The following is a 45,181-nucleotide window of genomic DNA, read 5'->3' on the forward strand; positions in this document are numbered from 1 at the left end:
ACTGGTGGCCAAGGGCATCACTGTCATCCCGCCGGGCGCAACCTCGCCGACACTGCGCGGTGCGTCTCTGACACTGGGCCCAGGCAAGGCGTTGGGCGTAATCGGCAAAAGCGGATCAGGCAAAACAACATTGGCCAAAGCCTTGCTGGGCCTGTGGCAGCCTGCGGTCGGCGAAATCCGACTTGGTGGCGCGACGCTGGATCAATATGACCCCGATGATCTGGGCCAGCATATCGGTTACCTTCCGCAACAGGTGACGCTGTTCAACGGCTCTGTTGCCGAAAACATCGCCCGCATGTCCCAAAACCCCAACCCTGATGCTGTGGTAGCGGCAGCCAAAAAGGCCAATGCGCATGAGCTGATCTTGTCGCTGGAAAAAGGTTACGACACGTTTCTTGAGGGCAATGACAGCCAGCTTTCCGGGGGTCAAAAACAACGCATCGCTTTGGCTCGGGCGCTTTACGGCAACCCTGTGCTGCTGATCCTGGATGAACCGAACTCGGCCCTCGACGCGGATGGAACCGAAGCGCTGAACGCCGCAATCCGCGAGCTCAAGGCCGATGGCAAATCCGCTATTGTCATGACGCACCGGCCGCAGGCGATCTCGGAATGTGATGATCTGGCAGTGGTCGAGCGCGGCCAAATCGTCAAGTCCGGCAGCCGTGACGAGGTTTTGGGCGCGATCGTTCAAAACGCGGGGGCCATCAAGCGCAACTTTTCCAAGGTGGGTAGGTAATGGCAAAACACGCTAACAACCGCCCGGCCTGGAACATCACCTTCCCCGCGACTGTCGGCTTTGTCGCTTTGGCCATACTGGTCGGAGGATTGGGGGTCTGGAGCATCAAGACCCGGCTGGCTGGCGCTATCATCTCACAAGGTGTGGTCGAAGTACAAAGCAACCGTCTTGTGGTAGAGCATCCCGATGGCGGCGTTGTCGGCGAGATATTCGTCCGCGACGGAGACCAGGTCGAGCGCGGCGATATGCTGTTGCGGTTGGATGACACGTTCCTGATCTCGGAAATGAAGATCGTCGAATCGCAGTTGTTCGAATTGCTGGCCCGCAAGATTCGCCTTGAAACCGAGCGCGATGAGCTGAGCGCCGATGTGCTGGCTGAACGTTTCGCTGCGCTAACCGCGCAAGAGGATATCGACCCCGAGCTGCTGGCGGGTCAGGAACGCCTGTTCACAGCCCGTCTGGCGACTCTGGCACAACAGACCGAGCAGTTGGGCGAGCAAAAGAAACAGATCCTCAGTGAAATCGGCGGGACCGAGGCGCAATTGCAGTCGCTGCAGCGTCAGATCGCCCTGATCCGCGAGGAACTGGAAGATCAACAGAGCCTTCTGGGCCGCGGCCTGACCCAGGCCAGCCGCGTTTCGGCCTTGCAGCGCGAAGAAGTGTCGATGGACGGGGAAATCGGCAGCCTTGAGGCCACAATCGCGCGTTTGCGCGGCCAGATCGCGACCACTGAAATCCAGATCGTCGAACTGTCGGCCACCCGCCGAGAAGAGGCGATCACGCAGCTGCGCGACGCAGAAGCAAGCATTGCGGAACTGTCCGAACGGCGATTGTCGCTTTCTGAACGCCTGTCCAGGCTCGACATACGCTCACCGGCGACGGGTACGGTCTATGACAGCCAGGTCTTTGCCCTCCAATCGGTGATCCAACCCGCCGAACCGATGATGTATGTGGTTCCACAAGACGCCCCCTTGTTGGTCGCAGCCCGGGTGGATTCGTTGCATGTGGACCAGGTACACCGGGGTCAGCCCGTTGCCCTGCGCTTTCCTGCGTTCAATCAGCGCGAAACGCCCGAGATCGAGGGGCAGGTTTTCAACGTCTCAGCCGACGCCTTCACCGATGAGCAGACGGGTTTCAGCTTTTACCGTGCTGAGATTATTCCCAACGAGGGTCAGACCGATCGCCTGAATGGCCAGGTTTTGCTGCCTGGGATGCCCGTGGAAACACTGATCAAAACAGATGAACGCACCCCTCTGTCTTATCTGGTCAAACCCATGGCAGACTATTTCAACCGGGCGTTCCGGGAATAGGCTCAGATCGCCTCGACATTGCCCAGTAAGATCGAAGTCATGTCAGCGGTGACGACATTGTCGATCACGGTCACCTGAACACCGGTGTCGTAATCTACGTTCGTCGGGGTGATGCCCGACACGTCGGTATTGGCGTCCAAAAAGACCCATTTGGCGTCATGGGCCGGGGTCTGACCCACCGCCACTTGAAGGATCGACAGCGCATCCAGTGCGTTGATCGCACCGTCCTGAGTGATGTCGGACGCGATCAGCGCCTCAGGCGTGGCCGGACCCCAGGTCGGGTCCAGACCGACCGAGATGCGCAGCACCTGCAACGCGTCCAGCGCTGTGATCTCGCCCCCAGCGGTCGAATAGTATTTCTCGGCATCCAGATGCCCCGTATAGGTGCCATCCGGCAGATCCAGGTCAAACACGCCCTGATCATCAGCTTAACCCGCTCGGAACGCAGCGATGAAGAAGTGTTTGTCGTTGAAATCCGCACCGAGAACACGATGCTGGATGGAGGTGGTGTAACGGTAGAAATCATCCCCGGCATGGTTGCCGAGGTTGATATACTTTCAGGGCGCAAAACCGTTCTGGATTACTTGATACAGCCCGTCCTGAAGGTAAATGACCGTGCGCTGCGCGAGCAATGACCTCACTTAAGGCATGTTTTCAGCGGTTTCTTTTTTCTTCTGCGGGTTTTTGAATTGTTGGTCAAACAACCGACGGAACGCTCCGTTTTGTTCGATCAACTGGTCCAGAGTTCCGCGCTCGATGACCTCACCATCCTGAAGGACCATGATGGTATCCGCTTGCAGCACCGTTGAAAGACGGTGCGCAATGACGATGGTTGTGACATCCTTGGTCAAGCGGTCCAACGCCTCTTTCACCAAGGCCTCTGACTCGGCATCCAATGCGCTGGTGGCTTCGTCCAACAACAGTATTTCTGCCTTGCGCAAAATCGCTCGCGCGATTGCCAATCGTTGTTTTTGACCACCAGAGAGGAAGGCTCCGTTCTCGCCAACTTCGGTGTCATAACCGTCTTTGAGACCAGTTATGAAATCATGCGCATGAGCGGCACGGGCGGCCTCGATGATTTCTTCATCTGTCGCATCCGGCGACGCATAACGCAGGTTTTCCATAATAGTGGTCGAGAACAGGAACGTGTCTTGGCCCACATAAGAGATCTTGCGTCTGAGCGAGGCAAAGCTGACATCCTGCAAGTTCTGGCCATCGATTTCCACAGTACCCGAGTCTGGGTCGTAAAAACGCATGATCAAACCAAATACGGTTGATTTGCCTCCGCCAGACTGACCGACCAAAGCTGTTGTCTTGCCCGGCTCAAATGTCAAATCCATATCTTCGATGATCTTCATCGACCCGCTATAGCCAAACGACACTTTGTTAAAACGGATCTTGCCAGGGCCAGAGCGCAATTCGACCGGATTGACGCTTTCTTGCATGGTGTCTTCTTCATCAAGCAACTGAAGCATCATACGAACAGGTACCATCGCGGTTTCGATAACCACGCGCATCCTGGAAAGGCGTTTGGCAGGTTCATAGGCCATCAAAAGCGCGGTAATGAACGACATCAACTGCCCGGCGGTTGGCGGTTCGCTTCCAGCCAAACCCATGGTCGAGACGATCAAGACACCAGCAACCGCGACACCAGCCAGAAACTCCATAAGCGGGCTGGCAATGGATTGCAGTCTTGCGATGTCGTTGGCCCGCTTTTCAACAGCTCTGATCGCGCCGTCCATACGCTCGGCCATATGGCTTTCAAGCGCGAATACCTTGATGACCCGAATGCCACCCGAGGTTTCCTGCAACACTCGGATAATCTCGGACATCGCTTTTAGTTCGCCTTGCATGATGGAACGCACGCCACGCAGCAGCTTACGAACGGCAAACATCGCAACCGGGCCCAAGACGAAAAACATCACCGAAAGAACAGGCTGCTGGTAGACCATCACAAAGACAAGCCCGACCAGGGTAAACGCATCGCGCACAAAACTTGTGACGATGACATCGACCAAGCGTCTTGCGCCCTGCGCCCCTTGAGTGACCCGCATCAACAAGTTCGAGGATTCAGTGTTCGAAAAGAAATCGAGGCCCCTCTGCAATAGCTTATCGTAGAGGATCTCTTGCTGAACCGCGACAATCCGGTTGCCAGCACGCGCCAGGAAAACTGCCTGGACGTAACTTGCGACGGCCTTGGTCAAGAACAACAGCACGACACCGCCGGCTATGAACAAGACCTGTGATCGCATTTCCGGGGTTGTCATCACATTGATGATGTTTTCCATCATCCACGCGGTTCCGGCCGTGGTAACGGCAACCACGATCATCGCGATAATGGCAATACCATAGAGCCATCCCTGAGAACGCAAGCTGTCGCCCACGATACGCCCCAGAGGTGTCGCCCGCCATTTCGTCCAGGCCTTCGTGATCATTCAGATCTCCAGTATTTTCCACTCAGCCGGTTGAGTGGTGGCCGGAATACCGACCGTCTTGCCTTCGACATCCGTTCGCCAAGTGAACGGTTGCGTCTAGTTATGCTGGTGACACGCAATATTCCAGTGCTTAGATTTTGATACGTTGCGCAAGCAACACATTCCTGAGCACGAATTCGCTTCATTGCCAACTGACATCGCCCAGGAAAATATAACCCGCACCGTATATCGTTTTGATAAGGCGCGGATTTTTTGGATCTTCGCCCAATTTCGTGCGCAAGCGCGAGATCCTGACATCCATCGCCCGATCAAAGCTGTCGCCAGCACCGCCACCCAGCATTTCCTGCATTCTGGCGCGGCTGATCAAGCGTTTGGGGCTTTCCAGAAACAAACGCAGAACTTCGCCTTCGGCATGGCTGAACGGAGTCTCGATGCCTTGCGCATCAATCAGGACATATCGGTCGAAATATGCACTCCAACCGTTAAAAGTGGCGATGTCCGAGTTTTGCACCGCCGGTCGAGCCGAACGCAGGCGTGCTCGGATACGGGCAACCACTTCGGTGGGGTCAAATGGTTTGGTTATATAGTCATCCGCCCCCAGCTCCAGCCCGGTGACGCGGTCCTGAACCTGCGCGCGGCCGGAAATGATGATGACCGCGGCCCCCTGTTCCAGCGCCAACCGATGTACCAGCGCAAGCCCATCGGTATCAGGCAAGGACAGATCGACAAGGCAAACATCCGGCGTCACACGTTTCAGCGAGGCTTCGAACTCGCGCGCCCGGGAAAAGCTTTGGGTGCGGAACCCAGCCTCTTCCAGGGCCTCGGTCAGAATGCGCCTTATCTCGGGCTCATCATCCAGAATCGTTACCAGCGGTTGCGTCATCAATGGCCCTCGGTTCGGATCAGCGCTGACAATTGCTCAGCCGCAAAAGGTTTCTGCAGAACGGGCGCCATTGCAAGCGCACGCTGGTGGAGCGGGTCGGAATAAGGCAGCGATGTCATCAGAATGCAAGGCAAACGCCCCCCCAGCTGTTCGACAAGATCAAGCCCGGTGCCCGCCCCTTCCAGCCTGATATCCGACAGGATCAACGAGATGTCTTCGATATCAGTGGTCAGGGCCATCGCCTCTTCGACCGTGGTCGCCTCGATCACCGAGCAACCGATCTCAACCAGCATATCGCGAAACTGGTGGCGTAGCTCGTCTTGGTCTTCGACCAGTAGCACCAGACCAGAGGTTGCGGGCATGGCTGGACGATAGGGCAAGCGGATGACAACCGACGCGCCGGAAGGCGTGTTGCGCAAATGCAGATCACCGCCCGCCAGTTTGACCGTGTCATAGACCATAGGCAGCCCCAATCCTGATCCATCACTGCCTTTGGTGGTAAAGAACGGGTTCAGTGCCTGATCTAACGCATCTGCGGAAAACCCGGGGCCGGTATCGGAAACGGTGATCTCGGCCCAGATGTCCCCCACCGCATGGGCGCTGACGGTGATCTGACCCGAAGGTCCACAAGCATCTTTGGCGTTCAGCACCAGGTTCAACAGCGCATCCTGCACCATGCCGGGATCCAGCATCAATGGCCGGTCGGGCAAGGTGTTGACCACCGACAACCCCACCCCGCGCGGCAGCGAAGGTGAGGCGAGCACGCGCAGGTCCTCTAGCAGCGCACCCATATCGGTGGCTTTGGGATCCGGGGTGCGGTTGCCGGTCATATCCGCGATCCGGTTCAGCAGCTGGCCACCACGGCGGGCTGTGGCCTGCGTGGCGGCGACCAGTTGACCAGCCTCGTCCGGAAGCCCCATCTTGGCCAGCTTGGATTGCATCCCCAGAATGATGGTGAGCAGGTTGGAAAAGTCATGTGCCATGCCGCTGGTCATCTGTGCTGCCAATGCTCGGCGGCGGGTCTGCTGCAAGGCAACGCGGGCCTGGGTTTCTTCGGTAATATCTACCGACATGATATAGACGCCACCCTCTCCATCCGGGCTGAACGATACCCGCAAACGGCGTGAGTTCTGCGCTTCGGTGAACTCGAAAACCGAGGTTTCCCCTTCATAGGCCTGTTGCAGATGCGGCAAGACGCGTTGGTAGGCGTCCGTGCCCAAAGCCTGTGAGATATGCAGCCCGACAATGTCCGAAGGCCGCCCGGGCATGACCGAGCTAAGCCGCCGGTTGGAATAGTCATAGCGGCCTTCGGCATCCAGATGCGCGATATGGGCTGGCATCATCTCGGTCGTCATGCGTGTGCGCGCTTCGATCTCGGTCAATTGCCGCTTGGCTTCTTCCAACGCTTTGTTGGTGGCAGCCAGTTTGCGGTTGCTGGCCGAAAGCTCTTCGGCACGGGTCAACAATTGGCCCGAGAGCACTTCGGATCTGGCGCGCAAGAGATCTTCGGCCTGTTTGGTGCGGGTGATATCGGTATAGACCGCCACCCAACCCCCCGTGGGCAGCGGTGCGCCCTCGATGGAAATCACCTGACCGTTGCGGCGCGTCCGTTCCATGTAATGCGGCTCGAAGGCAAGCGCTTGCTGCACCCGGTGCGTCACAAGCTCTTCGACGTTCTGGTCGTTCCCGTATTCGCCACGCGTCGCCAGATAGTGGATCGTATCGCGAAACAGCGCACCGGGTTGGACCAGATCGTCCGGCAGATCGAACATTTCCTGAAACCGCAGGTTGCACAGAACCAATCGCAGCTTGCTGTCATAGATTGACAGGGCCTGCCCAATCAGGTTCAGACCCGCGCTTGTCATGGCTTTGACGCGTTGTTCGGATATCCGCACGGCACCCCCCTCTTGGTTTATGCCTAACACCAGTTTTGCGACAGGTGTAGGGGCACACCTGTCACACCAGTGCCCCAACCCGGGCTTGAATTCAGGGCAACCCGGACAAAGCCGTTGCAGTTCAAGGGGGTTTTCCCTCAGATGGCACCATGACACGGCCTTCAATAACCACGGAAACGGACGCATCCGGCCCCTTGGTGCGGATCGCAGGAGATCTGCTGACGCAGTCGCTGGATGCGGTCGAAGGTGCGTTCCGGTCGATCAAGGCCGATGGACCCCAAATGCGGCTGGATTTCTCCGAGGTACAGGCGCTGGACACCGGTGGTGCCTGGTTGGTGGCGGATCTGTCCCGGCGCGCTCGGGCTGCGGGCACACAGGTGGAGTATCTGGGGTTACAACCGGCCCATGCCTCATTGATCGAAACGGTCTCCAAAAACATCCCGGAAGAGGCCGGGGTTCAAGCTCCGCCACGCGGGTTCATCCCGTGGGTAGCGCGGATCGGCGAACGGACCGTCGGCGGCTGGCATGACACGCTGTCAATCCTTGGATTTCTTGGCCTGACCCTGCACCGGTTGGTCCGCACGCTGATCATGCCGTGGCGCTTGCGCCGCGCGGCTTTGTTCACGCAGATGGAGCAGACCGGGTTCAAAGCTTTGCCCATTGTGACCCTTATGGGGTTTCTGATCGGGGTCGTGCTGGCCTTTCAGGGCGCCACGCAGCTCAAACAATTCGGGGCCGAGATTTTTGTGGTCGAACTGATCTCGATCTCGGTGCTGCGGGAATTGGGCGTCTTGCTGACCGCTATCATCGTGGCAGGCCGATCCGGTTCGGCCTTCACCGCCTCAATCGGGTCGATGAAGGTTCAGGAAGAGATTGACGCCATGCGCACGCTGGGACTGGACCCGGTCGAGGTGCTGGTCGTGCCGCGCGTGCTGGCCTTGCTGATCATGCTGCCGATCCTTGGCTTTGTGGCTGATATGGCGGGCCTTATCGGCGGCGCATTGATGAGCTGGATTGACCTGGGGGTCAGCCCCGGCATGTTCCTGACGCGGCTTAAGGAAAATACCGGAGTGGCCCAATTGGCAGTTGGGTTGATCAAAGCCCCCTTCTTTGCGCTTGTGATTGGTGTGATTGCCTGCTGGCAGGCAATGCAGGTGCAGGGGTCATCAGAAAGCGTTGGACAGCGCACCACCGCCTCGGTTGTGCAGTCGATCTTTATGGTGATCGCGCTGGACGCGCTGTTCTCAATCTTCTTCTCCGAGATTGGGCTGTGACATGGACGGGACCGTGATTCAAACCAGCCATAAATCCAGTGCGCAGCGCGAGGCCGTGATCAAGGTCCGCAACCTGACCAACCGGTTTGGCGAGCAGGTGGTGCATGACAATTTGAACCTGGATGTCTGGCGCGGCGAAGTGCTGGGCGTCGTGGGGGGGTCCGGTACGGGCAAATCGGTGCTGCTGCGCACGATTGTGGGGCTGAACAAGCCCGCGGCTGGCAGTATCGAAGTGTTGGGCGTCGATGTTTTGAACGGCCCGGAATCCGAGCGGCAACGGATCGAGAAAAGCTGGGGCGTCGCCTTTCAGGATGGCGCGCTGTTTTCGTCGTTGACCGTATTGCAAAACGTCATGGCCCCGCTGCGCGAACACACCCGCCTTAGCGAAAGTCTGATGGAATCGCTGGGCGGGCTCAAGATCAGCCTTGTTGGCCTGCCGCAGTTCAGCTGCAGCAAGTTTCCGTCGGAGCTGTCGGGCGGCATGCGCAAGCGCGCAGCATTGGCCCGGGCCTTGTCTCTGGACCCCGAGATCGTGTTTCTGGACGAACCCACCGCTGGTTTGGACCCGATCGGTGCTGCCGCCTATGACGACCTGATCGGCGAGTTGCAAGAGGCACTGGGGCTGACCGTATTCATGGTAACCCATGATCTGGACAGTCTTTATGCGATTTGCGACCGCATCGCGGTGCTTGCGGAAAAACGCGTTTTAGTTGAGGGTCCGATTGAAGATATGACCAAAGTCGATCACCCTTGGGTGCAAGAATATTTCACCGGTCCCCGCGCCCGTGCGGCGCAGGAAAAGGGTCAGGACAGGTAAGAGGCAATGGAAACCCGAGCAAACTATATCCTGATCGGCGCCTTTACACTTGGGGGTATTCTGGCCGCGTTTGGCTTTTTCCTGTGGCTCGCCAAATTCGAAGTGACCCGCCAATATGCCTATTATGACGTGCTGTTCGACAATGTCTCGGGCCTGTCTGCGGCAGGTGGCGTGAACTATAACGGCCTGCCTGTTGGTCAGGTCATCGCGTTGAACCTTGATCAGGACGACCCGTCGAAGGTGCGCGTTCGGATCGAGATAGATGCTGAGATTCCAGTAAAAGAAGACACCATAGCGCAGTTGCAATCTCTGGGTGTAACCGGCGTTGCATATGTTGAGTTGTCCGGGGGCTCTCCATCAGCCGAACGCTTGCCGCAAAATAGTGTGATCAAAAGCAAACGCAGCACCATTCAATCCTTGTTTGAAGGTGCGCCCAAGGTGCTGGATGAGGCGATTACCCTTCTCGAGAACTTGAATTCCATCGTAGACGACAAGAACCGCAAATCGGTCTCGGACATTCTCGACAATATCGCTTCGGCCTCGGGGCGTTTGGACAAGACCTTGTCAGATTTCGAAACGCTGTCAGGAGATTTGGGCAACGCCGCGCGCGAGATCGGGGATTTCACCAAACGCCTGGACAGTCTGGTTGAGAAGGCCGAAACCACCTTGACCACCGGGACCGATACGCTGAACAGCATCAAGGATGCCACTGACACCGCAAAAACGACGCTCGAAACAGCCACTGGCACGCTTGAGACAACCGAACGGGTCATCGAGCAGGACATTCGCCCCTTCATCGCACGGGCCTCGACCCTGGCAGAAAGTCTGACCACGCTGTCTGACGAGGGCCAGGTGGCCCTGGGCGTCGCGACCGAGACCATTGCCAATGCCAATACGACCTTGGGGTCGATCAATCTGGCGATGGACAGCGCGCAAGGTACGCTGGACTCTGCCAAACGCGCGTTTGACTCAGCCAACCGAGTTTTGGACGAAGACATTTCCGAAGTTGCTGCAGACATTCGCAACGCGGCAAATCAGGTCGCAGAAACCGTCACCAATGTCACAAGCAAGATCGACGAAATTTCCGACGATATCCTGAGCGCATCGCAATCGGCGTCCGAATTGCTGGGTACGATTGACGGAATTGTTCAGGACAATCGCCGCCAAGTGTCTGATTTCCTGCGTGTCGGCCTACCGCAATTCGTCCGGTTTATCGAAGAGTCCCAGCGTCTGGTCATCAGCCTCGACCGATTGGTGGACAGGGTCGAAAGCGACCCCGCACGCTTCTTGCTGGGCACACAAGCATCGGAGTTCCGTCAATGATCCGGCCTCTTATTGTCACTCTGGTTTTGGCGTCGCTGGCCGGATGTACCGGCTTGGATACGTTGCGACAGGCGTCCAAGCCCAATGATCTGTATCTTTTGACACCCAAAAGCACGTTTTCATCATCGCTGCCGCGGATTCAAAAGCAGATTGTCGTGGCCGAACCAACAGCCACGGCTGCCGTGAACACCGATCAGATCGCAATTCAACCTACCCCGCTTCAGGTCCAATACCTGCCGCAGGCGCGATGGGCTGATCGCGCGCCCGCCATTGTGCAATCGCTGTTGGTGGAGAGCTTTGAAAACTCCAAAAAAGTGTCTGCCGTAGGGCGGTCGACAGTTGGGTTGCGGGCGGACTATGTCGTCTCGCCCGATCTGCGCGAGTTTCAGGGCCATGTTCTGACCAACCCCGATGGCAGCACCTATATCCAGATCAAAGTACGCTTGAATATCAAGATTATCGACGAGTACGAAGACAAGATTATCGCATCCGCCTCGTTCGAAGAGAATGTAACATCAGCCAGCGATCAGACCCCGGATCTTGTCCTTGCCTATGACCAAGCATTGGGCGGTACAATGCGCGATGCTGTGGAATGGAGTATCCGCAGGATCAATACTCATGCGGCCAACAACCCGCGCGGGGTCGAAAGCTGACCCCACGGGCTTTTGACCTAGAAATGCCCCGGCGACGCTTGCTCCCACGCGGCGGCATATTTGGCTGAGACATCGCCGTTCAGCAGCGCGCCGTCCTCCAACAATTCGTACATCTCGGCATAGCTCTGCTCGCCCTCATCCGCCATGCGGCGGCGAATGTCCGAGGGGTGAAGCTCGGCCACCGTGGCTTTGCCCATCGCGCCCAAAATCTCGCGGAAGCTTTCCAGCGTTGCGTCATGATAGCGCTGCACACGTTGGCGTTTCTGCGGTACATTGACCGCCTGCCCCCGGATCGGGTCTTGCGTGGCCACGCCAGAGGGGCAGCGATTGGTGTTGCAATGTAGGGCCTGAATGCAGCCGATGGCAAACATCATGGCACGGGCCGAGTTGCACATATCGGCCCCCAACGCGAATTTCTCGACCATGTCAAAGCCCGTCGCCACCTTGCCCGAGCAGATGATCCGCACCTTGTCGCGCACGCCGATCCCACGCATGCAGTTGTTGACGAATACCAGCCCTTCGTTCAACGGCATACCTAGACGGTTGGTAAACTCGACCGGCGCCGCGCCCGTGCCGCCCTCGGCCCCGTCAACGGTGATGAAATCGGGCAGGATCCCGGTGTCCAGCATCGCCTTGCAGATCGCCATGAACTCGGACGGCTTGCCGATGCACAGCTTGAACCCCACAGGTTTGCCGCCCGACATCTCACGCAGATGCTGCACAAATTCCATCAGGCCGGTCGGACCATCGAAAGCCGAGTGGATGGGCGGCGAGATCACGTCCTGATGCATCGGCACGCCCCGAATTTCGGCGATCTCCTCATCGACCTTGGCGGCGGGCAACACGCCACCATGCGAGGGTTTGGCACCTTGCGACAGCTTGATCTCGATCGCTTTGACCACATCCTTTTGCGCTTTTTCGGCAAACTTGTCCTTGTCAAAGCCACCCTCAGGCGTTCGACATCCGAAATAGCCGGTTCCGATTTGCCAGATGATATCGCCACCTTCGGCCAAGTGATGCGGTGATAGGCCGCCCTCGCCCGTGTTGTGGGCAAAACCACCATCCTTAGCACCCCCGTTCAGCGCCTTGATTGCATTGGCGCTAAGCGCGCCAAAGCTCATGGCGGACACGTTCAGACGCGAGGCATTATAGGGCTTGTCGCATTGCGGTCCGCCCAGAAGCACACGTTCTTCGCTTTCATCCACATGTTTGGGTGCCAGCGAGTGGTTCGCGCGGTGATAGCCCACATCAAGAATGTCATATTGGGTGCCAAAGGCCTGCGTATCCACCTGCCCCTTGGCCCGTGCGTAAACCAGCCCGCGCACGATCCGGTTGAACGGGCGGCCGCTTTCATTGGTTTCAACGAAATACTGGCGGATTTCGGGACTGACAAATTCCAGCATGTACCGGAAATGACCCAGCACCGGATAGTTATTCAGCACGTTATGTTTGGTGGTCAGTATGTCATAGGCTCCGATCACCACATAAGGCAGGATCAACACCAGCAGCCACAGGATCGGCGCCCAGAGCAGGCCCAGCAGCAGGGTTATCGGCAAAGCCAGAAAAGCCACCGCAAAGTAAATTCGACGAACGATCATCCCAATCCTCCTGGGGTATGGCGAGGACCGCATCCCCGAACGTTTACGGCCTTTCAATACGGCAAGGCCCTGACCAGAGGGTGAACAGTTTCCTGTGACAAGGCAAGGGTTTGTCGGGGTTCAGCCGCAGAAACCAGCGTGCGCTTTGATTGATCCGGCCCAAGACACGCGTTATGCCAGCTTGGGCGTGGATCACAGCAGGGACAAGCCGTGGCAACCATCGGGCCGAAACTTGGGATGTACTCAGCCGTCTTTGTCGGAGGCGCGGCCGGATCGCTGCTTCGCGAACTTTTTGCGCTGCAAATCCCCGGCGTGCCGTTTCTGACCGCTACCTTCGGGATCAATATCGTAGCCTGTTTCATTCTGGGCTGGCTGTTTGCCATTCGCCACAAGGTCCACGCCCATATCCTGCATCTGGGTGCGGTCGGGTTTTGCGGGGGATTGTCCACCTTCTCGTCCTTCGTAGCCGAACTGGCGCGGCTGGCCGAGATCGGCCCAAGCCCGCTTCTGATCGCCATAGTGGCCGAAATTGCCTTGGGTCTGGGGGCCGCCGCGGTCGGAGAGCGCCTTGGCCGTAGCTTTCACAGCAAAGGCGATGTTGGATGAGCGCGCTCTATCTGCATGCGATCTTTGCGATCGGCGGTGGGCTTGGCGCTGTTCTGCGTCATTGGCTGGCCCAGCAGATTACAAGTGATTTGCCCATTGCAACGCTGATCGTGAATGTTTTGGGCAGCCTTATCCTGGGTCTTTGGGCCGGCTATCTGGGCGGCGCACAGGGCATCAGCCCCGAAGAAAGCCACCTGATCTTTGGCTTTTGCGGCGGGTTCACGACCTTTTCTAGCTTTGCCTATCAAACGCTGGATCTGCATCGAAACCGCACCTTTGCCCATGCGGCTGGGAACATCCTGCTAAGCCTTTTGCTGTGCTGGGGCGCGTTGTGGCTTGGCTTGGTTCTGACCTGAGCGATCACATCACGTGCATATGCATCCGCACGGCCAGATTGCCCAGAATCCAAACTGTTCCCCCGATGATGATCAGCAGAACAAGGGTTGAGAACAGGATCAGATCCAGATCCTCGCGGCTGCTGCGGCGGCGGTCGATATGCAGGAAATAGACCAGCTGAACCACCAGTTGCGCCAGCCCCAGAAGCCCTATGGTCAGGTACACGCCGCGTTTTTCGATTCCAAACACATAGGCGATCCCGAAAACCACAAGTGTAAGCAGCAACGATCCGCCATAGCCGATCACATAGCGGCGGCGCTCGCGGCGGTGCATTTCCGAGCTGTTATCCATAAGCCAGACCTCCGAAATACACGATGGTGATGATGCCGATCCAGATCAGATCGAGGAAGTGCCAGAACAGGGCCAACCGCACCATGCGCGACATCAGCAAATCGGTTAGGCCCATCATGCGCAGTTGAATGCCCAGCACGATCAACCAAATACACCCCGCCGCCACATGCAGCCCGTGCAAGGGCACCAGCCCATAGAACGCCGACAAAAAGCCGCTGCGTTGGGGGATACCACCCTGCGCAGCCATGTTGACGAAATCGCGGATCTCAAGAACCAGAAAGCTGATCCCCAGCACCAGCGTCACCCCGAACCACAACACGATACGCGGGCGCGGCAGGTTGTATTTCAACGCCAGCATCGCCAGCCCAACCGTCAGGCTGGAGGTCAGCAGGATCATGGTCTGCGCAAAGATGCTTTTCAGATCAAACAGCTCATGCGGGCCAGGCCCACCAGCCTGCGCGTCGATCATGGTGATATAGACGCCGAACATCAGGCCGAAATAGACCAGATCGCTCATCAAAAAGACCCAGAAACCGAAGGTGACCACCTCGGTTGCCTTGTCGGCACTGGCGTGGTTTTCGCCCAGGTTGATCCCTGGATAACTGTGCGAAGGCGCGCGCTTCATGTCACGGCCTCCATATCCGGTCGGGCGAGGCCCTGGTTTTCCGGGGCTGTTTCATGGTCGCGATCCACCGCTTGCGCGCTGTGCACCAGCGCCAACCAGGCCTCATGATCTTTGCGGACTTCTTCGGCGGGGATGATCTCTTCGGTGTTGGTGTCAAAGCTCCAAAGGATAACGGCCAGCAGCATCGCAAGCGTCATCAGCGCGGCCAGCCACCAGATCCACCAGACCAGTGCAAACATCCAGACGCCGCTGAACACACACAGCAGGAACCCGATGCCGGTATTGCGCCGCATCTCGATATCTTCATAAGAGTCGGGCGTTGGATAGGCCTGCCCGCGTTCCTTGGCGGCGGCGAAATCATCGCGATCCGTGACCTGCGGGATGATCGCAAAGTTATATTCGGGCGGAGGGGACGGGATCGACCATTCCAGCGTGCGCCCGTCCCAGGGGTCGCCCACAGGAACGCGCGCGCTGTCGCGATCACGGATGCTGACCCAAAGCTGCATCAGGATCGACAGCAACGCCCCCAGAATTACCAGTGCGCCGATGACAGCCACAATCATATAGGGGTGGAAACTGGGATCCTCCCAACTGAAAGAGCGGCGCGGCATACCCATCAGGCCCACGAAATAAAGCGGCAGGAAGGTCAGCATGAAGCCAACGGTCCAAAGCGCCACGCTGATGCGCCCCCAGCTTTCGTTCAGGCGGAAGCCAAAGGCCTTTGGGAACCAGTAATTGTAAGCCGCCAGCAACCCGAACAACACGCCGGGCAGCAACACATTATGGAAATGGGCCACCAGAAACAGGGTGTTGTGTACCTGATAATCAACGGTCGGATTGGCCAGGATCACACCGCTCAGCCCACCGATCACAAACAGCATCAGGAAGGCCAGACCATAGAGCATGGGTACCGAGAACCGGATCCGCCCGCGCCAGAGCGTGGCCATCCAGTCATAGACCTTTACCCCGGTCGGAATGGCAATCAGCATCGTTGCGATGCCAAACACCGCATTGATCAGGGCGCTTTGGCCCATGGTAAAGAAATGGTGCAGCCAGACGGTAAAGGACAGGATCGCAATCGACATGGTGGCAATCACCAACGAATTGTATCCATAGAGCCGTTTTGCCGAGAAGGTGGCGAAAATCTCGGAATAGATGCCATAGGCGGGCAGCACCAGCAAATAAACCTCGGGGTGGCCGAACAGCCAGAACAGGTTGGCATAGTTCATCATGTTGCCGCCCAGATCATTGGTGAAAAAGTGGAAATCCAGATACCTGTCAGCGGCCAGCAACAGCGCGGCCACCCCCAAAGGCGGCATCGCAAAGATGATCAGGATCGAGCTGCAAATAATCGTCCAGCAATACATCGGCAGACGCGTGAACTTCATCCCCGGTGCGCGCAGCTTATAGATCGTCACTGCAAAATTGATCCCCGTCAGGGTGGTGCCTATCCCCGAGACGACAATGGCCCAGATCCAGTAATCTGGCCCCACACCCGGATTAAACGCAGCACCGGTGAAGGGCGGATAGGCTGTCCACCCGCCGGTCGAGAACTCGCCCACCACCAAAGACACCATCAGCATCATGCCCGCCGAAACCGTCAGGCCCAGCCCGATCTGGTTCATCACCGGAAAGGCCACATCACGCGCGCCGATCATCAACGGCACAACATAGTTCGCCACCCCAAAGACAAAGGGAACGGCAACAAAGAAGACCATGATGGTGCCATGGGTGCTAAAGAGCTCGGCGAAATGTTCCGCCTCAAGGAATCCGTCGCCGGGCCCCGCGGCTTGTTGGGCTCGCATTACCACGCCTTCCAGCACACCGCGCGCCAGCATCACGATGGCAAAGACGATATACATGATACCGATCTTCTTGTGATCCACACTGGTCAGCCAATCGCGCCACAATGGACCCCAGAGGCGGAACCAGGACAAAAGCCCAACGACAGCCACCACGCCGACAACAACAATCGCAGCGGCGGCGTTGGCGACGATCTCATTGGCGCCGGGGTTCTGGATTAAACCAGCAATCGGAAACGCATCCCAGTTCAGCCGCCCAAAGAAACCAATGTCGGTAGAGGTCATTGGCCAAACTCCGTCGTGCCCGGTTGGTCGGCGACCGCCAAAGGCTCACCACTGTGATACCGGTGCAGAATGCTGTGAAACAGATCGCCTTCTTCCAAGGTGAAATACAGCGCGTTCAGTGGCATCTGTGCAGTGCCCAATGCTTTTTGTGCCTCATCCCGGTCCGTCCGCATGGCCAGAGTGCGATAGGTCTGATCGGTCAGCGGAATTCCATTTGCGCGCACACTTTCGACCCATGCGTTGAAATCCTCGGGCTGCATAGCCTGGGTTAGAAACTTCTGCTTGGTAAAGCCGCGCCCGTTATATTGCGTGTTTTCACCTTGCATGGTCTTGGGCGTATCGGCGACCAGGTGCAATTGCGTGGTCATGCCCGGCATCGCATAGATCTGACCGGCAAGGGCCGGGATCATAAAGGATTGCATAACCGTATCGGTGGTGAGTGTCATCGCCACCTGTTGCTTGATCGGGATGCCCAGCTCTCCGACACTGGCGATGCCCAGATCGGGATAGATGAACAGCCATTTCCAATCGAGGCCAACCACCTGCACCCTCAGCGCAGGTTCTTCCCCGAACGACGCGCTGTAGGGGTCCAGCCGATGGGTTGCCTTCCACAGGTAAAAGGACAAAATCGCCACGATCACCACCGGCACGCCCCACATCAGGTATTCCAGCCGCGCCGAGAAATCCCATTCTGGCCGATAGGCAGCCCCGCTGTTTTTCCGGCGACGGTACCGCAACGCAATCAGAGGCACGCAAACCAGAACGGGTATAACGGCAATCAGGATCAGCGCTGTGGCACGCAGCAGATGGGTTTTCTGGACCGCAGCAATCGGGCCTTGTGGGTCCATGAAACTGTCGCTGGCCAAAGCCAATTGCACCGAAGAGAAGACGATAAGTAGGCTCGCAGCAAGCACCCCAAAGGCAGGACTTTTCCGGAAATACACCACGCCTGCGCGCCTCTCTTACCTTCTCAAAATCACTGCAACTATCGGCAGAGTTTCGGATTTTCTCAAGGCTTTTCGCGCCGGGTCCGGATGTGTTGACATCACATTCGATGTAACCGCATTTTTCGGGTATGCGTTTGGGCCTTTTCTTTTTGTCTTTGATCTTGTGGGCAAGCTGCGCTGCCGCTCAGGATCGCGCGGCGATTGAACGTCAGTTTCAAACCTGGCTGCAAGAGGAGGTGTGGCCCCGCGCAAAGGAAAAAGGCGTGTCGCGGCGTACCATGGAGCAAGCCTTTGACGGGGTGACGTTGAACTGGAAACTGCCGGATCTGGTTCCACCCGGCACGCAAGCCAAACCCTCTGAACAGTCGCAGGCCGAGTTCGGCTCGCCCGGGCGCTATTTCAATGCCAACACGGTGCAAGGCACGACTGCGGTAGGGCGGAAGATGGCGAAGCGTCATGCATCCGTTCTGGCGCGTGTCGAGGCGGACACCGGCGTACCCGCGCGTATCCTGTTGGCGATCTGGGGCCGTGAAAGCGGATATGGGCAAGTGTCGATCCCTCATGACGCCTTTCGCGTGCTGGGCACCAAAGGGTTCATGAGTACGCGGGCCGCGTATTTCAATACCGAATTGATTGCAGCCCTTCAAATCGCCGAAGCAGGGCATGTGGACCCGCGCAACATGAAAAGCAGTTGGGCGGGTGCTTTGGGCCAGCCACAGTTCATGCCATCGAATGTGCTGGCTTATGCGGTTGACGGCAATGGCGATCGTCGCGCCGATATCTGGGGCTCGGCCGAGGATACACTCGCCTCGATTGGAAATTACCTGAAACAACACGGCTGGGTTACCGGGCGCGACTGGGGGTTCGAAGTTGTCGTGCCCGCCTCCCTGTCTTGTGCGCTGGAAGGGCCAGACCAGGGGCGGAGCATTCAGGAATGGGTCGATCTGGGCGTCACACGCATCTCGGGCCGCCCGTTTCCGCCGCATGAGCTGCGGGGGGAGGGATTCTTGATGATGCCTGCCGGTCGCAATGGACCTGCATTTGTGGTCACGCCGAATTTCTACGTTCTGAAAGACTATAATTTCAGCGACCTCTATGCGCTGTTTGTGGGCCATGTCGGGGACCGGATTCAATATGGCGTTGGTGATTTCAAAGCCGGTTGGGCGGCTGTTGGGGGGCTCGACCGGTCCGATGTTGCGGCAATGCAGTTGGCTCTAGAGCAAATGGGCCATGATGTTGGCGGTGTCGACGGCCTGGCGGGTTACAAAACGCGCCGTTCGATAGGACGCTGGCAAGAGGCAGTGGGCGAACAGCCTACATGTTTTCCCGAAGCTGAAATGAAGAGAAAGCTAAAGCCTTGAAGCTACCCGCCAGTGGGTAGAATCAAGCCGGGACCGAAGGATTTTTCGGGAAAACCAAGGCAACAATTCCATTAAACCCAAAGAACGGTGCGCAAATCAGCCGCGCATCGTTCTCATTTCGGAAACAGTATTCCATTCTGCCTTACGCATAGGGACAGGAACGAGTGTATTTGAAGGGGGGAAACTGGTCTCTTTGTTCACCGTAAACGACCCGCCTTTGACAGGCTGCCAAGCCACTCATCAGAGGGACGGCCCGAGATCAAAGCGCTGCAAAGTGGTGAAATTTTTGGCAAAACACTGCGTCAAAACCGCTCGGTAAGGGCGAGCCTAAGCGAATACCGATCGATCTCGGAGGGGCAAAGGCTTTGCTTTATACGCCCAAAATCGCGTTTTCACCCTTCGCAGATCAAAGGCGTGGCGGGTCTACAGGTTTTGACTCTTTGTGCCCCGGATGGCAGGATTCGACCACTTGAAGCCTTGGCAGGTCAATCGGATTGAATGCCAAACCTGGCAAGACTAAGAGAACACACCGGCGCACCACATTTTCCGGTTACGAGTGAAATTTGAGAGGTCACATGACACGTAAAGTTACGAAAGCTATTTTCCCCGTTGCCGGGCTTGGAACACGTTTCCTTCCTGCGACAAAGTCGGTGCCAAAAGAGATTATGACACTGGTCGACCGACCGCTGGTTCAATACGCAATTGATGAGGCGCGGGCCGCTGGCATTAAGGAATTCATTTTTGTCACGTCACGCGGCAAGTCCGCGCTTGAAGATTATTTCGATCACAATCTGGTGTTGGAACAAGAGCTGCGCAACAAAGGCAAGGACGCGTTGCTGGACACTTTGGCTGCAACCAACATGGAAAGCGGTGCCATTGCCTATATCCGTCAGCACAAAGCGCTGGGTCTGGGCCATGCGGTCTGGTGCGCCCGTCGCCTGATCGGAAACGAGCCTTTTGCGGTTATGCTGCCTGATGACGTAATCGCAGCGGACAAGCCTTGTCTGCAGCAAATGGTAGAAGCTTATCAAGAGACCGGTGGCAACATGGTGGCAACCATGGAAGTCGCACCCGAAAAGACGAGCGCTTATGGTGTTCTTGATGTCCAAGAGGACATGGGCGCTGTTGTGACCGCCCGCGGCATGGTTGAAAAACCTGCGCCCGAAAAGGCGCCATCGAATCTGGCCGTGATCGGACGGTACATCCTGGCACCTTCCGTCTTGGACAACCTCAATGAAATGAAGGTCGGCAGCGGTGGCGAGATCCAGCTGACCGACGCGATTGCACAGGACATCAAGAATGATGTCTCGGTCTTTGGGTATCGGTTCAAAGGTCAGCGTTTTGATTGCGGCTCAAAATCCGGGTTCCTGCAGGCCACTGTGGCCTTTGCGCTGGCACGGGACGATTTGCGCGAAGACCTGAGCAACTATCTGCATGACATCATTGCCGCAGATCGGGCTGCTCAGTAACGATAGCCTCTTCACCTTTGTTGCAATCATTGCGATATGCTGGTGCCAAAGTCATACAAAGGCAGCAGCATTATGAATAAAGTCTATCCTGTGATCCTGTGCGGTGGCTCTGGCACGCGTTTGTGGCCCCTGTCGCGCAAAAGCTATCCCAAGCAGTTCGTCCCTTTGATCGGAGAGACGAGCCTGCTTCAGGACTGCGCTGACCGGTTACAGGGGCCGACTGAAACGCCGTATGCCAAACCATTGATCCTGACCAACGAAGCGTTTCGCTTTGTGGTGCCAGAACAATTGGCTGCGGTGGGTATTGATCCCGGTCCGGTCCTGATCGAACCGGACGGGCGCAACACGGCACCCGCCGTTCTGGCTGCGGCACTGCATCTGGCGGCCAGCGACCCGGATGGCGTGATGATCGTAGCACCCTCGGATCATGTTGTGCCCGACAAAGCGGCCTTTCATGCGGCCGTGGAAAAGGGTCTGACGGCAATCACCGAGCGCAAGGATCTGGTGACCTTCGGGATCACACCGGATCGCCCGGAAACAGGCTATGGTTATCTGAAACTCAGCCAGAAACCGGATCAATCGGGCCTGCCTGTCGCTTTGGAACAGTTTGTGGAAAAACCGGATCTGGCCGCGGCAGATGCAATGGTGGCCGATGGCAGTTTCTTGTGGAATTCGGGCATCTTCCTGTTTGCCGTGCGCGACATTATCGCAGCGTTCGAAACGCACGCACCGGAACTGATGCAGCCGGTGCGCCAAGCGGTCGAAAAGGCGCAAAGCGATCTGGGCTTTTTGCGCCTGGATCCTGACGCCTGGAGCGGGGTCCAGGATATCTCGATCGACTATGCGGTCATGGAGAAAGCCGGCAACCTCAGCGTTGTACCCTACGCGTCAGGCTGGTCCGATGTGGGCAGTTGGTCTGCGGTGCAAGAGCTTAGCAATCCCGACGCAAACGGCGTGGCTACAACCGGTGAGGTCACGACAATCGACTGTCAGAACGTCCTCGTCCGCTCGGAATCTCCGGCGCAAGAGGTTGTTGCGATGGGGCTTGAGAACGTGATCACCGTCGCCATGCCCGATGCGGTGCTGGTGGCCAGCATGGACAAGGCGCAGGATGTTAAACAGGCGGTCGCCGCGCTGAAAGCCAAAGGCGCCAAACAGGCCGAACAATTGCCGGTGGATCACCGACCCTGGGGCTGGTTCGAAAGCCTGGTGATCGGTGACCGGTTTCAGGTCAAACGCATTCATGTGCATCCCGGTGCCGCGCTGAGCCTGCAATCGCATCACCACCGTTCTGAACATTGGATCGTGGTGGAAGGCACAGCAAAGGTCACCATTGACGAAGAGGTCAAGCTGGTCTCGGAAAACCAGTCGGTTTATATCCCGCTGGGCGCGGTTCACCGGATGGAGAACCCAGGCAAAGTGCCCATGGTACTGATCGAGGTTCAGACCGGTGCCTATCTGGGCGAAGATGATATCGTCCGCTACGAAGACATCTACGCACGCAGTTAAAACGCGGGCAGGAGCCTTGGCCCCTGCCCCAAACAGCGGCTCAAACCTTTCCAAATCCAAATCCGGGCGTTCGGCCTGGTCAGGCGGGATTCATGCGCGTCACGGCAGTGTGGCGCGCAATCAGCGCCGGACCGACAGCCACAGGAGGATGCCCGATGTCGCAAAACTCACCCCGTTTGAAACTGCCGTTTCTTCAACCGTCACAGGCCCAGAAACACGTCACCCATAACGAGGCCCTGCGCGAGCTGGATCTGGTGGTGCAGTTGAGCTTAGTCACGATGAACGCAGCAACGCCCCCTGCGGTGCCGTCCCAGGGCGACATTCATGCCTTGGGCGCGGCACCCACAGCGGAATGGGCCGGTCACGGTGGCGAGCTTGCCGCGTGGTTGGATAATGCCTGGCATTTTGTAACGCCCGCCCAAGGCTGGCGCGCCTGGGATCAAGCCGCGGGTCAGTTGAAGGTTTGGGATGGCAGCGCGTGGATCGATCCGCCGCTTTCGACGCAAAACCTGCCCGGTGTTGGGATCGCGACCACTTCTGACAGCACAAACCGCCTGTCGGTGCGTGGCCCGGCCACATTGCTGAGCCATGATGGGGCAGGACATCAGCTGAAGATCAACAAGGCAGGCGCAGGCGATACCGCATCGCTGTTGTTTCAATCGAACTGGACCGGCCATGCCGAAATGGGTCTGGCGGGCAATACCGGGTTTTCGATCAAAGTGTCTGCTGATGGCAGCACCTGGAATGATGCGCTGGCGTTCGACCCGGCGACGGGCGTTGCCAGCGGGACGGCGGTGCAAAGCAGCGCCGACGACACCACTACAGGGCGTCTGATGCGGGCCGATTACGGCTATGGTCCCGGCAATCTTTTGGGCACGGTCTCGGAAAGCGGCGGCACGCCCGCAGGCGCGGTGATTGAGCGCGGGTCGAACGCCAACGGAGACTATGTGCGTTTTGCCGATGGAACGCAGATCTGCACGGTGACGCTTTCGGCGGTTGACTGCACCAATGCCACCGGCGCGCTGTTTGCCAGCGCCGTGTTCACCTGGGATTTCCCAATGGGTTTCGCCACAAGCGCCACCCCTGCCGTCAGCGGTGCGGCTGGTGCAGCGAGCCGTTTTCTGGGCCTCGACGCGCCATCTGGCACGCAAGCCAGCGGTCAAGTCCTGTCGGCGGTATCAGACCCGACCCAGCTGGCCCCCACTCTGGTGGCTATTGGTCGCTGGGTCTGAGCCAGGCTTTTCAGGCGGTTACTTGGACCGGATCTCGGTATCCGCCTGATCGAGGAACCAGGCATAGGTTTCGCGAATACCGTCCTCAAGACCAATACCCGCGCGCCAACCCATATCGGCCAGGCGCGATACGTCCATCAGCTTGCGCAGGGTGCCGTCGGGCTTGCTGACATCCTGCGCGATACGGCCCGTAAATCCGGTGGTCTTCGCCACCATCGCCGCCAGCTCTGCGATTGAGACATCCTGACCGCAACCCACGTTGATATGGCTCAGCATCGGTTCGGTGTTGGCCTCGTAAACATCACGCGGCAGATCCAGCACGAACAAAGACGCCTCGGCCATGTCGTCCACATGCAGGAACTCGCGCCGGGGTTTGCCAGTGCCCCAGATCACCACCTCTTCCAGCCCATCACGCTGCGCTTCGTGGAAACGGCGGATCAGAGCGGGCAGAACATGGCTGTTTTCTGGGTGGAAGTTGTCACCTGGGCCATAAAGGTTGGTCGGCATGACCGAGCGGTAGTCGACCCCGTGCTGCCGGTTATAGCTTTCACACAGTTTGATCCCGGCGATTTTCGCGACTGCATAGGGCTCATTCGTAGGCTCCAGCACACCGGTCAACAGCGCATCTTCGCGCATCGGCTGTGGCACCGCACGCGGATAGATGCACGAGCTACCCAGTTGCAGCAGATGTTTGACCCCAGCGTCAAAGGCCTGATGGATCACGTTACATTCGATCATCAGGTTGTCGTAGATGAAATCCGCAGGATAGGTGTTGTTGGCATGAATGCCGCCCACCTTGGCAGCCGCCAGTATGACCACATCGGGGTGTTCCGCCTGCATGAAATTGCGCACCTGCGCCTGGCTGGTCAGATCCAGCTCGGCATGGGTGCGTGTGATCAGCTCCAACGCCTCACCTTCGGCCTGACGTGCTTGCAAACGACGCAAGATCGCGCCACCCACCATGCCGCGATGGCCTGCTACATAGATCTTGCGCATCGCAAACCCCTCCTCAGCCGTTTTCCAGGCTGACCGGCAGGTCGAACCCGTGCTCTTTCAGCAGCGCGTGGCGTTTGGCGGTTTTCAGATCTTCGACCACCATCTCGGCGCACATCTCTTGCACGGTCAGTTCCGGAACCCAGCCCAGCTTGGCCTTGGCGTTGCTGGGATCACCCAGAAGCGTCTCAACTTCGGCAGGGCGGAAATACTGGGGGTCGATGCGCATGACCACGTCGCCCACCTTCAGCGCCGGAGCATTGTCGCCCTCAATCGCGGTCACGGTGGCGATTTCATCAACGCCGGAACCGGAGAATTCCAGCGTCACGCCCAGTTCGGCTGCGGACCATTCAATGAACTGACGCACGGAGTATTGCACTCCAGTCGCGATGACAAAATCTTCGGGTGTGTCCTGCTGCAGCATCATCCACTGCATCCGCACATAATCCTTGGCATGGCCCCAATCGCGCAGGCTGTCGATATTGCCCATATAAAGACAACTCTCAAGCCCCTGGGCGATATTGGCCAAGCCACGCGTGATCTTGCGGGTTACGAAGGTTTCCCCCCGACGCGGGCTTTCGTGGTTAAACAGGATGCCGTTGCAGGCATACATGCCATAGGCCTCGCGGTAGTTTACCGTGATCCAATAGGAATAGAGCTTGGCCACAGCATAAGGCGAGCGCGGGTGAAACGGTGTGGTTTCCCGCTGCGGGGTTTCTTGTACTAGGCCATAAAGCTCGGACGTTGAGGCCTGATAGAACCGGGTCTTTTTCTCAAGCCCCAGAAACCGGATTGCTTCCAGCAGGCGCAAAGTCCCGATGGCATCAACATCGGCGGTGTATTCGGGCGATTCAAAGCTGACCGCCACATGCGATTGCGCGCCAAGGTTATAAACCTCGTCGGGCTGAACCTCCTGAATGATGCGCGTCAGGTTCGACGTATCGCTCAGATCACCATAATGCAGACGCAGCTTTGGGTTTGGCTCGTGCGGATCCTGATAGATATGGTCGATCCGTTGCGTGTTGAACGAAGACGCTCGCCGTTTGATCCCGTGCACCTCATATCCCTTGGCCAGCAGAAATTCGGCGAGATACGAGCCGTCCTGACCGGTAATGCCGGTGATCAATGCTGTCTTGGTCATAGATGTGTCCTATTCGATGCTAAATCCGTCTTTGTCGCCCAAAAACAGGATCATTGCGCCGAATGCAACCCAACCTGAGCGTCAGGCATTGAATCCGGCGGAACTTTCCCCGAGTGTGTGCCCGCCAGCATCGGTATTGAGTAACAAAGGATATTAACGAATGCGTATTGCGATGATCGGCACCGGTTATGTCGGCCTGGTGTCGGGAGTGTGTTTTTCAGATTTTGGCCATGACGTCATTTGTGTCGACAAGGCCGCCAGCAAGATCGAGATGCTGCAATCCGGTGAGGTTCCGATTTTTGAGCCGGGACTGGATGTGTTGATGGCCAAGAACGTGGCTGCGGGTCGGCTGAGCTTTACCACAGATCTGGCCGCTGCGGTGGATGGGGCCGACGCGGTGTTCATCGCGGTCGGAACGCCCACGCGGCGCGGGGATGGTCACGCAGATCTGACCTATGTGATGGCCGCCGCCGAGGAAATTGCACATGCGCTGACCGACTACACTGTTGTCGTGACCAAATCGACAGTACCGGTGGGTACCAACCGTCAAGTGCATCAGGTGATCTCGGCAGCGAATCCCAATGCCGCTTTTGATGTGGCCTCTAACCCGGAATTTCTGCGTGAAGGCGCGGCGATTGACGATTTCATGCGCCCCGACCGTGTCGTTGTCGGGGTCGAAAACGACCGGGCCGCAGATGTCATGGCCGAGATCTACCGCCCGCTCTACCTGCGCGACTTCCCGATCCTGACCACCGATCTGGAAAGCGCCGAGATGATCAAATACGCGGCCAACGCCTTTCTGGCGACCAAGATCACCTTCATCAACGAAATCGCTGGGCTCTGCGAACGGGTTGGTGCCGATGTGAAAGAAGTGTCGCGCGGCATGGGCCTGGATGGGCGGATCGGCAACAAATTCCTGCATGCCGGCCCCGGCTATGGTGGGTCGTGTTTCCCCAAGGACACCGCTGCTTTGGCCCGGATCGGGCAGGACCATGCGCACCCGATGCAGATCACCGAAACCGTCATGCGGGTGAATGATGAGGTCAAAAAGCGGATGATCGAAAAGATCCGCGAGGCCTGCAACGACAGTTTCAACGGTAAGACCATCACCATTCTGGGTGTGACCTTCAAACCCAATACCGATGACATGCGCGAGGCGCCATCGTTGTCAATCGTCCCTGCCCTGATCGGTGGCGGCGCTCAAGTCCGCGTGGTTGATCCGCAAGGCCGCGCCGAAGGCGAAGAGCTGTTGCCGGGCGTACATTGGGCCGATGATCCCTATCAAGCCGCCAAGGATGCCGACGCTGTGGTCTTGCTCACCGAATGGAACGAATTCCGTGCGCTCAACCTTGCCGATCTGGCACAAGCAATGAAAACCCCCCGCATGGTCGATTTGCGCAACATCTACTCGAAACGTTCAGCGCTGAAATCCGGGTTCGAGACTTATGTAGGGGTTGGGCGGTAACGTTTGAGCAAAAGGGAAGAAAAGGTCCGGGGACACCCGTGATCTGTTTTTGAGAAAGCATGGAACGGCAGCAAAACACCGATGTTTCCGCAGGGCCCGCGACAGGCGGGTGCCAATGCGGCGCGGTCAGGTATTCCATAGGTCGACTGGGGAAAGCATCGATCTGCCATTGTCGCATGTGTCAAAAAGCCTTTGGCAGTTTTTTCGCGCCACTTGTCGAAGCCTATGACGTGAGCTGGACACGCGGAGAACGATCCATTTTCCACAGTTCGACGACCAATTGGCGGGGCTTTTGCGATAAATGCGGCACGCCACTGACCTATGAATTTAATGGCGGGCTTGAGATCGCGATTGGAACGTTCGACGATCCCGACCGCGCGTCACCGGTCGTCCAGGTCAATGCGAAGTACAAACGGCACTGTTTCGATAGTTTGGCGGACCTGCCGGAAAAGCCACCCGACCAACAAGAAGCAGACGAGGTTTGGAACGAATCGGTACGATCCAACCAGCATCCCGATCACGATACGTAAGAACGGCGAACACCCGGCCCGTCACAAAGCCGCCGTCCACACCCTATATCGTCCCTGGCCGGTGACCTCGCGGATCAAGCCGCGTTCGGTGAAGAGGATCAGGTTGCGTTGTACGGCTGCGCGTGAGGCTTCGGTCAGCCGTTCCGCCAAGGGGGCCGAGACCATGGGCGACGCGGTCAGGACTTCGATCAACCGCGGTGGGGTGCGGCCGCTCAGATCTGTCGTGGCGTCCCGCGTGCGGGTGTCCCAGGCGCTGACGCGGTCCAGATGCAGCAGGGCGGCCAGAGCGGACTGCCCACCTGCACCAACTTCGAACGCGGCGTTAAAGTTGAAATCGGCATTCTGGGCGGTGATCGTGCTACCTCTTTCGACCCGAATCGAAGTGAACCCGGTCACATCGCGCTATTAACTGTCAGATAATCGTCATCCAGCGCCGTCAAAGATTTCCAGACGAATCTTTCCGTACGCCTGTTTACAGATCAATAACGGCCGCTTGGTCGGCCATCATTCGTGAGCGGGAGGCTGTGCGGCCAAAACCAATGGCCGCGCAAAAGGCACCCAACTTCAAAGGATGACCGCTCGTTTCGTTGTTTGCCTTTCGGCACATTCTGGAAACGCCGAGGCTCTTGTTGGTGCGGCTCGCCGAGCGTCAATACTCATAAAAAAGAACCTGAAAACATCTGCTTCGGCGCGCCTGTCCCGTGACTAGCAGCGCCAAGCAGAGTTCATCAGAAGGAAAACTGGGGGATCGTGGAAAATCGGCGGATCCGGATGGGGGATCGTGGAATACTAGGGCTGGAACGTCATCATCTTCGATGCAAGGCGCCATTCCTTCATGGTCACGGCGCGCCAGGACCATATGAACTGGAAAAAGCTATAGCGCCGACCGGCACGCGTCATAACATACCGCCCATCCTGACGCTTGATGATCTTGTCGTCGGCAAGCTTTGATATCTGTTTGTGGATGACACAATAGGAAAACCCGGTGCGTTCGGCTGCCTCGCGGATCGTTATCCCGTGCGGGCCTGCTTCCCATTCTATGATCACGTAAGCAGCGATATACGAGTACTCCATCTTCACAAGACGGGCCGTTCTATCCAAAGACAACAAAAACATCAGGTAATCGCGCCAGGACCGATGCCCACTGGTTGCTTTGAAGAACTTGTACAGAAATTTACGAATATCCGGGCGGATGTTTCGCTGCCACAACCGCATTCTGCGCATGAACATGACCTTCCCATGCGTCGTAAGCGTGAATCCTGCAATCGAATGTTCAAATTCCCCGGCCTGCACCCCGCGCTTTACATGATCGCGGATAATAGCCCGGTCCATCCGCGAAGCGTGCGCCAAGCCCAAGATTGTCCAAGGCCCGTCAGAAAACACCGCCAGGTAGATTTCGATGATACATTTGTTCCGGGGAAAACCAGTTTTGGTCAGGGCCGCGATGAGTTCAAGGCCGATGAGTTCCAACCGATGCCGGCGAGTGGTCTGCGCGAATTCCAAGTTTGACTTCTGTTCGATGAGTGTGGGCGCGTGTTCGCGAAAGTCGCGATCAATTTTTCAGAGAATTACTGCACCTGCTGCACTCGTCTTATTGATGGAACCACGGCGTGGGAGGGTGTAAAAGTTGACTATGAAAAACCTAAAAGACGTTCAAGTCTTTGAAAGGCGCAAGGCCCTTCATCACGGCTTTGTGTGGTCTTGAAGACGACCGCTTCTTAATCCGCAAACCGATCTCGAACCTTGACAAGCTGTTGATTGCGCGCTGACGAAGCGGCATGATCTGCGGTGCGCGCCGCTCTGTGACTCACAACAAGAGCGTTTTACGCTATTCCCGATTTTGACGACAACAACCCGTCGCGATCAAGCATTATCGGCCCTGTCCTTTTGACAGCTATGCCGATGCCAGCCGTTCCATCGCGTTTGCGAGAGGCATTGCGCGAACACCTCCCTGCCCCGGCACCTCTTTGCTATCTGCATAGACCAGGATGCGTTCTGAGACGTCTAGTTCTTCGGTCGCGATGTGAAACCCACGTGTTACCTTTGCCGATGTCGTCCGCTTGATCTCGATCGCCCAAAGGGCGCCTCGGGGAAGTCTCAGCATCAGATCCACCTCTGCCCCTGCTGAAGACCGATAGAAGTTTGCTTCAGTTCCGCGTGGAGCTGCCGCGATCAGGTTTTCGATACAGAAACCTTCCCAACTGCCACCGACAACCGGATGCCCAAGAAGGTCTTCTTGCGTTTCGATCCCAAGAAGCGCGTGGGCAAGCCCGGAATCGCGAATATAGACTTTTGGTGACTTGACCAATCGTTTCCCGGCATTCGAGTGCCAAGGCGGCAAGCGACGCACCAGCATCAGATCGACCAGCAGGTCAAGATAGCGCGCAACGCTCTGGCCAGAGACACCGAGGTTGCCCGCTAGTTTCGCGGCGTTGAGCAACCCGCCCTGCTCGTGCGCGAGCATTGTCCAGAACCGGCGCAATGTTTCTGCAGGAATACGCAAGCCGAAAGACGGGACATCGCGTTCAAGATAGGTGCGGATGAAGTCTTCGCGCCACGACAGACTCGTTTGATCATTCCTTGTCAGGAAACTGTCCGGGAACCCGCCACGTAACCAGAGTGCAGAGATCGCGTCCGCTCCGATTTCGGACACGGTGAAAGGCGTCAGCTCGTGATAGCTTACCCGCCCCGCCAGCGATTCCGCGCTTTGGTGCAAAAGCGTGTTTGAAGCTGACCCCAACAGCAGGAATTGCCCAGTCCGGTGCCCTTGTCTTCTCCGCCGGTCAATTTGGCCGCGCAAAGCCTTGAACAAACCTGGCATGAGCTGAACTTCATCGATCACCACCAGACGTCCAACTTGTTCGTCGAGATAAAGGTCAGGCTCTTCAAGCACCTGCCGGTCGCCCGCTCGCTCCATATCAAGGTATATAGCGTCACGGCTTTCAGCGATATCCTGCGCAAGCGTTGTCTTCCCAACTTGCCTCGGACCAAGCAGAACGACACCTGCCTGGTTCTCCAGCGAGTTTTCAACTGATTTCCTATCGCTGCGCTTAATCATACCTTGTAATTATTCCATCATATGGAAGATTTGCAAGGTTAAATTCGGCGACTACACGCTGCCGCAACAAGGGGGCGCTCAACTCGTGCTGGCACTTGTTCGAACTATGGGCAACAAAAGCTGCCTTGCGCGAATTGATCAACGGTTGTGGCGACTTGCTTTTTTCAGCTTTCAGTTCTGCAAAATCAACCAAAGATCGCCTGGTTTGAAAGCCAGCAGTGCCAGGGGTGGTCTTCATCGCAAACGACCATCCTGCGCGCGGCTACATCATCTACCGGTCCGCTTGCGCAACGCAAACCGACCGGTAGGAATTTTGAAAACACCAGACGATCAGGCGTTGCCGACGTTGGCTCGGTCTTTTTTCTTCAAGAGGGTCATCGCAATCGGGACGATGATGATCGTCAGAAGAATGATAGACAGAACCAAAGACACCGGACGCTGCCAGAAGAGGTTCATGGTTCCCTGCGAAATGATGTAGGTTTGCAGGAAAGTTTCTTCTGCCATTGAGCCCAACACCAGAGCCAAGACGGTCGCTGCAGGTGAATAGCCATAGCTTTTCATCGCAAAGCCGACCAAGCCGCTGAGCACAAGAATCCAGGTCTCGATGATGCTCGCGTTGATCGCATAGGCACCGATGATACACAGCAATACGATGACGGGCACCACGTTGACATAAGGAATGTCCAGGAACTTTACGAAAAGCGGGATGGCGAAAATGCTCATCGCGATCAGGATCATATTGCCCAGATACATGCTGGCAATCAGTCCCCAGACGAATTCCGGGTCGTTGACGATCAGCAACGGACCGGGCTGCAAGCCCCACATCAGGAACGCGCCAAGCAGAACCGCGGTCGCGCCAGAGCCGGGAATACCCAGCGACAGAAGTGGAACCATAGCGCCAGCAGACGCCGCGTTGTTTGCAGCTTCAGGCGCAACCAGCCCACGCATTTCACCTTTGCCGAATTTCTCGGGATCTTTGGCGACTTTCTTTTCGACCGAATACCCGATGATCGACCCAAGCGTAGCGCCCGATCCCGGCAGCACCCCAGCGATGAAGCCGATGGCCGATCCACGCCAGAATGTCCAACGCGACTCGTAGTAGTCTTGTTTGTTGGGCCAAAACTCCTTGTCGCGAAAGCTGACCCGAAGCCGTTTTGCAGGTTGCCGGTGCTGGCCATTGAGGATGCAATGCAGCAACTCGCCAATACCGAAAAGACCGATGGCAACGGCGACAAAATAGACACCGCCAATCAGCTCTGCTGATCCAAAGGTATAGCGTTGCTGGCCGCTCATGACGTCAACGCCAACTGTACCGATGGCAAAACCAATCAGGGCAGAGATAAAGCCTTTGAACTTGTTGTCTCCCATCATGGTGGTCAGCATGAGCAAACCGACCGCGATGATCAGGAAGTATTCGGACGGTCCAAAAGAGGCAGCAAAATTGGCAAGCGACGGCGCCAACGCTGTGATGAGGATAACGCCGATGGTTCCACCAAAGAAAGATGCAATGGCCTGCATTACAAGCGCGGGCCCCGCGCGGCCCTTTTGGGCGAGTGGATAGCCATCAATCGTTGATGCAACGGTCGCCGATTCACCGGGAGTATTGATCAGGATCGACGTGATCGTGCCCCCGTACATCGAGCCATAGTAGATACCCGCGAGCATGATGATCGCGATAGTGGGCGTCAGCCCGAACGTCATAGGAATAAGCACTGCGATCCCAGCGGCCGGACCGAAGCCCGGAAAGAGACCGACGATCATTCCAAGGAACGCGCCGATGACAAGAAAAAGAAAGCCCTCTGGCGAAGCAGCGACGCTTAATCCAAGCGAGAGGTTTGCAGCGATTTCAGCAAGCATGTGATTGGTCCTCTGTCATTCGTTGTGGCGCGTCAGAAGCCAAACGGACTTGTGGGCAAGGAGGCGTTCAACAGGATCTTGAACAGCCCGTACAAAAACGCAGGCAGAGCGATGCTGTAGATCACATTGCTGATGACCTGTTTGCGGTTGAACGTGAAAAGGAAGACAAGCATGAAGATGACCATTGCAAGGAACGCACCAACAGGCTTCATGATCGCGACCATTGCGCAGATGTATATGAAGACAATGAACACATCGCGGCCAAATGCTTGACCACCATCGATGCCATGGGCATCCACACCCAGCGCGTCGGCCTTGGCTTCGGTTTCAGGATCAGCTTGATGCGAAGGAACAACGCCCGAGCGCACTTGCTCTTGCTCCTCGCGCCAGTCTCCCCACAGGTTGATTGCGCAGGAAATGACCATCAACACGCCAATTACGAGAGGGAAGAACCCTGCGGCGGGCCTGCCGGATGAGGTCAAAAGCGTTAATGTGTTGATGCCGTAGAGTGTATAGCCGACAGCCAAAACAAGCAGTCCAGCGGCGAACCACTTTTTCATCGGATCTCCCCCCTTTCCGATTGGAGTTAGACAGCAAACGGGCGCCCCCGAGGGAGCGCCCGCGATTGTACATTGATTATTCCTGGATTGCGCCGATTTCGACCAGAGTCGCGCGGTACTTGGTGCTGGTGTCTTCCAGGTAGGCTGCGAACTCGTCGCCCCAGATCGGGTTGCCGGACATACCGTTCTTGACCAGGTACTCTTCCCATTCAGGAGTATCGATCACTTTTTTCAGCGTTTCGATCCACCAGTCCTGCACAGCCGGGTCCAGATCGTTGGGCATAACAACGCCGCGCGGCAGCGAGAAACTGAAATCGTAGCCCAGTTCCATAAAGGTCGGAACGTCGGGGTTGTTGGTGCTGCGGGCTGTGTCTGAAAACGCCAGCGCCTTCAAAGTTCCGGCTTCAAGTTGCCCTGAAACTTCGGACGGGTTGGCGACAACCGCGTCAACACTGCCGGACGTCAGCGCGGTAACAAGTTCACCGCCCGAGCCGATCGGGACATACTCAAATTCGATACCAGCTGCATTTGCGAAAAGCGCGGCGGTTACACGCTCGGGTCCGGCCGAGCCACTGCCCGCGATGGTCACGCGACCTGCCTTTGCCGCGTCGACAAACGCTCCGACGTCACCGAAATCCGAGTCAGAGCGGACAACCAGCAACATTGCGTCACTTGCAAGCAGGCCGATTGGCGTGAAGTCAGCAAAGGTCCAATCAGTGTCGGCCACCAAAGGTGTTCCGATAAAGTTGCCGCTGGTGGACGTCAGGCGATACGGATCACCTGCTTTGCCTGCGACATAGCTGAAGCCAACGGCACCACTGCCACCTTCGCGGTTTTCGACAACGATGTCGTTATCGAACAGCTCGTATTTGCGCAGAATGTCGACAACGGTGCGCGACATACGGTCGTTACCGCCGCCCGGACCAAATGCAATTGTATAGGTCAGACGCTCGGACGGATAGTCCTCCGCAACCGCCGGCATCGCAAAAACGGCCGATGCGGCAGCTGCTGCAAGCATAGTAAAAGTTCTTCGCATGATCATATGGTGTCCTCCCTTTGACCACATTGCTTTTTACGATCTGATAGTGCAATATTCACATGGATTGCACGTTGTCAAACATAAAAGCATAAATATTAAAGATCAGTCTTGTTATGTTAAGACCAGTGAACTGGTAATATGTTGTAATATATTATATAAATTCAAAGACTGCCTGCTCAACAAGATACAAAATAGTTTTTTATTATTGTAATATGCAAAAAATCTAAGTAAGAGCTGGCCAACAACCGTTTATCTAAGCGAATAGCCCCCGGGAGGAAGAGAAATGAAGATTATGACCTTGCCATGCGACGGGATTGGCCCAGAAATCATGGCCGCGACCTTGGAAGTTGTTGAAGCTGCCAACAACCGCTTCGGCTTGGGTCTGACATTTCACGAGGAAGAATCGGGCTTTGTCAGCCTGAAAAAGCACGGCATCACGCTGCGAGAAGAGGTATTGGACCGGGCGCGGACCGAGTTTGACGGCGTGATTCTCGGCACCCAGTCCCACATGGACTATCCGCCAGTGGTCGAGGGCGGGCGCAACGTGTCCGCTGGCTTTCGAATTGGGTTGGACCTGTATGCAAACGTCCGCCCGGCGCGCAGCCGCGACTTCTTGCCGAACAAGGCCGAAGGCATGGATCTGGTCATCATGCGCGAAGCGACGGAAGGGTTCTATCCGGACCGCAACATGTACAAAGGCGTCGGCGAGATGATGCCGGACCCGGACATGGCTCTTTCGGTGCGCAAAATCACCCGTCACGGATCAATGCGGATTTGCCGCGAAGCCTTTAAACTGGCGATGCAGCGCGACAAGAAAGTCGCGGCGATTCACAAAGCAAACTCGTTCCTGATGACCGATGGTCTGTTCCTTGAATGCTTCCGCGAGGTTGCAAAGGATTATCCCGAGGTTGAAACGGAAGAGCTGATTGTTGACGCGTTTGCCGCGCTGTTGGTCCGCCAGCCGCAGAAATACGACGTCGTTGTCGCAACCAATTTCTACGGTGACATCCTTTCTGACCTGGCTTCCGAGCTTTCCGGCTCGCTTGGGCTTGCAGGGTCCATCAACGCGAACGCGGAAACCGGCCTTTGCTGTGCGCAGGCGCAACATGGTTCGGCGCCTGATATTGCCGGGCAGAATATCGCAAACCCCACATCGCTTATCCTGTCCGCTGCCATGATGTTGATCTGGCTGGGCGAGCAGCGCGGCGTTCAAAAGCTGATGGACGCGGGGCAGGCAATTGCTGACGCGGTTGACGTAGTCATCGACGACCCGGCCAAACGCACCCGAGATCTTGGTGGAACGGTGAACACCGACGCATTCGGAACGCTGGTCGCTCAGGAAGTCGCCAAGGTTGCCGTAGCGGCTTGATTACTCCCTCCCAGCAGGGCATTGCCCTGTACGTCTGGTGGCGTCGTCCCGTGACGGCGTCACCTCTCTATAAGTGAGGTTGCGATGAAACAGATGCCTCGATTGGCTTTGATACACGCCACCCGCGTCGCGATAGACCCAATCGAAACCGCTGCTCGGGACTTGTGGCCAGAGGCCGAGACGGTCACGATTCTGGAAGAAGGCCTGTCTGCTGATCGCCAGAAAAGTGACGAGCTTTCCCTGGATCTTTGGGACAGGATCGTCGGCCTTGCGCAATACGCGGAAAACCTGGGCGCAAGCGGAATCCTGTTCACCTGTTCGGCGTTTGGCCAGGCGATTGAAGATGCCGCAGATGGCGCAAGAGTTCCGGTCATGAAGCCTAACGAAGCGATGTTTGATGCGGCCTTTGCCCATGGTGACAACATCGCGATGATTTACACTTTCGAGCCCGCAGCACCCGGCATGAAAGAAGAATTCAAAGAAGCGGCGGCGGCGCGTGGCAGTTCAGCGCGTCTTTCCACCTACTTCGCCGAAGGTGCGCTGGACGCCAAACGTGCAGGCGACGACGCGACACATAACCGTCTGATTGCAGAGACGGCACAAAAGATCACCGGTGCCGATGCCATACTGCTGGCTCAGTTTTCGATGGCCGGTGCAGCCGACGAAGTGCGCGACGTGACCGATGTGCCGGTTTTGACAAGCCCCGAGGCCGCGATTGCCGAAATAAAACGGCGGGTCGAAACTCAAAAAGGCGAGGCATAAAATGCTGGTAGGCGTGATTGCAGATGATTTCACCGGAGCCAGTGATATCGCGAACACTCTGGCAAAGGGGTTCGCCCCAGAGGGCGGATTGTATACGGCACAGTTTTCGGGCGTGCCAACCGGCCCTGCACCGAAACATGTCGAAGCAGGTGTAATCTCGCTGAAAAGCCGCACCGCACCGATATCCGAAGCCGTAAGCGATAGCCTTGCGGCATTGCGCTGGTTGCGTGACCAGGGATGCCGCCAGTTCATCTTCAAATACTGTTCGACATTCGACTCGACAAAAGAAGGTAATATCGGCCCGGTCGCAGAGGCGTTGGCGGACGAACTGGACGCAAGTGGTGTTGTGTTCTGCCCGGCTTTTCCCACAGCTGGGCGCACGATCTATCAGGGTCATCTCTTTGTGAATGACCGTCTGTTGAATGAGTCCGGTTTGGAAAACCATCCGCTCACCCCGATGACTGATGCCAATATTCGCCGCTGGCTGGGGCATCAAACCAACGAAAAAGTCGGCTTGGTTCCAATGTCAGTTGTTCGTCAGGGGCCAAACGCGGTAAAAGCCGCCATCGAAGATGCAGAAGAACGGTTTCTGATTGCAGACGCCATATCAGACGAAGACCTGTTGGCTCTGGGCGAAGCTTTGCGTTGCGCTCCGTTAATCACCGGGGGGTCGGGGATTGCTTTGGGTCTGCCAAGAAACTTTGACCGGGCATCCGCCAGAAAGGGCCAACCATCTGGGTTTCAAGGCGTTTCGGGCCCCGAGGCTATTTTGGCCGGTTCTTGTTCTGGTGCCACTCGTGGTCAGGTTGATCTGCACGCGAAATCGCACCCGTCGCTGGCCATTGATGTCCCCGCGGTAATGGCCGGTGAAGTGACGCGCAAAACGCTGGTCGATTTCTATCAAGAGAATGCCGGGCAAAAGCCGCTGGCCTATTCGTCGGGCACGCCTGACGAAGTCCACGCGCTGCAAGCGCGGTTCGGTCGCGAAAAGGTTGCCGCCAAATTGGATGCCTTGTTTGCGGATACGGCGCGGGATCTGGTTGAATTGGGCTATCGCAGGATCGTTGTCGCGGGCGGCGAAACTTCGGGAGCCGTTGCGCAATCGGTTACAAACGCGCTGCAAGCACCTGCAATGACTATTGGGCCAGAAATTGATCCAGGCGTTCCTGTCCTGACATTGGGCCAGGACACGCCATTGGCGCTCGCGTTGAAATCCGGCAATTTCGGAGCACCGGATTTCTTTTCCAAGGCCCTGCGCGTTATGGAGACAGGTGCATGACCGAAGCAGACCTTCGTCAACAAATGTCCGATCTTTGCCGTTCGCTTTATGAACGGGGCTTTTCGGTTGGAACGGCGGGAAATGTTTCCGCCAAACTGCCGGACGGCATTCTGATGACACCGACCAATGCCACTTTGGGCAGCATCGAGCCTGAGCGGATCGCCAAAATTGACCTAAATGGCGTCCATGTCGATGGCGACAAACCCACCAAAGAAGTGTTTTTACATCAGGCCTTTTATGAAACGCGCCCCGACGCAGGTGCCGTTGTGCATCTACACTCTACCTGGGCCACTGCTTTGTCCTGCTTGTCGGACACCGATCCGGACGACTGTATCCCACCGCTGACACCTTACGTGGTGATGCGTGTTGGGCCCGTCAAAATGGTTCCCTATGTCAAACCAGGAGATCCTAGATCGGGTGATCTGATACGCGACCTCAAGGGCAGATATGGCGCGGTTCTCTTGGCAAATCATGGTCCAGTCGTTTCGGGCAAAGACCTGTTTTCTGCGGTCTGCGCCGCTGAAGAACTGGAAGAGACCGCAAAGCTTCTTGTGGCGCTGCGGGGGTTGCCCACACGGTTCCTGTCAGAAGCTGACGTGAGCGAATTAAAACAAACGTTTGGAAGGATCTGACCCATGAAAACCGCTGATCTGATTGATCACCACGCCGCAGACCTGACGTTGGTGCATTTACCGTTCCGTCAGTTTGGAACAAAGCCGTTCTTTGCCGCTCAGGTGCAGACGGTCAAATGCTTCGAGGACAACACCGAAGTGCGCGCGCAGCTTGAACAACCGGGCGAAGGTCGTGTGCTGGTGGTCGATGGCGGAGGCTCTACCCGCATCGCCTTGCTGGGGGACATTCTGGCAGAACTGGCAATCGAAAATGGCTGGGCGGGTTTGATCCTGAATGCTTCAATCCGCGATAGCGCCGAGGTCAATCAGATGGACACGTTGGTCTTTGCGCTGGCAACCAGCCCGGTGAAAAGCGCCAAAGCCGGATGGGGCAAGGTCGGCGAACCCGTCTCGTTCGGGGGGGTCAAGTTCACGCCTGGAGATTGGGTTTATGGCGATGCAGACGGTGTTTTGCACAGCCACAAAAAACTGATCTGACCGTTGCCGGAACAGGCCCAACGAACGGTGACAATCGGACCGCGCAAGCTGCGTGTGCTCGATCTCCCTTCATTGTTTGGCGATATGCTGCCGCGATTGCCGTATGTTCTGCGCTTGTTGGCCGAAAACCATCTTCGCGCAGGTGGCTCATTGCCTGAGTTGCTGCGCGCGATGCGGGAACGACAGCCGGATTTCGAGTTCACGTTCCAGCCCAATCGCCTGCTGATGCATGACACAACATGCACGCCAGCACTCGCGGATGTGGCAGGGTTGCGTGACGCTTTGGCCGAGGCTGGCAAGGACCCGGCGGTTCTGTCTCCGACCTTGCCAGTGGACGTGTCTGTTGATCATTCTCTGGCTGTAGACGCGTTTGCTGTTCCAGATGCGATCGCGGTGAATGCACGGAACGAATTTGCCCGCAACAGTGAACGCTATGCCTTTATGAAGTGGGCCTCACGCGTGATGGACAGCGTTCGGGTGCATCCTCCGGGCACCGGCATCATGCACACGATCAACCTGGAACAGCTTGCCACTGTGCTTGAGATCGCGGCTGACGGGACGGCGCATCCGGACATGATGCTGGGAACCGACAGCCATACACCCATGATCAACGGCATCGGAGTACTGGCTTGGGGTGTCGGCGGGCTAGAAGCTGAAACCGTCATGTTTGGCCAAACTGCGTCTTTGGCGATGCCCCGGACGGTAGGTGTACGTCTGTCTGGACAGTTGAGCGGTGGAAGTCTTGCGACAGACCTGGCGCTGGAAGTGACACACAGGTTGCGCAAGCTGGATGTGACCGGAGACTTCGTCGAGTTCTTTGGACCCGGAGTGGCTTCCCTGTCTGCGGATGCACGCTCGGTGGTGGCCAACATGGCCCCTGAATACGGTGCTGCAACCGGTTACTTCCCGGTAGACGAACAGGTGGTGGCCTATCTGGAGCGTACGGGTAGACCAGCCAATTTGCTCCGATCTATTGAACCTGTATTTCGCGCCATGGGTCTGTGGTTTGATCCGCTCGCGGAACCCGATTTCGATCGCACCATCGACATTGATCTCAGTGAAATCAGGCCTGTTATTTCTGGCCCTCGCAGGCCACAAGATCGCTGCGCTCCATGTGACGCTACCAGGAGAATAGAAGAAGCGATCGCGCGTCCCTTGGCTGACCGTTCAGGTGTACCGGACGGCGCCGTGGGGATCGCTGCGATTACCAGCTGTACCAACACCTCTGATCCCGGCCTGCTGATCGCCGCAGGGCTGTTGGCCCGCGCCGCAAAAGCGAGGGGCTTAAAACCTGCACCTTGGGTCAAGACGTCGCTTGCGCCGGGCTCGCCCTCTGCCCGCGCGATGCTCAACCGGTCAGGGCTCGACACGGATCTGTCCGCTTTGGGGTTCGATGTTGTGGGGTATGGCTGCACCACCTGCATAGGAAACTCCGGGGCTTTGCCTGACAGTATCGACACTGCATTGTCTGACGGAAAAGCGATCTGTGCGGTCCTCTCGGGGAACCGAAATTTTCCGGGGCGTGTTCATCCTCGGCTCGACCTCGCATATCTGGCGTCGCCACCTCTTGTTGTGGCCTACGCAATCAAAGGTGACGTGCTTGGGGACATCACAAAAGACCCCATTGGGGTCGACGAGAACGGGCAGAAGGTTTTCCTGGCTGATCTTTGGCCGACCGATCACGACATCGCAAAAACACTCGACGCGACGTTCAAAACCTCGGACGTACCGCAATCTTTTCGCGACGCCAGTCGGAGCGCGGTTTGGGAGGCAATCAAAACACCGGATTCAGCCTGCTTTTCATGGGACCCGGCTTCGCGATATCTGCGCCGCCCGAAATTCGCCGCGCGCAGCCCCTCCCGATTGGGTCAATTCGAAGCGCAGGCGTTGATGGTTCTGGGTGACGACATCACCACGGACCATATCTCTCCTGCCGGAGCCATCGCGCAGGACAGTGCCGCCGCAAGATGGCTTGTCGAGCAAGGCGGAGACCTGGATAACCTGAATGTCTACGCCGCCTATCGTGGAAACTGGGAGGTGATGTTGCGCGGCCTCTTCACCAATCGACTTGTTCGAAACCACTTGCAGGACGGTCTCGCCCCGGCAGAGACAGTGCTTGACGATGGACGTGTTCTTCCAGTGTTCGAGGCCGCCGCCGAGTTGGCTGAGGCAGGGCAGAATGCGGTGCTCTTTGCCGGTGAACGATATGGCATGGGGTCCAGTCGGGATTGGGCGGCCAAGGGTGTGGCACTGCTGGGCGTGCGCGCCGTCATCGCACGGAGCTTTGAACGAATCCACCGTACCAATTTGATTGGCATGGGCATTCTACCGCTGCAAATATCGGATGACAGCATACCGGCCAAGATAGGGTTGACTGCAGCGGATCGCATATGTGTCGACATGCCTGCGTCTAAATTGACTGTTCGTTCCCAAACTCTGGTTCGGATCAAACGGCACGACGGAACGACGATCTCTCTGAGCTGCCAAGCAGCCGTCGAGACCGAACAAGAGGTCGCGCTGCTGGTCGAAGGGGGCGTCTTGCCCAGCATTCTTGAGCGGTATCTGGGCTAGCTCAAACAACTACTCATTTGCATTAAAATGATTACTATCGTTTTATGGTCCTCGACCTGTTTTGTGTTGAAAGGGCCCGAACGGAATGTCGGCCAAACAAAAAATTTACGAATCTTTTGCCGAAGGTATTCGAGGCGGGCAAATCGCCGTTGGAACAAAACTGCCAACCGAGAAAGAGATCGCGGCAAAGTTCTCTGTAAGCCGGTCTACTGTGCAGGCGGTCATGTCACGACCCCGTCGTTCAGGAGATTGTTCAAGCGAAAGACCGGACTGACACCAGTTGAACACCGCAAAATGTTCGGCCAGTCTAGGTTCGCTAAATATTCCTGATAGACGCTGGCTCTGATCTGCAATCCCGCTGACTGCTTTGCCGCTCAAAGCAACAGTTCGCTGCAAATCCCGGCCGCGAACTTACAGACCGCAAGTCAAATCGCGACCTCGCTGAAATTGCTCTACGGTCCGCTCCAATCCAAATGACCTGCCTTAGACTGCTTGGTCGGGCGCTTCGCCCCGCAGCCGCCCCGCGGCGAGTGCTGCGCCTGCCACCATAAACGTTGCAGTCCCAAGCATCAGCGGCAGACCTCCAAGCTGATAGGTGACGCCAGACAGGACCGTTCCCGCCAGCCGCCCTCCTGCGTTGGCCATGTAATAAAAGCCCACATCCATAGTAACACGCTCCGCTTTCGTGAATGCGAGGATGAGGTAGGAATGGAGCGCTGAGTTGATCGCAAAGATCCCTCCGAAGATGAGCAAGCCCGCAACTAATGAAACTGTCAGCCAAGTCTGCGGCCCATCTGATGCAAAGGCTGCTATGGTCAGAGCGGCAGGGACCGCAGCGAGGCCCCATGCCCACCACTTTGCGGCGCGCACCAACTCGCCCTCTGGTTTTGATGACGCGTGCAGAATGCGCGGAGCAGAAGCCTGGATAAAACCGTAGAGGATCACCCAAACCGCCATGAAGGTTCCGATCATGAAGAAGGCGGCTCGGTTTCCGGCCACGGTTCCGTCGGACAACACTGCATAAAAGTAGATCGGGATGCCAACCACGAACCAGACGTCGCGCGCCCCGAAAAGAAACACACGTGCGACCGAGAGCCAGTTTACATTCGTTGACTTGGAAAAGACCTCTGAGAACTTCGCCCCTTTCCGACCCTTCGGCAGACCCGGCGGCATCGCGATCAATAAGGCGACAAAGATGACGGCAAGGACTGCTGCCATCCCGAGGACGGCCCAGACAAAGCCGAGCGTCGCCAGCAGTGCGGCACCCAACAAAAAGCCAAGGCCCTTCACCGCATTCTTGGAACCGGTGAGCAGCGCCACCCAACGGAACAGCCCGCCATCCTCGGAAGGGGCCAAAAGCTTGACGGCGGATTTGGACGACATCTTCGCAAGGTCTTTGGCTACACCACTTGCACCTTGCACGACCATCACATAGGCCACCGAGACGCCAATCGCCCAGGTCGGGTCGAGCTGTGCCAAAGCCAACAAAGCCAAAACCTGAATGCCAAGGCCCGCATAAAGCGTAGAGGTCAAACCAAACCGTGCGGCAATCCACCCCGCACAGAGGTTGGTCACCATGCCTGCGATCTCGTACAACACAAAGAGGTAGGCAAGCTGGACAGGGCTAAAGCCCAACGAATGAAAGTGCAGCAGCACCAGCATTCGAAGCGCGCCATCGGTCAGCATAAAGGCCCAGTACGCCGCCGTGACAGCGACGTAAGCCGACAGCCCCTCTGGCCGCGCGGAGGTGTCGGTCACACTGAGGCTCCAACCATCAGCGCCACATCGACAAGACGATGCGCATAGCCCATTTCGTTGTCGTACCAGGCGTAGACCTTCAACTGCGTCCCATTGATGACCATCGTTGATAGCGCATCCACGATGCTAGAGCGTTCGTCATTGGTATAATCGGTCGAAACAAGCGGTCTTTCCTCGTAGCCCAGAATTCCCTTCAGTTCACCCTCGGACGCGGCTTTGAAGAGGGCATTGACCTCCCCAGCTGTGGTTTCGCGTTCCACCTCAAAAACACAGTCTGTTAGCGAGGCGTTCAAGAGCGGGACGCGCACCGCGTGGCCATTCAGCCGTCCTGTCAGTTCCGGATAGATGAGCGTGATCGCGGTCGCGCTGCCTGTCGTGGTCGGGATCAGGGAATTCAGAGCCGAGCGCGCACGGCGTAAATCCTTGGCCGGTCTGTCCACAATGGTTTGGGTGTTCGTCACATCGTGGATTGTGGTGATCGAGCCATGCTTGATGCCGAGATTCTCATGAATGACCTTCACAACCGGCGCGAGGCAGTTTGTCGTACAGCTCGCCGCCGTGACAATGCGATGTCTGCCCGCGTCGTAGATGTCATGGTTCACGCCATAGACAATGTTGGCTGCATCGCCGTCTTTCACGGGCGCGGAAATAACAACTTTCTTCACACCCGCTTCGAAGTAAGGCGCAAGCTTGGCCTCGGACTTGAAGACCCCGGTGCAGTCGACGACGACATCTACCCCTTCCAACGGAAGGTCGGCGATGTTTTTGGTCCCGATGAATGGGAGACGCGTGCCGTCTATGGTCACGCTGTCTGCGTCATGAGAAAAGTCTGCCTTCCACCGGCCATGGACGGTGTCGAACTCTAAAAGATGGGCGTGCATCTCTGGGTCGCCCACGGCGTCGTTGATCCAAGCAATCTTGGCCCCGCGTTCCAGCAAAGGCTTTAGGGCAAGTTTACCGATGCGGCCAAGGCCGTTGAGGGCGTAGGTGGTCACGCAGAGGCTCCTTCATTTGATTGTGCGATGTCGTCGACGGCCCTCTGCAAAGCGATCCGGTCAAGAGATGCAATCGGCAGAGCGGTAAAGGCTTTGATCCGGCACAGAAGCGCGCCATAAGACTGCTGAAAGGCCAGGCTCTTCTCGGCGTGGGAACCTTCGACCTTCACCGGGTCCGGCATACCCCAATGGGCACTGACCGGCTGACCGGTCCAAGCCGGGCATTCTTCATTTGCTGCCTGATTGCAAACCGTAAAGACGAAGTCGAAGTCTGGTGCATCGTCAACTTGGAAGACCGACACGTTCTTGGACTCCAGAACAGAAATATCGTGGCCTTTCTGCGCCAGAACTTCGAGCGCGAATTGGTTCAACTCTGAGCGCGGCTTGGTGCCCGCCGAGTAGGCCACGAACCTGTCCCCGGCCTCTTTGCGCAGAATCGATTCAGCAAAGATCGAGCGCGCGGAATTGCCGGTGCAGATGAATAGGACATTGAACTTACGATCAGTCATGAGACTGTCTCTGTCGAAGTCAAAAGAGGTGAGGGGTGAGCAGATTTCGGGGCGACCGCGGCAACAATCGCGCAGCAGATAGTCAAAGGTCTCGCGTGCCGCGTCCATATGGATCGCATAGCGCAATGAGGTGCCAATGCGCTCTTGCGTGACCAGACCCACCTGCATCAAGGCGCTCACGTAGGTCGAGAGTGTGTTGGGTTTCAGCGCAAGTGCTTGTGCCAGCTCGGTCGCAGGCACGCGATCTGGGTACCGACGCATGAGAAGGCGGAACAGGGCCAAGCGCTGCGGATGGCCAAGAGTCGAGAGGCGATGAGGAATCAGTTCTTCCATATTTCGTGAATTATTGAATTACTGAGTTTATTGCAACTCTTACTTGCCACCACACTTCATCATGGAAGCGTTAGGAACTGAGCTCTTCGAGAAGCGGACAGGTGCACTGCCCTTGCGAGCGATTGGCGATCAGCTCCGACAAGGCGTTTTCCAACTGCTGCAACTCAGCGATCTTCGACTGAACCCTCACATGATCTGGCCGTCACAAAGCCGCCGTCCATACCCTGTATCGTCCCTGGCCGGTGACCTCCCGGATCAGGCCGCGTTCGGTGAAGAGGATCAGGTTACGTTGCACGGCTGCGCGTGAGGCTTCGGTCAGCCGCTCCGCCAAGGGGGCCGAGACCATGGGCCACGCGGTCAGAACTTCGATCAACCGCGGTGGGGTGCGGCCGCTCAGATCTGTCGT

General features: G+C 57.1%; 45 protein-coding genes (1 of these 45 running past the window's edge). 23 read left to right on the forward strand and 22 right to left on the reverse strand.

The features are described 5' to 3' along the window. A protein-coding gene (locus GOV38_RS18125; protein ID WP_371731820.1) for a type I secretion system permease/ATPase crosses the window boundary here: on the forward strand, window positions 1-736 show its end. The gene continues 1,004 nt to the left of window position 1, outside the view; only the last 736 of its 1,740 coding nucleotides appear in the window; the start codon falls outside the window, past its left edge; its stop codon occupies window positions 734-736. Further along, on the forward strand, window positions 736-2,046 hold the full coding sequence (locus GOV38_RS18130; protein ID WP_171208104.1) for an HlyD family type I secretion periplasmic adaptor subunit: 1,311 nt from the start codon (window positions 736-738) through the stop codon (window positions 2,044-2,046). Before GOV38_RS18125 ends, GOV38_RS18130 begins: the two co-directional genes overlap by 1 nt. 2 nt (window positions 2,047-2,048) lie before the next feature. Here GOV38_RS18130 and GOV38_RS18135 read toward each other — a convergent pair whose 3' ends face one another. Continuing rightward, window positions 2,049-2,459: a dockerin type I domain-containing protein gene (locus GOV38_RS18135; RefSeq protein WP_171208105.1), complete on the reverse strand. Its 411-nt coding sequence runs from the start codon at window positions 2,457-2,459 to the stop codon at window positions 2,049-2,051. A gap of 45 nt (window positions 2,460-2,504) precedes the next feature. Here GOV38_RS18135 and GOV38_RS18140 point away from each other — a divergent pair, with 45 nt between their 5' ends. Further along, window positions 2,505-2,681 carry a hypothetical protein gene (locus tag GOV38_RS18140; RefSeq protein ID WP_254430463.1) on the forward strand — a complete coding sequence of 59 codons (177 nt, stop codon included), beginning with the start codon at window positions 2,505-2,507 and terminating at the stop codon, window positions 2,679-2,681. A 6-nt stretch (window positions 2,682-2,687) separates the two neighbouring features. On the opposite strand, the gene GOV38_RS18145 is transcribed toward GOV38_RS18140, so the two are convergent. The 3 genes from GOV38_RS18145 to GOV38_RS18155 form a co-directional block, all read right to left on the reverse strand. Further along, a complete protein-coding gene (locus GOV38_RS18145; RefSeq protein WP_171132794.1) occupies window positions 2,688-4,481 on the reverse strand; it encodes an ABC transporter ATP-binding protein in 1,794 nt (597 codons plus the stop codon). Between the two features lie 181 nt (window positions 4,482-4,662). Further along, a complete protein-coding gene (locus GOV38_RS18150) occupies window positions 4,663-5,364 on the reverse strand; it encodes a response regulator transcription factor (protein WP_171103077.1) in 702 nt (233 codons plus the stop codon). Continuing rightward, window positions 5,364-7,229 carry a PAS-domain containing protein gene (locus GOV38_RS18155; RefSeq protein WP_171103158.1) on the reverse strand — a complete coding sequence of 622 codons (1,866 nt, stop codon included), beginning with the start codon at window positions 7,227-7,229 and terminating at the stop codon, window positions 5,364-5,366. Before GOV38_RS18155 ends, GOV38_RS18150 begins: the two co-directional genes overlap by 1 nt. A gap of 179 nt (window positions 7,230-7,408) precedes the next feature. Between GOV38_RS18155 and GOV38_RS18160 the strand changes: the two genes are divergently transcribed. From GOV38_RS18160 to GOV38_RS18175, 4 genes are read left to right on the forward strand one after another with little or no spacing between them, the layout of a single operon-like run. Continuing rightward, window positions 7,409-8,533, forward strand: a complete 1,125-nt coding sequence (locus GOV38_RS18160) for an MlaE family lipid ABC transporter permease subunit (RefSeq protein ID WP_171132795.1) — start codon at window positions 7,409-7,411, stop codon at window positions 8,531-8,533. 1 nt (window position 8,534) lies between these two features. Next, window positions 8,535-9,350, forward strand: coding sequence for an ABC transporter ATP-binding protein (locus tag GOV38_RS18165; RefSeq protein WP_171132796.1), 816 nt, complete (start codon window positions 8,535-8,537; stop codon window positions 9,348-9,350). A gap of 6 nt (window positions 9,351-9,356) precedes the next feature. Continuing rightward, window positions 9,357-10,673, forward strand: coding sequence for an MlaD family protein (locus tag GOV38_RS18170; RefSeq protein WP_171103072.1), 1,317 nt, complete (start codon window positions 9,357-9,359; stop codon window positions 10,671-10,673). After that, entirely contained in the window at window positions 10,670-11,326 is a 657-nt protein-coding gene (locus tag GOV38_RS18175; protein ID WP_171208106.1) for an ABC-type transport auxiliary lipoprotein family protein, read from the forward strand. The genes GOV38_RS18170 and GOV38_RS18175 overlap by 4 nt, the downstream gene beginning before the upstream one ends. Window positions 11,327-11,343: 17 nt before the next feature. Here the strand turns inward: GOV38_RS18175 and GOV38_RS18180 are convergent, their stop codons facing one another. Beyond that, window positions 11,344-12,924 (reverse strand): FMN-binding glutamate synthase family protein, encoded by a 1,581-nt coding sequence (locus GOV38_RS18180; protein WP_171208107.1) that lies wholly within the window; start codon window positions 12,922-12,924, stop codon window positions 11,344-11,346. A gap of 210 nt (window positions 12,925-13,134) precedes the next feature. Between GOV38_RS18180 and GOV38_RS18185 the strand changes: the two genes are divergently transcribed. After that, entirely contained in the window at window positions 13,135-13,530 is a 396-nt protein-coding gene (locus tag GOV38_RS18185; protein WP_371808497.1) for a CrcB family protein, read from the forward strand. Beyond that, window positions 13,527-13,886 (forward strand): fluoride efflux transporter CrcB, encoded by a 360-nt coding sequence (gene crcB / locus GOV38_RS18190; protein ID WP_171208108.1) that lies wholly within the window; start codon window positions 13,527-13,529, stop codon window positions 13,884-13,886. Before GOV38_RS18185 ends, crcB begins: the two co-directional genes overlap by 4 nt. Before the next feature lie 4 nt (window positions 13,887-13,890). Here the strand turns inward: crcB and GOV38_RS18195 are convergent, their stop codons facing one another. The 4 genes from GOV38_RS18195 to GOV38_RS18210 are packed head-to-tail and all read right to left on the reverse strand — an operon-like array spanning window position 13,891 to window position 17,777. Next, window positions 13,891-14,217 carry a cytochrome o ubiquinol/quinol oxidase subunit IV gene (locus GOV38_RS18195; RefSeq protein ID WP_254430464.1) on the reverse strand — a complete coding sequence of 109 codons (327 nt, stop codon included), beginning with the start codon at window positions 14,215-14,217 and terminating at the stop codon, window positions 13,891-13,893. After that, window positions 14,210-14,842 carry a cytochrome c oxidase subunit 3 gene (locus GOV38_RS18200; RefSeq protein ID WP_171132799.1) on the reverse strand — a complete coding sequence of 211 codons (633 nt, stop codon included), beginning with the start codon at window positions 14,840-14,842 and terminating at the stop codon, window positions 14,210-14,212. The genes GOV38_RS18195 and GOV38_RS18200 overlap by 8 nt, the downstream gene beginning before the upstream one ends. Then, complete coding sequence (locus GOV38_RS18205; protein WP_171208109.1) at window positions 14,839-16,929, reverse strand: cbb3-type cytochrome c oxidase subunit I; 2,091 nt, start codon at window positions 16,927-16,929, stop codon at window positions 14,839-14,841. Before GOV38_RS18205 ends, GOV38_RS18200 begins: the two co-directional genes overlap by 4 nt. Beyond that, complete coding sequence (locus GOV38_RS18210; RefSeq protein WP_171208110.1) at window positions 16,926-17,777, reverse strand: cytochrome ubiquinol oxidase subunit II; 852 nt, start codon at window positions 17,775-17,777, stop codon at window positions 16,926-16,928. Before GOV38_RS18210 ends, GOV38_RS18205 begins: the two co-directional genes overlap by 4 nt. Between GOV38_RS18210 and GOV38_RS18215 the strand changes: the two genes are divergently transcribed. The 5 genes from GOV38_RS18215 (at window position 17,776) to GOV38_RS18235 (ending at window position 23,447) form a co-directional block, all read left to right on the forward strand. Continuing rightward, window positions 17,776-18,081, forward strand: a complete 306-nt coding sequence (locus GOV38_RS18215) for a hypothetical protein (RefSeq protein WP_171208111.1) — start codon at window positions 17,776-17,778, stop codon at window positions 18,079-18,081. The two genes, GOV38_RS18210 and GOV38_RS18215, sit on opposite strands and share 2 nt — an antisense overlap. After that, the gene (locus tag GOV38_RS18220) at window positions 18,005-19,237 is read left to right on the forward strand and encodes a lytic murein transglycosylase (RefSeq protein ID WP_171208112.1); all 1,233 of its coding nucleotides are present in this window, start codon (window positions 18,005-18,007) and stop codon (window positions 19,235-19,237) included. Before GOV38_RS18215 ends, GOV38_RS18220 begins: the two co-directional genes overlap by 77 nt. A gap of 575 nt (window positions 19,238-19,812) precedes the next feature. Next, on the forward strand, window positions 19,813-20,706 hold the full coding sequence (gene galU / locus GOV38_RS18225) for a UTP--glucose-1-phosphate uridylyltransferase GalU (RefSeq protein WP_171208113.1): 894 nt from the start codon (window positions 19,813-19,815) through the stop codon (window positions 20,704-20,706). A 72-nt stretch (window positions 20,707-20,778) separates the two neighbouring features. After that, window positions 20,779-22,215: a mannose-1-phosphate guanylyltransferase/mannose-6-phosphate isomerase gene (locus GOV38_RS18230; protein ID WP_171208114.1), complete on the forward strand. Its 1,437-nt coding sequence runs from the start codon at window positions 20,779-20,781 to the stop codon at window positions 22,213-22,215. A gap of 155 nt (window positions 22,216-22,370) precedes the next feature. After that, window positions 22,371-23,447 (forward strand): DUF2793 domain-containing protein, encoded by a 1,077-nt coding sequence (locus GOV38_RS18235; protein ID WP_171208115.1) that lies wholly within the window; start codon window positions 22,371-22,373, stop codon window positions 23,445-23,447. Between the two features lie 18 nt (window positions 23,448-23,465). Here the strand turns inward: GOV38_RS18235 and GOV38_RS18240 are convergent, their stop codons facing one another. Both GOV38_RS18240 and gmd read right to left on the reverse strand, forming a co-directional pair. Next, window positions 23,466-24,443 carry a GDP-L-fucose synthase gene (locus tag GOV38_RS18240; RefSeq protein WP_171208116.1) on the reverse strand — a complete coding sequence of 326 codons (978 nt, stop codon included), beginning with the start codon at window positions 24,441-24,443 and terminating at the stop codon, window positions 23,466-23,468. Window positions 24,444-24,456: 13 nt separating this feature from the next. After that, the gene (gene gmd, locus GOV38_RS18245; RefSeq protein WP_171132806.1) at window positions 24,457-25,581 is read right to left on the reverse strand and encodes a GDP-mannose 4,6-dehydratase; all 1,125 of its coding nucleotides are present in this window, start codon (window positions 25,579-25,581) and stop codon (window positions 24,457-24,459) included. A gap of 160 nt (window positions 25,582-25,741) precedes the next feature. Between gmd and GOV38_RS18250 the strand changes: the two genes are divergently transcribed. Together GOV38_RS18250 and GOV38_RS18255 are read left to right on the forward strand one after the other, a co-directional pair. Continuing rightward, window positions 25,742-27,046, forward strand: a complete 1,305-nt coding sequence (locus GOV38_RS18250) for a UDP-glucose/GDP-mannose dehydrogenase family protein (protein ID WP_171103050.1) — start codon at window positions 25,742-25,744, stop codon at window positions 27,044-27,046. A gap of 59 nt (window positions 27,047-27,105) precedes the next feature. Next, entirely contained in the window at window positions 27,106-27,576 is a 471-nt protein-coding gene (locus GOV38_RS18255) for a GFA family protein (protein ID WP_171208117.1), read from the forward strand. Between the two features lie 21 nt (window positions 27,577-27,597). On the opposite strand, the gene GOV38_RS18260 is transcribed toward GOV38_RS18255, so the two are convergent. From GOV38_RS18260 to GOV38_RS18290, 7 genes are all read right to left on the reverse strand, one after another. Continuing rightward, window positions 27,598-27,972 carry a helix-turn-helix domain-containing protein gene (locus GOV38_RS18260; protein WP_371808498.1) on the reverse strand — a complete coding sequence of 125 codons (375 nt, stop codon included), beginning with the start codon at window positions 27,970-27,972 and terminating at the stop codon, window positions 27,598-27,600. A 393-nt stretch (window positions 27,973-28,365) separates the two neighbouring features. Then, on the reverse strand, window positions 28,366-29,079 hold the full coding sequence (locus tag GOV38_RS18265; RefSeq protein WP_171208118.1) for a hypothetical protein: 714 nt from the start codon (window positions 29,077-29,079) through the stop codon (window positions 28,366-28,368). Between the two features lie 391 nt (window positions 29,080-29,470). Next, the gene (locus tag GOV38_RS18270; protein ID WP_171208119.1) at window positions 29,471-30,634 is read right to left on the reverse strand and encodes an ATP-binding protein; all 1,164 of its coding nucleotides are present in this window, start codon (window positions 30,632-30,634) and stop codon (window positions 29,471-29,473) included. Further along, window positions 30,627-30,872: a hypothetical protein gene (locus tag GOV38_RS18275; protein ID WP_171208120.1), complete on the reverse strand. Its 246-nt coding sequence runs from the start codon at window positions 30,870-30,872 to the stop codon at window positions 30,627-30,629. The genes GOV38_RS18270 and GOV38_RS18275 overlap by 8 nt, the downstream gene beginning before the upstream one ends. A gap of 92 nt (window positions 30,873-30,964) precedes the next feature. Beyond that, on the reverse strand, window positions 30,965-32,491 hold the full coding sequence (locus tag GOV38_RS18280; RefSeq protein ID WP_171132808.1) for a tripartite tricarboxylate transporter permease: 1,527 nt from the start codon (window positions 32,489-32,491) through the stop codon (window positions 30,965-30,967). A 32-nt stretch (window positions 32,492-32,523) separates the two neighbouring features. Continuing rightward, the gene (locus tag GOV38_RS18285; RefSeq protein WP_171132809.1) at window positions 32,524-33,051 is read right to left on the reverse strand and encodes a tripartite tricarboxylate transporter TctB family protein; all 528 of its coding nucleotides are present in this window, start codon (window positions 33,049-33,051) and stop codon (window positions 32,524-32,526) included. A gap of 76 nt (window positions 33,052-33,127) precedes the next feature. Then, window positions 33,128-34,069, reverse strand: coding sequence for a tripartite tricarboxylate transporter substrate binding protein (locus tag GOV38_RS18290; RefSeq protein WP_171208121.1), 942 nt, complete (start codon window positions 34,067-34,069; stop codon window positions 33,128-33,130). 304 nt (window positions 34,070-34,373) lie between these two features. Between GOV38_RS18290 and GOV38_RS18295 the strand changes: the two genes are divergently transcribed. From GOV38_RS18295 to GOV38_RS22625, 7 genes are all read left to right on the forward strand, one after another. After that, window positions 34,374-35,459, forward strand: a complete 1,086-nt coding sequence (locus GOV38_RS18295) for an isocitrate/isopropylmalate dehydrogenase family protein (RefSeq protein WP_171208122.1) — start codon at window positions 34,374-34,376, stop codon at window positions 35,457-35,459. 84 nt (window positions 35,460-35,543) lie between these two features. Beyond that, window positions 35,544-36,221, forward strand: a complete 678-nt coding sequence (locus tag GOV38_RS18300; RefSeq protein WP_171208123.1) for an aspartate/glutamate racemase family protein — start codon at window positions 35,544-35,546, stop codon at window positions 36,219-36,221. A 1-nt stretch (window position 36,222) separates the two neighbouring features. Beyond that, window positions 36,223-37,500 carry a 3-oxo-tetronate kinase gene (otnK, locus tag GOV38_RS18305; RefSeq protein ID WP_171208124.1) on the forward strand — a complete coding sequence of 426 codons (1,278 nt, stop codon included), beginning with the start codon at window positions 36,223-36,225 and terminating at the stop codon, window positions 37,498-37,500. Continuing rightward, window positions 37,497-38,132, forward strand: coding sequence for a 3-oxo-tetronate 4-phosphate decarboxylase (gene otnC / locus GOV38_RS18310; RefSeq protein ID WP_171208125.1), 636 nt, complete (start codon window positions 37,497-37,499; stop codon window positions 38,130-38,132). Before otnK ends, otnC begins: the two co-directional genes overlap by 4 nt. A 3-nt stretch (window positions 38,133-38,135) precedes the next feature. Next, on the forward strand, window positions 38,136-38,609 hold the full coding sequence (rraA, locus tag GOV38_RS18315; protein WP_171208126.1) for a ribonuclease E activity regulator RraA: 474 nt from the start codon (window positions 38,136-38,138) through the stop codon (window positions 38,607-38,609). Window positions 38,610-38,636: 27 nt separating this feature from the next. Further along, window positions 38,637-41,180 (forward strand): aconitate hydratase AcnA, encoded by a 2,544-nt coding sequence (acnA, locus tag GOV38_RS18320; RefSeq protein WP_171208127.1) that lies wholly within the window; start codon window positions 38,637-38,639, stop codon window positions 41,178-41,180. An 85-nt stretch (window positions 41,181-41,265) separates the two neighbouring features. Continuing rightward, window positions 41,266-41,454, forward strand: a complete 189-nt coding sequence (locus GOV38_RS22625; RefSeq protein WP_171208128.1) for a GntR family transcriptional regulator — start codon at window positions 41,266-41,268, stop codon at window positions 41,452-41,454. Window positions 41,455-41,663: 209 nt separating this feature from the next. Here GOV38_RS22625 and arsJ read toward each other — a convergent pair whose 3' ends face one another. From arsJ to GOV38_RS18345, 4 genes are all read right to left on the reverse strand, one after another. After that, a complete protein-coding gene (arsJ, locus tag GOV38_RS18330) occupies window positions 41,664-42,938 on the reverse strand; it encodes an organoarsenical effux MFS transporter ArsJ (protein WP_171213027.1) in 1,275 nt (424 codons plus the stop codon). Continuing rightward, on the reverse strand, window positions 42,935-43,933 hold the full coding sequence (locus GOV38_RS18335) for an ArsJ-associated glyceraldehyde-3-phosphate dehydrogenase (protein WP_171208130.1): 999 nt from the start codon (window positions 43,931-43,933) through the stop codon (window positions 42,935-42,937). The genes arsJ and GOV38_RS18335 overlap by 4 nt, the downstream gene beginning before the upstream one ends. Continuing rightward, window positions 43,930-44,775, reverse strand: a complete 846-nt coding sequence (locus GOV38_RS18340; RefSeq protein WP_171208131.1) for a helix-turn-helix domain-containing protein — start codon at window positions 44,773-44,775, stop codon at window positions 43,930-43,932. The genes GOV38_RS18335 and GOV38_RS18340 overlap by 4 nt, the downstream gene beginning before the upstream one ends. 202 nt (window positions 44,776-44,977) lie before the next feature. After that, a partial coding sequence (locus GOV38_RS18345; RefSeq protein WP_254453173.1) for a helix-turn-helix domain-containing protein occupies window positions 44,978-45,181 on the reverse strand: 204 nt, incomplete at its 5' end.

The organism is Ruegeria sp. HKCCA5839 (assembly GCF_013035585.1).
Taxonomy (GTDB): domain Bacteria; phylum Pseudomonadota; class Alphaproteobacteria; order Rhodobacterales; family Rhodobacteraceae; genus Ruegeria.

Bases quoted from the DNA above. Each gene is read 5' to 3' on its own strand.
- GOV38_RS18130 (WP_171208104.1), top strand. From the start codon at position 736: ATGGCAAAACACGCTAACAACCGCCCGGCCTGGAACATCACCTTCCCC.
- GOV38_RS18145 (WP_171132794.1), bottom strand. From the start codon at position 4,481: ATGATCACGAAGGCCTGGACGAAATGGCGGGCGACACCTCTGGGGCGT.
- GOV38_RS18150 (WP_171103077.1), bottom strand. From the start codon at position 5,364: ATGACGCAACCGCTGGTAACGATTCTGGATGATGAGCCCGAGATAAGG.
- GOV38_RS18155 (WP_171103158.1), bottom strand. From the start codon at position 7,229: ATGACAAGCGCGGGTCTGAACCTGATTGGGCAGGCCCTGTCAATCTAT.
- GOV38_RS18160 (WP_171132795.1), top strand. From the start codon at position 7,409: ATGACACGGCCTTCAATAACCACGGAAACGGACGCATCCGGCCCCTTG.
- GOV38_RS18165 (WP_171132796.1), top strand. From the start codon at position 8,535: ATGGACGGGACCGTGATTCAAACCAGCCATAAATCCAGTGCGCAGCGC.
- GOV38_RS18170 (WP_171103072.1), top strand. From the start codon at position 9,357: ATGGAAACCCGAGCAAACTATATCCTGATCGGCGCCTTTACACTTGGG.
- GOV38_RS18175 (WP_171208106.1), top strand. From the start codon at position 10,670: ATGATCCGGCCTCTTATTGTCACTCTGGTTTTGGCGTCGCTGGCCGGA.
- GOV38_RS18180 (WP_171208107.1), bottom strand. From the start codon at position 12,924: ATGATCGTTCGTCGAATTTACTTTGCGGTGGCTTTTCTGGCTTTGCCG.
- crcB (WP_171208108.1), top strand. From the start codon at position 13,527: ATGAGCGCGCTCTATCTGCATGCGATCTTTGCGATCGGCGGTGGGCTT.
- GOV38_RS18195 (WP_254430464.1), bottom strand. From the start codon at position 14,217: ATGGATAACAGCTCGGAAATGCACCGCCGCGAGCGCCGCCGCTATGTG.
- GOV38_RS18200 (WP_171132799.1), bottom strand. From the start codon at position 14,842: ATGAAGCGCGCGCCTTCGCACAGTTATCCAGGGATCAACCTGGGCGAA.
- GOV38_RS18205 (WP_171208109.1), bottom strand. From the start codon at position 16,929: ATGACCTCTACCGACATTGGTTTCTTTGGGCGGCTGAACTGGGATGCG.
- GOV38_RS18215 (WP_171208111.1), top strand. From the start codon at position 17,776: ATGAAACTGTCGCTGGCCAAAGCCAATTGCACCGAAGAGAAGACGATA.
- GOV38_RS18210 (WP_171208110.1), bottom strand. From the start codon at position 17,777: ATGGACCCACAAGGCCCGATTGCTGCGGTCCAGAAAACCCATCTGCTG.
- GOV38_RS18220 (WP_171208112.1), top strand. From the start codon at position 18,005: ATGCGTTTGGGCCTTTTCTTTTTGTCTTTGATCTTGTGGGCAAGCTGC.
- galU (WP_171208113.1), top strand. From the start codon at position 19,813: ATGACACGTAAAGTTACGAAAGCTATTTTCCCCGTTGCCGGGCTTGGA.
- GOV38_RS18230 (WP_171208114.1), top strand. From the start codon at position 20,779: ATGAATAAAGTCTATCCTGTGATCCTGTGCGGTGGCTCTGGCACGCGT.
- GOV38_RS18235 (WP_171208115.1), top strand. From the start codon at position 22,371: ATGTCGCAAAACTCACCCCGTTTGAAACTGCCGTTTCTTCAACCGTCA.
- GOV38_RS18240 (WP_171208116.1), bottom strand. From the start codon at position 24,443: ATGCGCAAGATCTATGTAGCAGGCCATCGCGGCATGGTGGGTGGCGCG.
- gmd (WP_171132806.1), bottom strand. From the start codon at position 25,581: ATGACCAAGACAGCATTGATCACCGGCATTACCGGTCAGGACGGCTCG.
- GOV38_RS18250 (WP_171103050.1), top strand. From the start codon at position 25,742: ATGCGTATTGCGATGATCGGCACCGGTTATGTCGGCCTGGTGTCGGGA.
- GOV38_RS18255 (WP_171208117.1), top strand. From the start codon at position 27,106: ATGGAACGGCAGCAAAACACCGATGTTTCCGCAGGGCCCGCGACAGGC.
- GOV38_RS18270 (WP_171208119.1), bottom strand. From the start codon at position 30,634: ATGATTAAGCGCAGCGATAGGAAATCAGTTGAAAACTCGCTGGAGAAC.
- GOV38_RS18275 (WP_171208120.1), bottom strand. From the start codon at position 30,872: ATGAAGACCACCCCTGGCACTGCTGGCTTTCAAACCAGGCGATCTTTG.
- GOV38_RS18280 (WP_171132808.1), bottom strand. From the start codon at position 32,491: ATGCTTGCTGAAATCGCTGCAAACCTCTCGCTTGGATTAAGCGTCGCT.
- GOV38_RS18285 (WP_171132809.1), bottom strand. From the start codon at position 33,051: ATGAAAAAGTGGTTCGCCGCTGGACTGCTTGTTTTGGCTGTCGGCTAT.
- GOV38_RS18290 (WP_171208121.1), bottom strand. From the start codon at position 34,069: ATGCTTGCAGCAGCTGCCGCATCGGCCGTTTTTGCGATGCCGGCGGTT.
- GOV38_RS18295 (WP_171208122.1), top strand. From the start codon at position 34,374: ATGAAGATTATGACCTTGCCATGCGACGGGATTGGCCCAGAAATCATG.
- GOV38_RS18300 (WP_171208123.1), top strand. From the start codon at position 35,544: ATGAAACAGATGCCTCGATTGGCTTTGATACACGCCACCCGCGTCGCG.
- otnK (WP_171208124.1), top strand. From the start codon at position 36,223: ATGCTGGTAGGCGTGATTGCAGATGATTTCACCGGAGCCAGTGATATC.
- otnC (WP_171208125.1), top strand. From the start codon at position 37,497: ATGACCGAAGCAGACCTTCGTCAACAAATGTCCGATCTTTGCCGTTCG.
- rraA (WP_171208126.1), top strand. From the start codon at position 38,136: ATGAAAACCGCTGATCTGATTGATCACCACGCCGCAGACCTGACGTTG.
- GOV38_RS22625 (WP_171208128.1), top strand. From the start codon at position 41,266: ATGTCGGCCAAACAAAAAATTTACGAATCTTTTGCCGAAGGTATTCGA.
- GOV38_RS18340 (WP_171208131.1), bottom strand. From the start codon at position 44,775: ATGGAAGAACTGATTCCTCATCGCCTCTCGACTCTTGGCCATCCGCAG.